Source organism: Trinickia sp. HAY1-2D, assembly GCF_056754935.1.
The window spans coordinates 286,614-342,164 of the sequence record NZ_JBPGWX010000001.1; the positions used below are offsets into that span (position 1 = coordinate 286,614).

Below are 55,551 nucleotides of genomic sequence, written 5' to 3' on the forward strand. Positions count from 1 at the left end.
TGGCGTGCGCTCGTCGGCCGATGTCTATGGCACGGAGTGGCTCGACGCATTGAAAGCCGAATATCCGCCGCTGCGCAGCCATATCGTCGTCGCCGCCTCGTCCGAACCCGTGGCAAAGAGCGGGCGAGCAGGCGTCGTCACGCATGCGATCGATGAAGACTGGAAAGAGATGAGCGGCTGGCGCGCCTATGTCGCCGGCTCGCCACTGATGGTCGACGCAGCCACGCTCGTGCTCGCGCGCAAAGGCATCGCACGCGAACACATCTACGCCGATGCCTTTTACCCCAGCGGCGTTTGATCGATGAAACGTGCCGACGCAGTGGCGCCGGCCGGCAACGAGGAAATATGGGTATCCGCGTAAAAAGACAGGAGACGACGATGGCGGACAGCATGAAGCGATCCCAGCCAGCCTGGGGTTCGGAAGGATCGAGTCGCATTCCCTTTTGGGCTTACACCGATGCCGACATTTACCGGCGGGAACTCGACCGGTTCTTTTATTCGGGCCATTGGTGCTACATCGGCCTCGAAGCGGAAATCCCGAATGCGGGCGATTTCAAACGGACTGCCGTCGGCGAGCGCTCGGTTATCGCGACGCGTTCGGCGGACGGCGAAGTGCATGTCGTCGAAAACGTCTGCGCCCATCGGGGCGCACAGTTCTGCCGCGAAAAGTTCGGCAACCGCAAGGACCTGACGTGCCCGTATCACCAGTGGAACTACGACCTCAAGGGCAACCTGGTGGGCGTACCGTTTCGCCGGGGCGTCAAACAGGACGGGAAGATCAACGGCGGTATGCCGGCCGAATTCGATCCGAAGGAGCACGGGCTCACGAAGCTGAAGGTCGCCTGCCGCAACGGCGTGATCTTCGCATCGTTCGATCACGACGTGCAGCCGCTCGAGGACTACCTCGGTCCGACCATTTCGCGATATTTCGATCGGCTCTTCGATGGCCGCAAGCTGACTGTGCTCGGCTACAACCGTCAGCGTATCCCCGGAAACTGGAAATTGATGCAGGAAAACATCAAGGACCCGTATCACCCCGGCCTGCTGCATACCTGGTTCGTCACATTCGGCCTTTGGCGGGCCGACAACAAGTCCGAACTGCGGATGGACGAGCACTTCCGGCACGCCGCGATGATCTCGACGCGCGGCGCCGGCGGCAAAGGAGAAGTCACGAGCGGTGTCACGAGCTTCAAGGAGCAGATGGCGCTCAACGACGACCGTATTCTCGATGTAGTCCATGAGCCGTGGTGGGGTGGGCCCACCGCCGTCCTGATGACGATTTTCCCGAGCGTCATCATCCAGCAGCAGGTCAACTCGGTCTCGACGCGGCATATCCAGCCAGTCGGGCACGATGCGTTCGACTTCGTCTGGACCCACTTCGGATTCGAAGACGATCCCCCCGAGATGACGCAGCGCCGTTTGCGGCAGGCGAATCTGTTCGGTCCCGCCGGCTTCGTTTCCGCCGACGACGGCGAGGTCATCGAATTTTCGCAGGAGGCATTTTCGAAGAAGCGAAACCATCGGACGCTCGCGGAACTCGGCGGGCGCGGCGTCGAAGAGGCCGAGCACATGGTGACCGAGACGCTGATTCGCGGGATGTACGACTATTGGCGCCGCGTGATGGAGGTTTGAAATGCTGGACTTCGAAACTTTTCAAGCGGTCCTCGCGCTTTATGCCGACTATGCGGCGGTACTCGATAGCGGCAACTGGGACAAATGGCCCGGGTTCTTCACCGAAGACTGTAGCTACAAGCTTCAACCGCGCGAGAACCACGAACGCAATCTGCCGCTTGCGACGCTTTCGTTCGAAAGCCGGGGCATGCTGAAGGATCGCGTCTACGGGATTTCCGAAACGATCTTCCACGATCCGTATTACCAACGCCATATCGTGAGTATTCCGCGCATCGTTCGCTCCGATGCGCAACGAATCGAGACCGAAGCGAATTACGTGGTGTTTCGTACGAAGCCCGACGGCATGACGACGCCGTTCAACGCGGGCAGGTACCTCGACGTCATTCGCCGCACGGCCGATGGACTGAAGTTCGAATCGAAGCTTTGCGTCTTCGACAGCGAAATGATTCCGAATTCAATCATTTATCCCATTTGAGGCGAACCATGGCGGCACAATGGACGAAAGTCATTTCCATCGCAGAGCTTTCAGCCGACGACGTATCGGTGGTCACGCTCGAGAAACGGGAGCTCGCGCTCTATCGTATTGGCAGCGCGGTCTACGCTACGGACAATCTTTGCACCCACGGCAATGCCCGCTTGTGCGACGGATTTCTCGACGGACATGAGATCGAATGCCCGCTGCATCAAGGCAAGTTCGATGTTCGCACCGGACGCGCGATGTGCGAGCCGCTCACCGAGGATATCGCGACCTATCCCGTCGAGCTGCGGGGCGACGACGTTTACGTCGAAGTATGAGCGCCTCGTAAAGCGATTCGATCGGCGCGCAGCGACATCGCGCCTGTCCAGACTCAGACTCATAAAACACCAGACAACATCTGGAGGAGACATAGCTATGCAATCGCACACTGCGAGTGTGGACGTGCGCGCGTGGATGGACGCGCAACGTTTTTCGCCATTCCAATGGTGGGTTCTTATTTTGTCGTTTTGCGTCGTCGCGGTGGATGGCCTCGATACCGCATGTGTCGGCTTCATCGCGCCGGCATTGAGACAGGCGTGGCACATTGGACCTTCGGTGCTCGGCATGCTGTTCGGTGCCGGCCTTGCAGGCTTGATGATAGGGGCGTTCGTATTCGGACCGGTCGCCGACAAAATCGGGCGTAAAAGAACGTTGATTGCGTGCGTCGCCTTCTTCGGTCTCGCAAGCCTCGGATGCGCCCGCGCTCCGACGATCGAATCGCTGATCGCGCTGCGCTTCGTCACCGGTCTGGGGCTTGGCGGAGCGATGCCGAATGCCATTGCGTTGACGTCCGAGTACTGTCCGCAAAGCCGGAAATCCTTCCTGACCACAGTGATGTTCTGCGGTTTCACACTGGGTTCCGGCTTGGGCGGCGTCCTGTCGGCGCATCTCGTGCCCGAGTATGGGTGGCGCGCTGTGCTCATTGCCGGAGGCGTCCTTCCGCTTGCGCTCGTGCCCGTTCTGATCGTGTCGTTACCGGAGTCGGTTCGTTATCTCGTGGCCGCAGGCGAAAAGTCCGAGCGCGTCGCGAGTTTGCTCGCGCGCATCGCCAAGCATGAATTCACCGAAAAGACGAGATTCGTCCTGGCCGAGGCGAAGGCGGAAGGATCGCCGGTGCGCCAATTATTTGCCAACGGGTTTCGCGCGGGGACGCTGCTGCTGTGGTGCATCTTCTTCATGAGCTTGTTGATCGTCTATCTGATGACGAACTGGCTTCCCACGATCGCACATAACGCCGGCATGAGCTTGGCCGACGCTTCGCGTTTGATGATGCTCTATCAGATCGGCGGAACCATCGGCGCGGTGGCGATCGGCAAGACGATGGATCGGATCAAGCCACCCGTCGTACTCGGTGCGGCTTATGGCGCAGGCGCGTTGCTGATTGCGGCGCTGGGCCACGCGCAGGGCATGCCGTTGATGCTCGCGGTAACGGGAGTCGGTTTTTGCATCAGCGGTTCGCAGATCGGCGCGAATGCTTACGCGGCTCAATATTATCCGACCGAAAGCCGTGTGACGGGCATCAGCTGGGCGTTGGGTGTCGGACGTCTGGGATCGATCGTCGGATCGCTATCGGGCGGCTTGTTGCTCGCCATGAACATTTCGCAATCCTCATTGTTCATGCTTGCCGCCGTCCCCGCGCTGCTGGCTTCGCTAGCGGCATTTCGTTGCTACCCCCGGGAGCCTGACGGCATCGCGGCAGTAACGACATGACAACCGTCTGAGTTATCATCGGGCCTGCTTCGGACTTGAGTTCCGATCGTCTGCGCGCTTCGAGGCGCATGACAGTTGAGTGTCGACAATAACTCAGGGGAAGTCATGCGCCTTGCGGACCTTTGCATCGGCGTCGTTGCCGCGACGGGGCTCGCAGCTTGCGGCGGAGGCGGGTCGTCATCGGTCGCCGACGCGTCGTCGGCCGCTGCCGGTTCCATCGTGGCATCTTCCGCGGCGAGCACTTCCTCGGGAGGCGCTTCGGCTGCGACGGCATCGGCCGCGACGCACTGGATGCCGGTACAAACCGACACGTGGCAGTGGCAGCTGACCGGCGCAATCGATACTAGTTATCAAGTCGGCGTCTACGACATCGATCTTTTCGACGCACCGCAATCGGTCATCGACAGTTTGAAGGCGCAGGGCCGCAGGGTGGTGTGCTATTTTTCGGCAGGCACCGCGGAAAACTGGCGGTCCGACTACTCGCGATTCCTGCCGTCCGATCTCGGCAACAGCGTGCAAGGGTGGTCCGGTGAACGCTGGGTCGATACGCGATCGACGAACGTGCGCAACATCATGTCGGCACGGCTCGATCTGGCCGTCAGCAAAGGGTGTGATGGCGTCGAGCCCGATAACGTGGACGGTTACACGAACAACCCCGGATTACCGCTCGACAGCTCGACGCAAGCCGACTTCAACCTCTTCATCGCAAACGCCGCGCATGCGCGGCACCTGGCTGTTGCGCTGAAGAACGACATCGAGCAATTAGGGGCGTTGGGTGCGAGTTTCGACTTTGCAGTCAACGAGCAATGCCACGCTTTTAACGAGTGCAGTGCCTATGGCGCATTCCTGGCCTCGGGTAAAGCCGTTTTCAATGCCGAATACGCGTCGAAGTACGTGCAAAACACGGGCGGCGCGCGCGATCAGCTTTGTCAGACAGCCAAAACCGAGAACCTCCGCACGCTGGTGTTACCGCAGGCCCTCAACGACAGTTTCCGCTTCAGTTGCGATTGAGGGCCGCTGCGGCGGCGCGCACGCTTAGTGATGGCCGAACATCGACCGTTTATTCATATCCGGTGTCATCGCGGGCATGGTATGTCCGGTTTCCGCAGTGCCCGTCGCCGTTCCGCCGACGCCGGTCGCCGATGCGTCGTTCATGCCGTTGTGCTTTGCGGCCACGCGCGCTTCGGCGGCCTGAATCTCGGCCGGATAGGTTCCCCGATTGCCATGCGCCGGGTTATAGCCGGCATGCTCGAGCTCGATCAACTGAGCCCGTACCTGGTCGCGCGTCACCGGCCCATTGGATGTTTGAGCGAATGAAAGGGCCGGCACGACGAGTGTGATGGCAATGGCGGTGGTTTTGACGATGGCTTTCATGGTGCGACCTCCCGATCTGTTTGCCAGTTGCGCGCAAAAAATCGTTCGCGCTCGGCAATATCAGCGTAGGGCGTCAATCTTAAGGATGGCTTAGTCGAAAGCGGTCAATCGCCACGGGTCCGTTTGCCGGGGGCTTCGCGCGGCGGCCGCGCGCCGCGTTTGCCGAGCAGGCTCAGCAGATGGCCGCCCCAAAAAAGGAGTGCGACGATGCCAAAAATCAGACAAACACCCACAAGGAGCTTGATCACGATCATATCGGTCGGTGCGCGAGGTTATTGTCAGCGTAATGATATGCCTGCTTGCGACTCCTTTCCCAAAACGCATGAGCGCCCCGTCCGGCGCGGGTCACGGCGCCATGACCGTCGATCGAAGGAGTGCCGGACAACGCGAACGGCTCGCTAAAGCAACGCCTGCCCGGTGTCGATATGGAGGGAAGGCTTGTTGCCGTAACGGCGAACGTGCGGTCGGGTTTCCTCGGGGTGTTATCGAAGTCAACCGGATGCATCCTTCCAGCGTTTGTTAGATCACAATTTGCTACATCGATCGGTAAAGGGGCTTGATCGCTCTTCTCGACGGTCGGCGACGGGCGTCAGTGCTGTCGCGGGCCGGGAGCGGCTGGTCGTGTTACCGGTGTCCAGGAAATATGCAGCGACATGAGGGGGAGTACCGCCGAAAGGCGCTGACAGCGCTTCGCGGTACGTATCGACGCATCGATTACAAGCGGTTGGTGTCGCCCGCGCTCGCGCTGGGTATCTGCGTACTGCTGCTGGTGGCCATCCAGCACATGTCGCAAGGCATCAACTATCACTCCGTCAGCCGGCAGTTGTTCGCCATTGCTCCGGACAGGTGGCTGATCGCGCTCGGCGCCACGGCACTGAGCTTCGTTGCGCTCGTCGCGCGCGACGCCATCGGTCTGCGCCACGTCGCGGCCAAGGTGCCGCGCCCATTGCTCTGGGTGGGGGCAGCGACCGGGTCGGCGCTCGGCAATGCCGCGGGCTTCGGCGCCTTGACGGGCGGCGCGGTGCGTTGTCGCGTGTATGGTGCGGTGGGCGTCACACCTGCCCAGGTGGGCCGCCTCACGGTGTTCACTGGCGTCTCGCTGGCCCTTGCGCTGTTGCTGTCGAGCGCGCTGGGCGCGCTCTGGGACACGGCGCCGCTCGCGGCCATGATGCATGTGGGCCGCGCCAGCCTCGCGATCGGCAGCGCGCTCGTGCTGGCCCTGTTGGCCGTCATCGTCGCTTGCTGCGGCACTGAAACGCGACAACTGCGTACGCGCTGGCGGGCTGTGGCGTTCGACATCCCTTCGCGAGCCGATCTGATCTGGGAGATCGCGCTTGGCGTACTGGACGTGGTCGGCGCCGGCGCGGCGCTCTGGGTCTTTCTCCCGCAAACGGATGTAAGTTTCGTCAGCTTCCTGACCGTCTATTCGGCGGCGCTCCTGCTCGGCATGGTGGGCCATACGCCGGGCGGCGTCGGCATATTCGAGTCCGTCATGGTCTTCGCCCTGGGCGGGGACTTGAGCGCACCGTCGCTGGTGGCGGCTCTTCTCGCTTACCGCGTGGTTTATTTCGGGCTGCCGCTTCTGCTGTCGGCCGGCGTGCTGGCCGGCTTCGAAGGGCGTGCGCTTCGCCAGCGCCTGCCGCTACGGCGCGTCGCGGGTCTGGCGCAACTCGCGCCGCTTTTTTTGTGCCTCATTACATTTCTCGCGGGCTCGATGCTGATCGTTTCGGGCGCGACGCCGGCTTTCGGCCGCCGGCTCGCGATTCTTCGGCATCTCGTTCCGCTTTGGGTGCTCGAGAGTTCGCAACTGGTCAGCGCCGTGCTCGGCGTGCTATTGCTGTTCGTCGCTCGCGGGTTGCTGCGCCGACTGGATGCGGCCTGGTGGCTCACGCTGACGCTCGTGGCCGTCAGTCTCGTCCTTTCCGTCATCAAAGGGCTGGCCTTCGTCGAAGCCGGCATCCTCGCTTCGCTGGTCGTATTGCTGCTTTGTACACGTCGCCGGTTCAGCCGGCGCTCGTCGCTTTTCGCGGAGCGTTTCACGCTGGGATGGGTCATGTCCGTGGCGATCGTGATCATGTGCGCCGCCTGGGTCATGTTCTTCGCGTACCGCAACGTTCCCTACAGCAACGATCTCTGGTGGCAGTTCGCGTTCGACGAGCGCGCTTCGCGCTCGCTGCGCGCCATGCTGGCGGCCGGATTGTCCGCGGCGGCTTTCGCGCTGTGGCAGCTGCTGCGTCCCGCCAAGGGGCGTTTCGTCCATCCGAGTTCGGAAGACCTGACCGATGCGGTTCAGATCATTCGCGGGCAAGAGCGCAGCGATGCCGGGCTCGCGATGATGGGGGACAAGAGTTTTCTTTTCTCGGGTTCGCGCCAGGCATTCCTGATGTATGCCAAGCACGGTCGCACGTGGGCGGCCCTGCACGATCCGGTGGGGCCCCGGTGCGAATGGGCCGAATTGATCAACAAATTCGTGGCGCTCGCGCATGCGCATGGCGGCCGCGCGGCGTTCTATCAGGTCCGCGCGGATTCGTTGCCGCTCTATCTGGATTCGGGCCTCACGCTGATGAAGCTCGGCGAGGAGGCTCGTGTGGGCCTCGATGCGTTCGATCTGAACGGGCCGAAGCGGGCGGCGTTGCGTTATTCGCTGCGCCGCGCGCAACGCGACGGCTGCACGACGGAAGTCGTCGATGCGCCGGATATTCCCGCTCACTTTGAAATACTGCGGGATATTTCCGATCGCTGGCTCGGCAGCCGGGCCGGCCGCGAAAAGAGTTTTTCGGTGGCCGCATTCAGCGAGGCCTACCTCGCCGCGCAATCCGTGATGCTGGTCCGTCAAAACGGCGTGCCGGTTGCATTCACGACCTTCATGACGACCGATCTGAATGTCGAGGCGACGGTGGGCGTGATGCGGCATCTGCCGGAAGCTTCGCCGTATGTCATGGACTATTTGTTCATCGAACTCGCGATGCATTTGAAAAGCGCGGGATATCGGTTCCTCAGCCTCGGCATGGCGCCGTTTTCCGGCGTCCAGCCGATGCCGCTCAGTTCGCCGCTTCATCGGCTCGGATCGATGGTCTGGAAATTCGGCGGGCGTTTCTATAATTTCCAGGGATTGCGCGCATTCAAAGGCAAATTCCAGCCAGGCTGGGAGCCGCGCTATCTCGCGGTCTCCGGCTGGATCGGCGCGCTTATGACCTTGGTCGATCTTTCAATTTTGGCGGGCGGTCGCCGTTCATGACAATTCGTTTGGCAGTACGAAAATTGGGTTCGCTCGCCATGGCGGCGGGCATGTTGATTTGCGGCGCGGCGCATGCCGAGCCTGCGCGTATTTCGGGCGGTCGCTACGGCGACGTTACGGTAGCGTGGCCTACGGGCGAGTTGCGCGGCTTCGTCGTGCTCTTCTCGGCCGGCAAGAGCTGGAAGCCGGCCGATCAGCAAGCCGCCGAGGCATTGGCGCATGAGGGGGCGCTGACCGTAGGCGTCGATACCGAGCGCTACACGGCCCGTCTCGCGGCGGACCCGAATGCTTGCCAGCAATTGGTTGGGGACGCCGAGGCGGTCAGCCATCAGCTCGAGCGGCAACTGAAGTCGAGCCGCTATTTCGCACCGATCGTCGCGGGGACCGGCGCGGGCGGCACGCTTGCGCTGCACGTGCTCGCCCAGGCGCCGGCGAATACGGTGGCGGGCGCCGTATCGATCGATCCGCACGGCACCTTGGACAAGCGGATCAAGCTTTGTCCTCCCGATCCGACGATCAGCCGCGGCAGCGTCTTGCCCGGTTTCGTGGAGACGGGCGTGACGAGCCCGGGCGGCATTGCCCCGATGCGCCAGGCCGAACGTTCGGCCGTCAAGGAAGGCGCCGATTCGCCCAGTTTTCGGAATCGGAAGGACGACAAGAGCCTGACCGCACCGGTCTTGACGCAGCCGCCGCATCTGTTTGCCGCGACCGTGACGCGCAGCGAGCAATTCGTCACGCTGGTCCGCCCGCATCTGCTTGCCGATACGGTCGGCGAACAGGACGTTTCGGATTTGCCGCTGATCGAATTGCCGTCGGCTCATCCGCGCGGGATGCTCGCGATCGTCATGTCCGGTGACGGCGGCTGGCGGGATCTGGACAAGAGCATTGCCGAGGAGTTCGCCAAGGATGGCGTCTCCGCGGTTGGCTGGGACAGCTTGCGTTATTTCTGGAGCGAGAGAACGCCGGAGCAGGTGAGCCGCGACCTCGCCCGCGTGATTCGTTTTTATTCGGCGCGGTGGCATATCAAATCCGTTGCGTTGATCGGCTACTCGTTCGGTGCCGACGTGATGCCGTTCGCCTACAATCGCCTACCGGCCCCGCTGCGCGAGAAAGTTGCGCTCGTCTCGCTGCTGGGCTTTGCGCCGACGGCCGATTTCCAGGTTCGGGTAACCGGTTGGCTTGGCTTGCCGCCGAGCGACAAGGCGTTGCAGGTGCGCCCGGAGGTGGATCGGCTCCCGGCAGGACTCGTCCAGTGTTTTTACGGCGAGACTGAGGAAGACAGTCTATGCCCAGCGCTTGCCGGCACGCGGGAGGTCATTCGCACGCAAGGAGGCCACCACTTCGGCGGTAGTTACGGCGACATGGAGGATCAGATTCTCGCCGCCTGGGAAAAACGCATGCCGGTGCAGGTCACGGGCGCCAAGCCCTGAGCCCGATGGGCGCGCGCAACGCGCGCCGTTTCGCCTGCGGCGAAGGTCGTCCTGCTCGAACGAGACGCTCAAATAGCTTATATTGAGCGGGCTTGTTCGCAGGGAGTCGTCCGTCGGCCGCGACGTTCGTTTTCGTCTTATCGTGTGCCTCCTTTGCTTATCCATTCAACGCCGCGGTTTTCCGATACCGCCGGCCCACCAGGAGATCGTCTCATGGACGCACAGCAGCTCATTTCCGAGTTTCTTTCCTCCGAACATGGGAGTCAGGCGGCTCAGGCATTGGCGTCGCAAGGCATTGGCGCCGACGATGCTCAGCAGATGCTGAGCCAGGCGGCCCAGACGGCGCATGCTCACGTCGAAGAGCAGGGCGGGGGCTTGCTCGGCCAAAGCCCGGGCAAAAGCTTTTTTGCCGCGTTTGCCGCAGGTATCGTGCGCGGCGACGGTGTTTTCAAATCGCTGATGGAAGGCGGCGAAGGCGTGCTCACCGGACGCGTCGCCGAATCGATCGCGAACCGGATGGGCATCGATCCATCCGTCGCATCGACGGTCGCAGCCGCCGCGACGCCCTATCTCGTCGCCTTCCTGAAGGAAAGGCTGGGCTGAGGCTCGCTATCGCGATCCCAGTGTGGACCGGGCCGCGCGGCGGGAGCGCGGCGCGCGCAACGAGGGGACTCAAATGACGCGGGACGACGAAGCGGCATGGCGCATAGGCATTCTGTATTCGCGTAGCGGCGTCACGGACGCAACCGAGTCGGAACATTTCTTCGGCACGGTACTCGCGATCGAAGAGATCAATGCCAGCGCAGGCGTGGCAGGGCGTCTGCTCGATCCGGTCGCATACGATCCCAAATGCGATGCCGACGAGTATCGCCGGCTCGCCACGCGCATGTTGCAGGAAGACGACGTGACCGTCATCTTCGGCTGCTCGACATCGTCGAGCCGCAAGGCCGTGCTGCCCGTGATCGAACGCAACAATGCGCTGCTCTGGTACTGCTCGATCTACGAGGGGTTCGAGTATTCCCCCAATGTGATCTATACCGGCGCCGTCCCCAACCAGAACAGCATGCAGTTGGCCGCGTGGTTGTTGCGCAACCGGGGCCGCCGGTTTTTTCTGGTCGGCGCGGACTACATCTATCCGCGCGAATCGAACCGGATCATGCGCGATATCGTCGAGGAGCACGGCGGCGAAATCGTGGATGAAGTCTATTTGCCCAGCGACGCGGAGCCCGCGGCGCTCGAAACGGTGGTCGCCGAAATCGCTCGCATGCGGCCCGACGTCGTCTTTTCAACGCTGATCGGACGCGGCGCACGCGCGTTTTACAAGCTGTATCGCGACCACGGGCTCGATCCCGCCGAAATCCCCATTGCCAGCCTCACGATGACCGAAGGCGAGATACGCATGATCGGCCCGGCGTTGTGTGGCGGACATATCGTCTCCGCCACCTATGTCAATTCATTGGACAATCCGGGCAATCGGCGCTTTCTGCAAGCGTGGCGGGCTCGGTTCGGCGATCAGCCGGCCAGCATGTGGTCGGAGATGGCGTATAACCAGGTGCACCTGTTTGCGCTTGCATTGGCGCGCGCGCAGAGTCTCGACACGTCGAAACTCGTCGATGCGGTGCATGAAGTCGAGTTCGACTCTCCCGAAGGTCTGCTACGGATCGATGCGGACAACAATCATGCGATGCTGACGCCACGTGTTGCCGTGTGCAAGCCGGACGGGACCTTCGATGTGGTTTGGGAGGGGCGCGAGCCGGTCAAGCCCGACCCCTATCTGACCACGTACGGATTCGCCGAATTCTGGCTGGACGGAGATTCAGCATGAGCGCCACCGCGCGACGTCTGTTCGACGATCTGCGCTCGTTGCGGGTCGCGGTCATCCATCCGCCCGGAGACGACCGAAGCATCCTCGAGGAGCAACTGCGCCGGATCGGCTGTCCGGTGCGCATCGTGTGGCCGTTCCCGCCGCAGTTGCCTGCGGACGCGGACGTCATCCTGTTTTTGGTTGGACCGGAGCTCCGCAGTGCAGGCAACTGGTGCGCGGCCGATACCGCGGCGACGCTGATTGCGCTGTCCGACTACGAAAATCCGACGGCATTGAAAATGCTCGTCGACACACAGGCGCACGGCGTGATTGCCAAGCCGTACCGTTCGACGGGCATTCTCAGCACACTCGTGCTCGCGCGCGCATCGTCAGGCTATCAGCAGCGTTTGCAGAACAAGATCGGCAAGCTCGAGGAGGCAATCAAGTCTAGGCGCCATGTCGAAAAGGCCATTCGTACGCTGATGGACGCGCATCGCCTCAGCGAAAACGAAGCATATGAGCACATTCGCTCGCGCGCGACGGAATTGCGTGTGACCGTCGGCGAGGTCGCGACGATGGTGATCGATGCGCACGAAGCGATGGAAAAGCTCGGGCTGGGCAAGCCCGGGAAACGATGACAGACATTCGAAGCAAGCTATTCGCGATGAACATTCAAATGCGCCGCCACATTGCTGCGATCTGGTGGCTCGCCACTGCCTTAGGGGCCTCTCACGCGTTCGCGGAAGAAATCGGCAGTGTCAATACGAACTTCCGATTGCCGAAATCGGACCGCGTGGTGGTCGAGGCTTACGACGATCCGGCCGTGCCCGGTGTGACCTGCTACGTCTCGCGTGCGAGAACGGGCGGGCTCAAAGGGGCGTTCGGCGTAGCCGAGGACCCGACCGAAGCATCGATCGCTTGCCGGCAAGTTGGCCCGATCCGTTTTCAAGGCACGGTGCGCCAGCAAGAAGATGTCTTTACCGAGCGGATGTCGCTGATTTTCAAAACCTTGCACGTGGTGCGAATCGTCGACGCCAAACGCAACGCGCTCGTCTATATGACGTATAGCGACCGCGTGGCGTCGGGGAGCGCAAAAAACAGCGTAAGCGCGGTGCCGCTTCCCCGGGAACACAGATTCCGCTCAAGTAGAGGTTCCGATCCGCCGATCGCGTCCGCGTACCCGCGTCAACGAATCCGGAAGACGCCGCCGATACCGACGCTGACGGGGGGCGGGCCGTAGTACGCAGGCGCATAGGTGTAATAGCCCGGCGCCGGTCCATAGGCATAGGGCTGTGCGACCACGCAACCGCCAAGGCCGACTGCGAGCGCAAGTGTAAGAAGAAGCTTTGGCATCGTATTGTTCTCGTCGAGTGTCAAAGAGTGCCACCAGGGATTCGCGCTGCGATGATTTGAAGCGAGTCCCAATTGAGGCGACGAGCCGAGTCTAATGCGCAACATGCCGGAATGGGTTTCGCGCAGCTTTACACGTGTTACCGGTTGTGACTGCTGCGGTTCAACGGGGGGCGACTGCGGGCTTTGTCACGGCGCTGCGCGACGCCTGCCGGCGGGCGCAGCGGACCATTAGCATAACTAAATAATATTTATCGGTATTAACTTATCGTTCCTGAAAATCACGCTTATCGGGTTTATTCCATCTCAAGTCCCGGGCAAATCTGCCGATAACGATTGCAGGTGGCATGCTCCGTTATTCGTAATACGGATGCTTCGAATTCCGCTCCGGCACCGCTCCAAAAACAGGGACGAAATGAACTCCAAACTCACGATCAAGGGACGCATCGCTTTGGCGATGGGCTCGCTCGGTGTGTTGCTGATCGCTGTCAGTATCTTGGGCTTGATCGGCATGAGCCGCGCAACCGACGCGACGTATGCGGTCTTTTCGGACAACCTCCCCAGCGCGGTCGCGACGGGCAACGCCGCGGCATTCGTTTTGCGCGAGCGCGTCGTGCTCGATCGCGCCGCCTTGACACCGGATGCGCCCAACGTGCAAGCCACGTTCGATCGTGCAAGACGGTATCGCGATGTTTCGAATCAATGGTGGAATCGATATCTCGCACTTCCTCGCGACGCCGAAGAGGACCAGCTTGCCGGCAAGGTTACGGCGACCCGTCAGCAGATGTACGAGGCGATCGATCGTGTCATCGACGCGATCAAGGGAAAGGATGCGAGCGAGATCCGCGCGAAGACGTCTGCTCTGACCGCGCCTTATGTGGCGCTCGGCGCGGCAACCGATGCGTTGACGGATCTTCAGGAGCGCAAGGCGAAAGCACGCTATGACGGCGCCAGCAGCCAGTACCGGCTGTTTCGTGCGCTCGCGATCGGTATGTTGCTGATCGGTGCCGGCGCAGCGGTGCTTGCCTGGGTGTCTTTACGCCGCGCCATCGGCCGGCCGCTCGACATGGCGCGCGCACACCTGAGGGCCATAGCCGAGGGCGATCTGAGCCGTGCGGTACCCGTCACGAGCCGCGACGAGATGGGCCAGATTCTCGAAGGGCTCGCGCGCATGCGCGACGCATTGCGCGACACCGTGCGTTCGGTTCGAGACGGCAGCGAATCGATCGCACAGGCCACGCAGCAGATCGCCGCCGGAAATCTGGATCTGTCCGCGCGCACCGAAGAGCAGGCCGCGTCGCTGCAGCAGACCGCGGCCGGCATGGAGGAATTGACCGGGACGGTCCGTCAGAACGCCGACAATGCGGGGCACGGCAGCAAGGTGGCCGAGGACGCCACGACGGTCGCCCATCGCGGCAGCGAAGTGTTCACGCGCGTGGTCGGGACGATGGGCGAGATCAGCGACAGTTCATCGAAGATCGCCGACATCATCGGCATCATCGAAGGCATCGCTTTCCAGACGAACATTCTGGCGCTCAATGCCGCCGTCGAAGCCGCGCGTGCCGGCGAGCAGGGGCGCGGTTTCGCCGTGGTGGCCGGTGAAGTCCGCGCGTTGGCGCAGCGATCGTCGGGTGCCGCCAAGGAGATCAAGCAATTGATCGACACATCCGTATCGCGCGTGCAAGCCGGTGCGTCATACGTCAACGAGGCGAGTACCGCCATGCACGAGATCATGGGCTCCGTCGCACAAGTCCGGGAAATCATGACGGGGATTGCATCGGCATCGTCCGAGCAGCGTGTCGGTATCGACCAGATCGCGCTGGCCGTGACGCAGATGGATACCGTCACTCAGCAAAACGCCGCGCTCGTGGAGCAGGCGGCCGCGGCCGCACAGTCGCTCGATCAGCAGGCCATGAAGCTGAAAGAAGCCGTCGCGATTTTCAAGCTCGACGCCTAGCGGTCTCAGCCCACATCGTCGTCCGCTTCCTTGCGCTCGCGCCGCGCTTCATTGCCGCGACGAGCCCGCAGACGCTGGCGCGAAAGCACATGGATGACTTCCCCGGGGCTGGCGCCCGGGGGTATTTCGTTCCGGATCACATTGGGCAGCATAGGGCGCCCCGCGCGATGTCTGCGCAGCGCGCGCGCAATGGCTTTACGGCAGTCTTCCCCGTGGCAATCCCATTCGTCCCGGATTTTTCCGCAGTATTGACACTTTTCCATAGCGAACAGTCTAGCGGCAATCTCACGAGATGTCCGCGCGCGTGGCCAGATAGACGCCCAGGGCCGCAAGCGCCATGCCGAACCACGCGCGCACCGCGATGGGCTCGTGCAGTGCCACGAGCGCGATAGCGGCGGTGGCGGGCGGCACGAGAAAGAACAGCGCCGAGACGCGCGAAGCTTCGCCGTAGCGCACCATCGCCAGCAGCAGATAAATGGCGACGAGCGAATTGCAGATGACGAGATAAGTCAACGAGCCGAGCAATTCGATTGTCCACTGCACGTGCATCGGCTCGAGGAAAAACGCGAGCGGTGCGCTGACGGCCAGGCCGACCGCGTATTGCACGAGGCTCGCGGAAACCGGATGCGTCGTCGTACCGAAACGTTTTTCCCATAACGTGCTGCCGGTGATCGTCAGCAAGGCGAGCACCGCGAAGATCAGCGCCCATGTCGATGAGATATGGATGGACGATTGAGCGGTAATGACGATGACGGCACCTGCCACCCCGAGCGCCAGTCCGAGCCACCGTTTTCGCCCGACATGCTCGCCTGCCATCGCGGGTGCGAGCAAACCGATGAGGATGGGCTGCTGCGAGGTGATCAGCGCGACGGCGCCGGCGGACATGCCGTATTTGAGGCTGAGATAGGTGAAGGCAAAGTAGCCGGCCTGCAACAGCAGACCGGTCATCGCGAGATGAAGCCACGTTATCGCCCGCGAGGGAAACCCGGGCTTGAGCAACAGCGCGAGCGCAACGAGAATGCCGACGACGATGGCATAGCGCAGTGCCAGAAACGTCAGCGGATCGGCGTAGCGCAGCCCGAGCTTCAGGAACACGAATCCGCTCGACCAGAGCAGCAAAAAAAGCGACGGTGCAGCTTTGAGCCAGCGCGGCCGGACGGCGGTGACGGGTTCGGTGGTATGCGACATCGCGTGTCTGTCTTTCGATTCGAAAGGAGCGGTCCGTTTTACCACATCGCACGAATTTGCGAGTCCAGGCGCGCGTGCTCACCGTCGCGTGCAGTCGCGTTTTCCCGCTCTCAAGAAACGATTCACGCTGCCGTAAAAAGCGTCGATAGGAGGTGAAATCCTTTCGCCGGTCCGATAGCAATCGAGGAAAAAGTGAATCGTCTCAGCCTGAACGCCAAATTGTGGCTAGCCTTGGTCGTAACGTGGCTCGGCCTGTTGTTCCTGGGCGGCTGGGCCGCCATGCAAACGCGTGACATCATGCTTACCGAACGTAAGGCGGCTATTCGCAACGTGGTCGAGGCTGCCAGTGGCATCGTCGCCGAGTATGCGAAGCTGGCCGACAACCATACGCTCACCGAGGAGCAGGCCAAACACGAGGCGATGGCGCGTTTGTCCGAGATGCGTTATCCGGGCTTCGGATACCTGATGATCGCGAATGCGAAGCCCGTCGTGCTCATGCACCCGACGCTCGCCGATTTGCGCAACAAGGATGTCAGCAACTACGCCGATTCGAACGGCAAACTGCTGTTCGTCGAGATGGTGAAGGTGGCGCAGGCGAACGGGCAGGGCTTCGTTCCCTATATGGCACGTCTGCCGGGCAAGACCGACCGCGTGCCGAAAATCAGCTACGTCAAGCGCTTTGCACCGTGGGATTGGTATTTGATGTCCGGGCTTTATATCGACGACATCGATACGGCGTTCCATGCCGATCTGCTTCGCTATTTCATCGCAGTCCTGATTATCGGAGCGCTCGGCTCAGGCGCGCTCGTTACGATCATTCGCAACGTCAAACGCAGCCTGGGCGGCGAGCCGGCCTATGCGGCCTCGGTCGCACAGGTCATTGCCGAAGGCGATCTTTCGCATCGTGTCGTCGTCGATTCGGGAGACGGCAACAGCATGCTGCTCGCGATGCAGCGCATGCAACAGCACCTCGCGCAGGCGATCCGGCGCATCCGCGGCAGCACGAAGACGATCGAAGAGGCCGTGCAGCAGATTGCCTCCGGCAACCTCGACCTTTCGTCGCGCACGGAACAGCAGGCGGCGTCGCTCGGCGAAACGGCCGCGAGCATGGAAGAGCTGACCGCGACGGTCAAACAAAATGCCGACAACGCGCGGCAGGCGAACCAGATGGCGACGGACACCTCGCGCATCGCAAACGAAGGCGGCGAGGCGGTTCAGCAGGTGGTGGCGACGATGCAGAACATCGCCGACAGCTCGACGCGCGTGGTGGACATCATCGCCGTCATCGAGAGCATCGCGTTCCAGACGAACATTCTCGCGCTGAACGCGGCTGTCGAAGCGGCGCGAGCGGGCGAGCAAGGCCGGGGCTTTGCAGTGGTCGCCTCCGAGGTGCGGAATCTGGCACGCCGCAGCGCCGATGCGGCGAAGGAAATCAAGTCGCTCATCGAGGATTCAGTGAGCCGCGTGGAGGACGGCAAGTCGCTCGTCGCGGTGGCCGGCACGAAAATGGAGTCGCTCGTGCAGTCGGTCAGGCACGTGAGCGAGATCATTCGCGAGATTTCCTCGGCCTCCGAGGAGCAAAGCCGCGGTATCGAACAGGTCAATATCGCTATCGCACAGATGGACCAGACTACGCAGCAGAATGCGGCGATGGTCGAAGAGGCGGCTGCGGCGGCCCAGTCGATGCAGGAGCAGGCTCGCACGCTCGCCGATGTCGTCGACGTTTTCCGGCTGCCCGCGGAGGTTTGAGCGTCACTGGGCGGCCGCGACGACAGGTCGAGAGCCGCCGCGCCGTTACGCGTACGGGCTTTCGTGCTGTCGTGCTTAACCTGTACGGTGCCGCGAAATCAATTGGACCGCCCCGCGATGGCGGCGCGCGCGACGCGGCATGCGGCGAGGTCCCAGGCACCGCTGCCCACGGTCTTCAGCAACATCGGGGTATTGGCGGGTGCGCGCGCGGAGATTGCCGCGCCGATCGGCTGCACCGAGGACCAATCGATACCCGCTTGCAGCAGGTCGCCGGCTTCTTCGCGTGCAGCCGCGAAATCGTCGACGAAGACGCGGCTCGCGCGAACGGTGTCGGGACCGATCTCCGCGGCATCGGGCGTGAATGCGCCCACGGCTACGATCAGCCGGTCCGCGCGCGCAGGCTCGTTGTAAACGGGCGTTTTGCTCGTCGTCGCGGTCACGACGACGTCGATGTCATCGGCGATCGTTCCATTTGCCGGCAACGCGCGGATGCCTTCGTGGCCCGTCTCGTCGCAAAAGCGCTGTTCCGATGCGAGCGCCTTGCCCGCGACGAAGATCGTCGCGCTCGGATACAACCGCGCAATGGCCGCGGCATGATGGCGTGCCTGTTGTCCCATTCCGATGATGAGGAATCCGCGCGGCGCGCGCGGATAGAGGTACTTCACGCCGAGCATCGACAACGCGGCGGTTCGGCGTCCCGTTACCGTCGGCCCGTCGAGGATGAACTCCGGCGCACCAGTCACCCCGTCGCAAACAGTGACGGTGCCGAAGATGGTCGGCATGTTGCGCGCGGCGTTGCCAGGGCACACGCTGACGAGTTTATGGATGGCCACGTCGCTGGCGGCGGCGGGCATCGAAAGCAGCACGCCGTTGTCCGTCAAGGGTACCGCGGTGCGTACCGGCGAGCGAATCGCGCCCGCTTCGAGCTCATGCGCCGCATGGCTCAGGGCTTCGATGAGAGAGGCGAAATCGAGGAGGCGGGCCGTGGCCGCGGCATCGAAGGCGGGAAGCGTCGACATGATGGGATCGGCAGATCGGAGTTCAAGGGCGGACGGGGTGCGGGTACGTCCCGCCGATGCTATCTGAAAATGTTTCTGATTGGAAACATATTTTGAAGGCGCCGATGGCCGCGTAGCGGGTGATGCCGAGGCAGGCTTCATGAAACGGCCGGAGGCAGCCACTCACCTCGCCGGTGAACCGTCATAGGCGCTAGCCTCGCCCAGGAGCCAGGCGCGAAACTGCTCGAGTGGCTTGCCGTGGCTCAACTCGGTCGGGTAGACGAGGTAATAGGCGGCCTCGGCAACGGAAGTCGCCTCGAACGGGATGACGACGCCGAGCTGCTCGAGCCGGCCTTCGACGAAGAACTTCGGCACGAGTGCGATGCCGAGTTCGGCTGCCGCCGCACTGAGGAGCATCGTATGGAGCTCGTAGCGTACGCCTTGCATCGCCCGGTTGTCGTCGACGCCGAGCTCGGCGAACCAGCGAGACCAGGCATCGGGCCGCGTCGTCGAATGCAGAAGCGGGTAGGCCAGCAACTCGCGGACGTCCTCGACGGGTTCGGGGATCAGCGCCGGCGAGCATACCGGTACCACCTCTTCGCCGAAAAGGTAATCGGACGATGTGCCGGGCCACGTGGGCTGTCCGTAATGGATCGCAGCATCGAAATGCGACTCCTCGAATGAGAAGGCATCGGTGCGCACGCCCATGTTGACGCGAATGTCGGGGCTGCGCGCGTAGAAGTCTTTCATGCGCGGAATGAGCCATTGCGAGGCAAATGTCGGCAACACGGCCAGCTCGAGCGAGCCGCCGCCGCTGCCGTGCGCGATGATCGACAAGGTGTCGCGATCGAGATATTCGAGGATGCGGCGCACCTGTGTGCCGTAAAGCTTGCCGGCTCGCGTCAGGACGACGCGTTGCTTCGAGCGCACGAAAAGGCGTACGCCGAGGTTCGATTCGAGCGACGCGATTTGCCGCGACACCGCACTTTCGGTCAGAAACAGCTCGCGGGCGGCGTGCGTGAAGCTCTCGTGGCGAGCCGCCGCCTCGAACGCGAGCAGCGCACTCATGTTAGGAATCCTGAACTTTCGCACGATCATTCCAAAAACGCATCAAGTCCCGATTTTATCTCGCTTTACGCTAGCGGGAATCGTTTCGATAATGCGCGCGGTGAAGATCCAACGAGAAAGAGCGATGCGTAACGCGAATGTCGAGCTGCTGCTGTCGAACCTGTTGGGCCGGGAAAAAGCCGATGCGCTTTTCTCGACGCTGAATTTCCCGTCGATCCTCGCCGACTGGGAGGCCGGGACCGTGACGCGGGCGGAGCTGGCGCAGGCCATGAACATGGCGCTGTTCGAAGACTTGCTCGCGCGCTCGCCCAACGGGCGGGCCTATACGCAGGAGACGGTTGCACACGGCGGCTCCGTCTACTTCGATCATGGTGCGCTGCGTACCGTGCGCTCGACGCATACTGGCGCTTTGCCGCCGGGCGAAGCGGCCTTCACGCGCATCCTGCGTCCGCTCGGGTTCCGGCTCAACGGCCGTTATCCGCTCGATAAGCTCGGCATGACAGGGCGCGCGTATGCGCATGAGGACGCTCCCGACGAGATCGCCCAATTCTTCGTGAGCGAGCTGCATCCCGAACGTTTCTCGACGGCATTCCAGCAAGCGGTGACGAACGTCGTCGGCACGTCGAAGGACCCGTTGACGCCGCGCTCGCTGGCACAGCTCTGGGAACTCGAGCGCGATGGCGCGCTTCCGATCGATGCGGCGCAGGCGCTGCTCCCCGTCATCGTGGGCGCATTTGCGCGCCATCACGATGTGCCGAGCGAAGCGGATTACGAAACGCTCCTGAGTGAATCGGCCGAAATGGCGTGGATTGCGACGGAAGGCAATGCGTTCAATCATGCGACGGATCGCGTTGCCGATGTCTTCGCCTTGTCGGAAAGCGAAAAAGCCAAGGGCCGGCCGATGAAGCCCGAGGTCGAGCGTTCCCGGTCGGGGCGTGTCTTTCAGACCGCGTACCGCGCCGATATCGTGACGCGGACGTTCAAGGCGGCTGACGGCGCGCTCGTCACGCGAGACGTTCCCGGCTCGTTTTACGAATTCATCACGCGCAAGCGCGAATTCGATCAGGCCACGCGTAGCTGGGTGACGGATCTGCGCTTCGATGCCGGCAATGCGCAAGGGATCTTCAAGATGACGGCGCATGCCGCCGCGTAATGTCCGGATGGCGGGTGCCGGCGCTCAGGCGGGTCTGGCGCTGCCACCGTTGGCAAGCGGCCTCGCCTCGCTGTCGTAGGGCGCGTAGCCTTCGTCGATGATCCAGAGGACCTCGGCGTCCGCGTCGCTCGTCGATACAGCGGCGTGGCCCATGCGGCTGTCGAAATAGATGCTGTCGCCCGCCTCGAGATGCGTTGGGGCGTACAGCTCGGAATACAAGCAAACGCTGCCGCTCAGCACGAAAAGAAACTCCTCGCCTTCGTGCCGTCCCCATTCCGTGAATGCGTCGAGCGAGTGCGCCGTGATCCGGATGCGAAATGGATGCATGGCCTTTTTTGCCAGTTCGGTGGCGAGCAGTTCCATTTCGTAACAGCCGGCCGCGTGCGGTTGTCCCGCGCCTTTGCGCGTGACCGCGCGCCGGCCGCCGACGTTCGGTTTCGACGCGGAGCCGAACAGTTCGCTCAAGTCGATCTTGAGGCCGTGAACGATCTTTTGGAGGACGTCGAACGTCGGTGACATCACCCCGTTTTCGATCTTGGACAGCGTCGAGCGCGATACGCCGCATACGCGGCTTGCCGTTTCGAGCGTGTAACCGTGGAAGAGCCGCGCGGCTCTGACGCGCTTGCCGAGCTCCGAAGGCGCCTGCTCGGCCGGCTTCAAGATGGTCCTGTCCATGCGGGGGGGATTGGGTGGTACGGTCTATCGGTCCTGCGAGTTTCGCATCATAACATCGGCTCGCCGCCGCGTCGGGCCGCGGCGAGACGCCGCCGCTCACGCGCGGATTCATCCGGGTGTGATGAGCAACGCGCATCACGTGTTGCGCAGATATCGTTTGCCAGTCGTTTAAAGGCTGAACACAATCGCGGCAGGCGTTTTCGATCACGGCTGCGGCCAGTGCGATCGGGTCGGTGGTGGTGGTCACGCCGCGCCGGCATCCGCGCGCAATCGGCGCGGTTGCCGCACCTGTCGCGGGCGTGTATAGTTTCCTAACGTCCCAAAATTTCCTATCGGAAACAACCGAGGTACTTCCCGATGAACGCATCGACCATTCTGTCCGAGCTCGGTATTTCGCATCTTGCGGAAAGCGGCGACATCGCCGTTCGCTCGCCTATCGACGGCGCACTGATCGGTCGTGTGCCGAGCCATACTGCCGCCGACATCGACGCCGCACTGGCGAAGGCGCAGGCTGCCTTCGTGGCCTGGCGCGACGTGCCCGCGCCGCGGCGCGGCGAACTGGTGCGATTGCTCGGCAACAAGCTGCGCGAGCGCAAGCAGGCGCTCGGCAGCCTCATCACGCTGGAGACGGGCAAGATCCTGCAGGAAGGGCTGGGCGAAGTGCAGGAGATGATCGATATTTGCGATTTCGCGGTCGGCCTGTCGCGTCAGCTCTACGGTCTGACGATCGCATCGGAGCGCCCCGGCCATCGAATGGGGGAAAGCTGGCATCCGATGGGGGTATGCACGGTCATTTCGGCGTTCAATTTCCCGGCGGCGGTCTGGTCCTGGAATGCGGCGCTCGCACTGGTATGCGGCAATGCCGTGATCTGGAAGCCTTCCGAAAAAACGCCGCTCACCGCGTTGGCGGTGGACAGCATCCTGCAAGAGGCGCTGCAAGCGTTCGGCACGGCGCCGGCCGGCTTGACGTGCCTCATCAACGGCGGTCGCGAAGTGGGCGCGCAGCTCGTGGGCGATCCGCGTTCGAACATCGTCAGTGCCACGGGTAGTACTGAAATGGGACGTGCTGTCGGCGTCGAAGTAGCGCGCCGCTTTGGTCGTTCGCTGCTCGAACTCGGGGGCAATAACGCGGGCATCGTCTCGAACACCGCGGACCGGGAGCTCGCGCTGCGAGCCATCCTGTTTTCGGCGGTCGGCACGGCCGGCCAACGTTGCACGTCGCTGCGGCGTTTGTTCGTCCATGAAAGCGTTTATGACGAGACGGTCGAGCGTTTGAAGGTGCTTTACGGGAAGGTCGCGATCGGTAATCCGTTGCAGCAGGGCGTGCTGATGGGCCCGCTCATCGACGCGCAATCGTTCGAGCGCATGCAGGCTGCCCTCGAAGCGGCGAAGCGCGACGGCGGCAAAGTATTCGACGGGGAGCGCCATACGGTGACCGGTTGCGAGCAGGGCTTCTACGTGCGGCCGGCAATCGTCGAGATGCCGGCCCAGACCGGCATCGTGCTCAAAGAGACGTTCGCTCCGATCCTTTACGTCATGAAGTATCGCGACTTCGGCGAGGCAATTGCAGCGAACAATGCGGCGTCGCACGGCTTGTCGTCGTGCGTCTTCACGACCGATCTGCGCGAGAGCGAACGGTTCCTGTCGGCATCGGGCAGCGATTGCGGTATCGCGAACGTCAATATCGGCCCGAGCGGCGCGGAGATTGGCGGTGCCTTCGGCGGTGAAAAAGAAACGGGCGGCGGGCGCGAGTCGGGTTCCGATGCATGGAAGGCCTATATGCGCCGTGCAACCAATACGGTCAACTACTCGTCGGCATTGCCGCTCGCGCAGGGCATCGATTTTTCGATCGAATGATGCGGTGGCCGGGCGCTTGCCAAAGGCACGTGCCCGGCTCGCCAATCGACGCGCCGCCGTTCGGTGTGCGCGTTTTTCCGACCCAATCCAAGGCGGGGCAACGCGTGAGCTCTCAAGTCGTTATCGTGGGCGGTGGCGTGATCGGCAGTTCAATCGCCTATTTTTTACGGGCATCCGATCCGACGGTTCCGGTCACCGTCATCGAGCGTGATCCGACCTACGCGAAATCGTCATCGGCGCTTTCGGCCGCGTCGATCCGGCAGCAGTTTTCAACGCCGTTATCGGTGCAAATGTCGCTGTACGGTATCGCGTTTCTACGCAATATCGGCGAGCTGCTGGAAGTCGACGGGACGAAGCCGTCGATCGAGCTGCATGAGGGCGGCTATCTCTTTCTCGCGACGCCCGCCGGTGCGCCGACGTTACGTGAGAATCATGCCCTGCAAACGCGCCTCGGTGCCGATATCCATTGGCTCGATCGAGAAAAGCTGCAGGCGAAATTTCCTTGGCTGAACATCGAGGATCTCGAGGCGGGCGCCTTTGGCGCCAGCGGCGAAGGGTGGTTCGACGGGTACGGTCTCGTGCAGGCGCTGCGCAAGAAAGCGCAATCGCTCGGCGCGCGCTATGTTGCGGCCGAGGTCGGCGCGATCGCGCGAGCCGGACGCCGCGTCACCCACGTCGAGACGACCGACGGCGAGCGCTATCCGTGCGACATGCTCGTCAATGCGGCCGGGGCATGGGCGCGAAAGTTATCGGCGATGATGGGCATCGAGATTCCCGTCTTCGCGCGCCGGCGCAGTATTTTCAACGTATCGTCGCCGGCGCGCCTTTCGCCGTGCCCGTTGTTGATCGACCCGAGCGGGGTCTATTTCCGCCCGGAAGGCAAGACGTACATCTGTGGAACGTCGCCGAACGCCGATAACGATCCGGACGATCTGCCGCTCGATGAAGTCGACCATGCCTTGTTCGACGATGTCATCTGGCCCACGCTGGCGCACCGCGTGCCCGATTTCGAAGCGCTGCGCGTGGAGAACTGCTGGTCCGGCTATTACGAATACAACGTCTTCGATCACAACGCGATCATTGGCTTTCACCCCGATATCGACAATTGCATCTTCGCCAACGGCTATAGCGGCCATGGTCTGCAGCAAGGGCCGGCGACGGGGCGCGGTGTGAGCGAGCTGATCCTGGACGGCAAATATACGTCGCTCGATCTATCGCCGCTGGATTGGAGCCGCGTTATCGAGAACCGGCCTATCGTCGAGAAAAACGTCGTTTAGGCCGCGGCGCTGTCGAATCCGATACCCGCCATAACGAAGCGAATGCCGAAGCCAGAGGGCACCATGTACCGATTCACCGAGCCGTTTGCTCATCCGTCCGGCTCGCCGATTCGAGAGCTGTTCAAGTACGTCGGCCAGCCGGGCATGATTTCGTTCGCGGGCGGTTATCCGGCTGCCGATCTATTCGATGTCGAAGGACTGAACGCGGCTCAGACTCGTGCGTTCGCGTCGCCGGTTCTCTGCCTGCAGTATGGCCCGACGGATGGCCTGCCCGAACTGAAGCAGGAAATCCTCGCGCTGATGGCGCGGCGCGGCGTGACATGCTCCGCCGATGAATTGCTGGTCACGACAGGATCGCAGCAAGGCTTCGATTTGCTGCTGCGCGTGCTCGTCGGTCCGGGCGACGTCGTGGCGACCGAGCAGCCGGCCTATCCTGCCGTCCTGCAAGCGCTGCGGCTTCAGCAGGCAAAGATCGTGACGGTGCCGATCGACGATGAAGGGATCGACGTGGCGAAGCTGGCCGAGATGCTTGCAGCGGGCACGCTCGATCGGCCGAAACTGCTGTACACGGTGCCGACGTTCGCCAATCCTTCCGGCGCGATGCTCACGCGCGCACGCCGCATCGCGCTGCTCGAACTTGCGGTTCGTTATGGCTTCCTGATCGTCGAAGACGACCCGTACGGCGATTTGCGCTTCAAGGGCAGTGCGCTGCCATCGATCCTGGCGCTGGCGAAAGAAGTCGAGGGAGCGCTTCCGTGGGTAGTGCACTTTGGGAGCTTGTCGAAGATCGTCGCACCGGGCTTGCGCGTCGGCTGGACGATCGCGCCTGCCGAGATCGCCCGCCGCTGCGTCGTCGCGAAACAGACCGTCGATCTTTGCAGCTCGCCGTGGACCCAGGCGATCGCCGCGCAGTATCTGGCCGCGGGCTCGCTCGAGCGGCATTTGCCGCGCATTACCGCGATGTACGGTTGCAAGTGCGGTGCGCTATGCGACGCGCTCGAGGCGGAGTTCGGCGCGGCGATCGCGTTTCATCGTCCGCAGGGCGGGATGTTCGTCTGGGCCCGCATCGAGGGCATCGATTCATCGGCACTGCTCGCGAACGCGATCGAACGGAAGGTCGTATTCGTGCCGGGCAAAGCGTTCTTTGCGGACGATGTCGACATCCATTCGCTCCGGCTGTCATTCGCGGCGCCAGGGATCGACGATATTCGCGAAGGCGTGCGCCGGCTCAAAGCGGCTTTCGACGACGGGGTGCAGCGGCGTCTATAGCGATGTGCCGTCTGCTCGCTGCGCGGCCAGCGCGAACAGTTCCCGAAAGCGGCGCCGTTCCTCCGCGCTCAGATGCGATGCCGCCTCGGGCATGACCAGGACGATGCGCAGCCTCAATTCGCCCCGGTTACCCGAGGCGTCTGAGAGGCCCTGCGCCGGCAGGCGGATCGTGCTGCCATGCCGGGCATTCGCGGGAATCGCGATGTCGAGATCGCGGCCCAGTACTTTGGCGGTGAGCGGACCGCCCAGCGTCGCGGTGACGAAATCGACTTCGAGTTCGCCGCTCAGATGCAGCCCTTCCCGCTGAAAACCGGGCCCACAGACGATGACGACCGTAAACGTCGCATCGCCGGGTTGTCCGCCGTGCATGCCCGCAAACCCGCCGCCGGGCACGACGATGCGCTGGCCGTCCCATGCGCCGCACGGCACGTTCACGGGCTGCGATTTCGTTTGATATTCGACGCCCTTGCTTTGGCATGTCGCGCACCAGTGCGCGCTTTTCATACGCCCTTCGCCGCCGCATGCGGTACATGAGGCGCCGTCGTAACCGGTGCCGTAGCCGGCACAGTTCGGACAGGGCAGCACCGTTGCGCGTGCGCTCGCGCCCCGGCATTGCCGGCACGTCTCGCTGACCTGGTAACTGGCGAGCACTTCGCCGCCGTTCAATGCCACATCGAGCGGCACGTGCAACTGAGTATGCCGGTTTGCGCCACGCACGGGCATCGGGCCGCCGCTCGCCCCGTAGTGCTTCGACCAGGCGCCGGCGCCGCCCGCTGCTGCGCCGCGGTCGACGTCGCCAGTCGAGGCGCGTGCTGGCCGCATGTCGGTCCTGCGTGTGCTGGCGGCGGGAGCCGGCTGCGCGCGCATGGGCGCCTGCCGCTGCCCCGTGAGGATTTCGAAGGCCTCCTGGACCTTTTTGAATAGCGATTCGGCGGCCGATTCCTCGCCCTTGTTGCGATCGGGGTGGTACTGCGCTCTCAGGCGGCGATAGGCTCGCTTGATCTCCGCCGCCGATGCGGCGCTCGGCAAGCCCAATCGTTCGTAGTACTCATCGAGGCTCACGGGTTCCACCCCAACTCTGCATTTCGCAAAGCCGCCAGTTTATCGCGTCCGGTTTCGGGTTCGGAAAACGGCGCATCGCCTGCGCTCGCGTCCGTGCGCCGGTTGAATCGCTCTTATCTCGGCAAACTTTCGATTATTGCTCGATCCGCGCAGCACGCATGGTGCGTAGCACTTCGGTCACGGCGGCAATGGTGCGCGCCACGGCACTTGCATCGGTCTGCCAATTGCATACCGAAATGCGCATGCACCGTTTCCCGCGCCAAGTCGTGTTGCTGAAAAGCGCCTCACCGGTTCGAAGCACCGCCTCGGTGACGGCGTCGGTCCATGCGTCATGATCGCTTTCGGTTGCATCGGGCCGTGGGTCGACGAAGCGGACCAGGCCTTGATTGATACGCGGCGCCCAGACGAGCTCCACACCCGGCTGTGCGGCTATGCCGACGGCCAATGCGTGCGCCGCCTCGCAACAGCGCTCGACCAGCGCCGCCACGCCTTCGCGGCCGAATTCGCGCAGTGCCGCATAGGTGGCAAACCCGCGGCCCCGCCGCGACCAGACGGGCGTCCAATCCTTCTGTTCGCGAACTGCTTCGTTGTATGAAACATAGCTTGCGTAATGCGACATCGCCGCTCGGTGCGCGTCGGCGTGGGCGACGAATGCAAAGCCGCTGTCGTAGGGCACGTTGAGCCACTTATGCCCATCGGTCGCCCAGGAATCGGCGTGCTCGACGCCGGTCAACAACGACCGGTAGCGTTCGCTCGCATTCGCCCATAGCCCGAAGGCGCCGTCGACATGGACCCATGCGCCGTGGCGATGCGCAAGCGGAATCAGTTCGGAGAACGAATCGTAGGCGCCGATGTTGAGATCTCCCGCCTGCAGCAGGACGATCGTCGGCGTGTCCGGCTCGGCGCGCAGCGCTTCGTCGAGCGTGGCCATTTCCAGTTGACCCATTCGATTCGACGGCAGGGCCTGCACGCATGCGGTGCCCATGCCGAGCAGCCGCACAGCCTGTGTGACGCTGCCGTGGAATTGATCGCTGCTGAGTATCCGGATGCGCGGCGCACCGAAGAGCCCGTCGCGCTCGACCTGCCAGCCCCGTTGTTCGAGCAGGGCATGGCGCGCGGCCGCGAGTGCCGTGACGTGGGCAGTCTGGCAACCGCTCGTGAGCGCGAAGCTTGCATGGGACGGCAGGCCGAGCAGTTCCTTGAGCCATGCGCCGCAGACTTCCTCGACGACAGCCTCGGCCGGTGCGCACGCGAACGACGCGGCGTTTTGATCCCATGCGCTCGTGAGCCAATCCGCGCCGAGCGAAGCAGGCACGGCGCCGCCGATCACCCAGCCGAAGAAGCGGCCGCCCGCGCTTGCGACGATGCCGCCCTCCGTATCGGCCACGAGTTCGTCGATGACGCGCTCGGCCGGTATCGGTGCACGGTTGAGCGGCTTGGCGAGCCGGCTTCGTAATGTTTCAAGCGTGGCGGTAGCGGCGACCGGCCCGTCTTCGAGATTCCCGAGGTGCGAGAGCGCATGATGCAGCGCGCGTTCGAGTGCAGGGCGGAACGGAGAACGTTCGCTCATGACAAATAGTGTCCTTGGTGTTTAGGTGGACGTGCGTAACCGATGCAAACGGGATGCGAACGGCGCTGCGGCAGCGCTTCAGGTCAATGCCCCGCGTTGGCCGCGTTGGCCGCGTTGGCCGTGTTGGCCGCGTTGGCTGCGGTAAGACGCTGAAGCGCTAACTCCGGCTGGCAGCATCGCAAGCCGGATGTTCGCTGCCGGCCCGCTCTCGCGCCGCTTTCGCGCCTTCGACCTGCAGCAGCGTGGGCAACGATACACCGTTCTTGGCGGCCGTTACTTCAGCGAGAATTGAAATGGCGATCTCGGGCGGCGTGCGGCTGCCGATATAAATGCCGACCGGCCCATGCAGCCGCGCGAGTTGCGCGTCGCCAAGATCGAACTCCTTGAGCCGCTCGCGCCGTGCCGCATTGTTTCGACGGGAGCCGAGCGCGCCGACGTAGAAGGCCGGCGTTTTCAGCGCTTCCATCAACGCGAGATCGTCGAGCTTCGGATCGTGCGTCAGCGCGATCACGGCACAGCGTTCGTCGAGCTTCATGTCCGTAACGGTATCGTCCGGCATCGTATGGACGACCGTCGTGCCTGGAATATTCCATTCCTCGGTGTATTCCTCGCGCGGATCGCAAACCGTCACTTGATAGTCCAGGCCCACCGCGATGCTGCAAAGATAACGCGATAGCTGCCCGGCTCCGATGACGAGCATGCGATAGCGCGGGCCATGGATCGTCGATAACGTGTCGCCGTCGAACTGCACGCCGTCGGTTGCCTGCGCGGGCGCGAGCGTGGCCGCGCCCGTTTTCATATCGAGCGTTCGCGCGACGAGCCGGCCGGCTTCGACCGCTCGGTAGAGTTCGTCGATGCCGCTTGCCTTCGTCAGCGGTTCGAGCACGAGTTCGATCGTGCCGCCGCAAGGCAAGCCGAAGCGATGGGCTTCCTCCGCCGTGATGCCGTACTTCACGGCCTCGGGGCTGCTGCCGCCTATGCCGTGGCGGCGCACGCGGTCGATCAGATCGTCTTCGATGCAGCCGCCCGATACGGAACCGGCCACGAGGCCGTCGTCCCGCACGGCGAGCATCGCACCTTGCGGGCGCGGGGACGACCCCCACGTCTTGACCACTGTGACGAGCAATACGCGATGCCCTTCGTCGAGCCAGCGCGCGCTCGATTTCACGACTTCGAGATCCACGCTTTCCATGATTTGTGTCCTTTGCCAGCGGGTGCCTCGTCGGCTGCTTCGCCAGGCTGCGCCGACGCTTCGCTTTCATCAGTGCTTGCGGCGCCTGCTCCTGCTCCTGCCTCACCCGTCATCTGTGCTGTAAAGCGCTTGAAGAATTCGCCCGCGACCTTGCGCGCGGCTCCGTCGACGAGCCGCGAGCCGATCTGCGCGAGCTTGCCGCCCACCTGGGCGTGCGCCGTATACGATAACTTGGTCGACGATTCCCCGTCGGCTTCGAGCGTGACCGCGGCGCTGCCTTTCGCGAAACCGGCGACGCCGCCCTGGCCTTCGAACACGACGGTATAGCTGTTCGGCGGGTCGATGTCGGTCAACGACATGCGTCCCTTGAAATGCGCCTTCACGGGTCCCACGGCGGCGAGCATGGAGACGGTATAGGCATTCTCGCCGTCGGCCTCGATGCTTTCGCAGCCGGGAATGATAGTCCGGAGCACCGCCGTGTCGCGCAGCGCTTCCCATGCGTGCTCGCGCGAGACGGGCAGGACGTATTGCTCGGTCAGTTCCATTGCGGCACTCCTTGGTTCGGCGAAACGGGCATCGGGTGGCGGGGCACGCGCGCGAGATGCTCGAAGTCGTGCGCGAGCGCATCGAGGCTCTCGAGGTTGTGAACAGGGCGATGCGCGTCGACGTGCGGCAGGATCGCGCGCACGCCGCGCGCTCGCGCGGAGAACCCGGCATAGCGCAGCAGCGGATTGAGCCATACGATGCGGTAGGCGTTGCGAGCCAGGCGCGCCATTTCGGCATCGAGCAGTTCGATCGCTTCATGATCGAGGCCATCGGTCACGAGCAACACCGTCGCGCGCCCACCGAGGACGCGCCTGGCCCACTGCCGATTGAATTGCGCCAGTGCCGCGCCGATCCGCGTGCCGCCGGCCCAGTCCTCGACGCTTCGCCCAAGCGCGGCGATCGCCGCATCGGGATCGCGCTCGCGCAGCGCGCGCGTCGCATGCGTGAGGCGTGTACCGAACACGAAGACCTGCAGTCTCTCGCGCGATTGCAGCAGCGCATGGCAGTAATAGAGCACGGCACGAGAGTAGTTGGCCATCGAGCCGGAAATATCGAGCAGCAGGACGAGCGGGGGTTTGCGTTCCCGCACGGCGCGGTACTTCCAGACCAGCCAGTCTCCGCCGACGCGCACGGCTTGGCGCGCGCTGGCACGAACGTCGGCATGGACGCCGTGCGAGGCTGCCCGCAGCCGGCGAGTCGGTTCGGTCGCGAACGACATGCGGCGGTTGCGGATCGCGTGCTGCAACGCGCGCCATTCGTCGGCGGTCAACGTATCGAAATCACGGTGACGAAGGCGCTCTTCGGCGCTGAACGTTGCGTGCGCATTCAGCTCGCGCTGCTGCGGTTCGCTGGCGGCGGGCTTGTCCGACCGAGACGTACGGGTCGCGAGCGCATCCGCCAAGCGGTTGTTGCGCATCGGGGGTGGCACACCGGCACGCGCTTTGGGCAGTAACAGGGCACGCAGCTTCCCCGCCCAATCGGGATCGCGCCAGAACAGATCGAAGGCCGTATCGAAGAATGCCCGCTCATCGGGCGAGTGCGTGAGAATCGCGGCCAGCGCGTCGTGCACGTCGTCGCGCCTTCCGATCTCGATCAGCCGCAGCGCGTCCAATACATCGATTGAATGAGCGGGTGACATCGCCAAGCCTGCCGCGCGCAGCAGCCGCACGAAATGTACGACGTTGCGCGCGAACATCGGCAGTTCCGGGCACGAAGCGGGCGACGCGGGCGATAGTGGCGAGCGGGGCGAGGCCATCGACTACTCCGCTTCGGCCAAGCATCGCGCGATTTGATCGGTATCGAGCCGTGCGAGGTCGTCCTGATACTTGAGCAGCACGCCGAGCGTGTCATGCACGGACTGTGGATCGAGCTCCGAAATCGACAGTGCCGCGAGCGCGCGGCACCAGTCGATCGTTTCCGCGATGCCCGGGGCCTTGAACAGGTCCATCGAGCGCAACCGGTGCACGAACGCCACGACGCGCCGCTGCAGTTGTCCCGCCGCTTCGGGGGCACGCGCCGCGACGATCGCGAGTTCGCGGTCCTGCTCCGGATAGCCGATCCATTGATAGAGGCAGCGGCGCTTGAGCGCGTCATGGACCTCGCGCGTGCGGTTCGACGTGACGATGACGAGCGGCGCCCGCTCTGCGCGTACCGTGCCGTATTCGGGAATCGACACCTGGAAATCCGAAAGCAGTTCGAGCAGAAAGGCCTCGAACGGCTCGTCGGCGCGATCGATTTCATCGATGAGCAGCACACGTTGCGCACCCGGATGTTGCTCGTCAGGCATCAGCGCTTGCAGAAGCGGGCGCTTCAGCAGGAATTCGCTGCGATAGAGCGTATCGTTGCCGGGCCGCTCGCCGGCCGCTTCGGCCAGGCGCAGCGCCATGATTTGGCGCGGGTAATCCCATTCGTAGAGCGCACTGGCCGTGTCCAGCCCTTCGTAGCACTGCAGGCGCAAGAGCGTCGTGCCGAGGATTTCCGAGGCCGCCTTGGCGAGCTCGGTCTTGCCGACGCCCGGCTCGCCTTCGAGAAAAAGCGGCCGGTCCATCCGCAGCGCCAGAAAGAGCGCCGTGGCGAGCTCCCGACTCGCAAAATAGCGGTGCGCCGCGAGTTCGGCGACGGTTGCGTCGATCGTTGCCGGCTGCATCGTGGTCGGTCCGGAGCGAGGGCAGGCCGCTAGCGGGCCCGCTCGACGGCGCGCGCCGCGAGGATCGGAATCAGATGGGCACGATACTCGGCGCTCGCGTGCAAATCCGTGTTCAGTTCGTCGGGAGACAGCGTGACCTGCCGGGCCGCATCGCGCGTGAAATGGCTGCTCAACGCCGCTTCGAGCGCGGACGGTCGAAACACCGAAGGCGCGGCGCCCGTGACGGCAACCCGCACACCATCGGCCCGCTTGGCCACGAACACGCCGACGAGCGCGAATTGGGATGCGGGGTTGCGGAACTTCTCATAGGCGCTTTTTTCCGGCACGGGAAATTCGACGGCAACGATGAGTTCGTCCGGTTCGAGCGCCGTTTCGTACATGCCGACGAAGAAGTCGTCGGCTGCAATGCGTCGGCGATCGGTGACGACCGTCGCGCCCAGAGCGAGCACCGCAGCAGGATAATCGGCGGCAGGGTCGTCGTTGGCGAGCGAGCCGCCCAGCGTGCCGCGGGCGCGCACTTGGCGATCGCCGATCATGCTGGCGAGTTCGGCCAGCCCAGGCACCGTGCGTTGGATGCCGTCATGTTCGGCGACATCCGCATGGCACACGGCGGCGCCGATCGAAACCGTCTGGCTGTCGACGCGAATTTCCTTCAAGGCCGCAATGCGCGTGATGTCGACGAGCTTCGTCGGCTGCGCCAGGCGCAAACGCATGGTCGGCAGCATGCTTTGCCCGCCGCCGAGGTATTTGGCGTCGCTATCCGCCTGCAGGGCCGCCACGGCGGCCTGCGCATCGGCCGCGCGCTCATAGTCGAACGAATATGAATACATGGAGCTGTCTCCTGTCGACCGTTCAATGGACCGACGACTGCGCGGCCTGAATCGCGGACCAGACGCGGTGCGGGGTGGCGGGCATCTGCAGGTCTTTCACGCCAAGCGGCGCGAGGGCGTCGACGATCGCGTTGATGACCGCCGGCGGCGAGCCGATTGCGCCCGCTTCCCCGCATCCCTTGACCCCGAGCGGATTGTGCGTGCACGGTGTGCCTTGACTCGTCTCGACCGTGAACTCGGGCAGATCCGAAGCGCGCGGCATCGCGTAGTCCATGTAGGAGCCCGACAGCAACTGCCCTGTGTCGGGGTCATAGACACAGCGCTCGAGCAGCGCCTGGCCGATACCTTGGCCGAGCCCGCCGTGCACCTGCCCTTCGACGATCATCGGATTGATGACGTTGCCGAAGTCGTCGACAGCGGTGAATCGCTCGATGCGCGTTTCGCCTGTATCGGGGTCCACTTCGACTTCGCAAATATAGGCACCTGACGGGTACGTGAAATTGCTTGGATCGTAGAACGCGTTCTCGTCCAATCCCGGCTCAAGTTCCTCGAGCGGATAGTTGTGCGGAACATAGGCGGCCAGTGCCACTTCGGCGAACGTCTTGGTACGGTCCGTGCCGGCCACACGAAAGACACCGTTGCCGAATTCGATGTCGCTGGCTGAGGCTTCGAGCAGATGTGCCGCGATCTTTTTTGCCTTGGCTTCGATCTTGTCGAGCGCTTTCATGATGGCCGTGCCGCCCACTGCGATCGAGCGCGAACCGTAGGTTCCCATGCCGAATGGAATGCGGCCGGTATCGCCATGGACGATTTCGACCTGGTCCATCGACAGGCCGAGCCGATCGGCGACGACTTGCGCGAACGTCGTTTCGTGCCCCTGCCCGTGGCTGTGCGAGCCGGTGAAGACCGTAACCGTTCCCGTGGGATGCACGCGGACCTCGCCCGCTTCGAACAGGCCGGCGCGTGCGCCAAGGGCGCCCGCGATTTTCGACGGTGCGAGACCGCACGCTTCGATGTAGCACGAGTAGCCGAGGCCGCGCAGCTTGCCGTTTTGCTTCGCCGCGTCGCGGCGCGCCGCAAAGCCCGCCACGTCGGCGAGTTCGATGGCACGTGCGAGGCAGACTTCGTAGTCTCCCGTGTCGTACGTGAGCCCGACGGGTGTCGTGTAGGGAAACGCGCGGATGAAGTTGCGCCTGCGGATTTCAGCGGGGTCCATGCCGAGTTCGTGCGCCGCGGTTTCGACGAGCCGCTCGACGACGTACGTGGCTTCCGGACGTCCCGCCCCACGGTAGGCGTCGACGGGCACCGTGTTCGTAAAGACGGCTTTCACCTCGGCATAAATAGCGGGCGTCGCGTATTGGCCCGCGAGCAGCGTCGCATATAGAATCGTCGGCACGGACGAGGCGAACGTCGACAGATAGGCGCCCATGTTCGCGGTGGTATGCACGCGCATCGCAAGAAAACGGCCGTCGCCATCGAGCGCGAGTTCCGCTTTCGTCACATGATCGCGGCCGTGCGCATCGGAGACGAACGATTCCGAACGTTCCGCCGTCCATTTGACGGGGCGGCCGATGCGCTTGGACGCCCAGGTCAGCGCGACATCCTCGCCGTAGAGAAAGATCTTCGAGCCGAATCCGCCGCCGACGTCGGGCGCGACGATGCGCAGCTTCGATTCCGGCAGCGACAGAACGAACGCCGCCATCAGGAGCCGCTCGACATGCGGGTTCTGATTGGCGACGTAGACGGTGTAGCTTTCGTCTTGCCGCGAGTAACTCGCATTGACCGCGCGCGGTTCGACGGCGTTCGGCACGAGGCGGTTGTTCACGATCTCGAGCGTCGTGACATGTGCGGCCTGCGCGAAGGCTGCGTCGGTCGCGGCTTTGTCGCCGTGGCCCCAGGTATAGCAGACGTTGTCGGGAACCTCGTCGTGCACGGCGGGTTGACCCGAGTCGGCTGCGCGGGCGGTGTCCGCCACGGCCGGTAGCAGGTCGTAATCCACTGTCACGAGTTCGGCTGCGTCCTTGGCCGCTTTGGCAGTCTCGGCGATGACGAGCGCGATCGGGTCGCCCACGTGCCGGACCTTGCCCGTGGCCAGGACCGGATGCGGCGGCTCGCGCATCGGCGAGCCGTCGGTGCTGTGGATGAGCCAGCCGCAGGGCAGGCCGCCCACTTTCTCGGCGGCGAGATCGGCGCCCGTGAAGACGGCGATGACGCCGGGCGCGCCGCGCGCTGCTTCCACGTCGATTTTGCCGAGACGCGCATGCGCATGGGGCGAGCGCACGAACATGCCGTAGGTTTGCTGCGGCAGCACGATGTCGTCGGTGTATTGCCCGGCGCCTGTGAGGAATCGGTAGTCTTCCTTGCGTTTGACGGAGGCTCCGATCAGGCGGCGTTCTTCAGGTGCGTTCATGATGGCTCCCGTACGGTCGATGCCGCCTGTTGGCGCATGCCTGCCGCGCCCTCGAGTACCGCTTTGACGATGTTGTGATAGCCGGTGCAGCGGCAGAAGTTTCCGTCGAGCTGACGGCGCACGTCGTCGGCACTGGCATCGGGCTTGGCCGCGATCAGCGCGGTGGCGCTCATGACCATGCCCGGTGTGCAAAAGCCGCACTGAAGGCCGTGGCATTCGCGAAAGGCGGCTTGCATCGGATGCAGGGCACCGTCTTCGGCGAGCCCCTCGATGGTGGTCAGCCGGGCACCGTCGGCTTGGACGGCGAGGACATTGCAGGCTTTGACGGCGCGTCCATCCATATGGATCGTGCAGGCGCCGCACTGGGCGGTATCGCAGCCGACATGCGTGCCGGTCAGGCGCAATGTATCGCGGAGGAAATGGACTAGAAGTGTGTGAGGCTCGACTTCGGCGCTCACCGGGGCGCCGTTGACTGTCAGACTGATGCTGATTGCCATGGATTGTCTCCGGTCGGCCAGAGTCGGGCAAGGCAGGGGGGCGACAGCCGGCACCTTCGATGCGTGCAGTGCCGCTTGTCCGGCTATAGCGCGTTATTTTCTAGATGCACCGGGAAGTAAAGCACAATTTGGCGGGCTCTGCTGTTATAGGAGACCCTCGATGGCCTCAAAACATGTACACACACGGATTTACGTTGTGCCGGATCCGCGCTATAGTACATCCATCGTACATCCGCGGACGGGCTTAACGATGCATACGACCAGGGTTTTCAAGAACGGCAATTCGCAGGCAGTGCGTATCCCCGCCGATCTGGCGTACGAGCGCACGGACGTGGAGCTCGAGATCGAGCGTGTCGGGGACGAGCTCCGCATTCGGCCGGCGCGTCGAGCGCTGGGCGGGGTGCTCAAGAAGTTCGCCAGATTCGGGCCGGATTTCATGTCCGAGGGGCGCGGCAGCCAGGAGCAAACAGAGCGCGAGGCACTCTGATGCCGCGCTTCATGCTCGACACCAACATGTGCATCTACTTGATGAAGAACCAGCCGGAGCAGGTGGCGGAGCGCTTCGCACAATGCTACGTCGGCGACGTCGTGATGTCGGCCATTACCTATGCGGAATTGGAGAACGGTGTCGCGGCCTCGGCCAACCACGCACGCGAGCGACGGAATCTCGCTGCGCTGATCGAGGACATCCCGGTCGCGCCCTTCGATGTCGCCGCCGCCAGGGCCTATGGGCCGGTCCGCGAGGCGACGCGCGAGCGAAAGAAAGATCATCTCGACAAGCTCATTGCGGCGCATGCGTTGGCGCTCGATATTGTGCTCGTCACCAACAACGAACGCGACTTCGCCGCCTATCCAGGCCTGAAGCTGGAAAACTGGATGAGCGGCGCGGCGTAGAGGCGAAGGAACGAGGCGGTCCGGCATGGAGTCGTGTGCCGTTGCGTCGTTTCAGCCGCAAACATGGGGCATGTTAACTTCCGATGAAATTCGACACTCTCGTGCTTGGCGCCGGCATGGTCGGCGTTTCGATCGCCGCTCACTTGCAGCAGCGCGGTCTGTCCGTAGCGCTCGTCGACCGAAAAGCGCCCGGCAATGAAACTTCGTTCGGTAACGCGGGACTGATCCAACGGGAGGGCGTTTATCCGTACGCCTTTCCGCGCGGGCTCGGCACGCTGCTCGGCTATGCGGGAAACCGCGCACTCGATGTCCGGTATCACCCCGGTGCGATGTTCAAGCTCGCACCGTTTCTCTGGCGGTACTGGCGCAATTCGGCCCCCGATCGTCACATCGCCATTGCGCGCGCCTATTCCACGTTGATCGAACACTGTGTCAGCGAGCACAAGGCGCTGGCAGCGGCCGCCGGCGCGGCGGACATGTTGCGTCCGACCGGCTGGATACGGGTCTTCCGCACCGCGGCCAAATTCGACGAGGAATTGAAGACGGCCGAGCGCTCGCAGCGCGAGTACGGCATCGAGTACGACGTGCTCGATGCGGCAGCGCTTCACGCCGCGGAGCCCGATCTGTCATCGGCTCTCATCGGCGGCGTGCGCTACGGGCAATCGTATTCGGTAGCGGATCCGAATGCCCTCGTCACGGCGTACGCCCGTTATTTCGAGCGGCTGGGCGGGCGCATCGTTTTCGGCGACGCGAGGACGCTCGAGCCGCATTGGCGGGTGAACACGGAGGAGGGCGTGCTGGAAGCCGATTCGGCCGTAGTCGCACTCGGGCCGTGGTCTCAGCCCCTCAGCGCCAGGCTCGGCTATCGGCTTTCGCTCGGCATCAAGCGCGGGTACCACATGCACTACCGCGCAAAATCGGGGGCGCGCCTCAATCATCCCGTCCTCGATGTCGAAAAGGGCTATCTGCTCGCACCGATGGCACGCGGGATCCGGCTCACGACGGGGGCGGAGCTTGCGTTGCTCGACGAGCCGAAGACGCCAGATCAGCTCGAGGCTGTCGAGCCGATCGCCCGGGACTTGTTTCCCCTCGGCGAGCGAGTCGATTCGGAACCGTGGATGGGGCAACGTCCGTGCACGAGCGACATGCTGCCTGTCATCGGTCCGGCCACGCGGCACCCGGGTCTATGGTTCGCATTCGGGCACGCGCATCATGGGTTCACACTGGGCCCGGTGACGGGGCGCCTTATCGCCGATATGGTCACGGGCGCCAAGCCCTTCGTGGATCCGCGCCCGTTCCGCATCGATCGGTTTTGAGCGCGTGTCGAATCGGTCGGTAACCCGCTCGGTCAAGAACGCCCGAGTTCCGTCAGAAAGGCATGTGTCAGCGCGCTGATCTCATCGCAGGCCTCGTCGAGTGCGAAGTGGCCCGCGTCCAGCAGATGGATTCGGGCGTCGGGTAGCTCGCGTCCGTATGCGTGTGCGCCTTCCACCGTGAACGACGCATCGTACTTGCCCCAGACGACGAGCGTGGGCGGGCGGTGTTCGCGCAGGTAACGCTGCCATTGAGGGTATCGCTCGACGTTGTTCCGGTAGTCATAAAAGAGTTCAGTTTGGATGTCGATCTGCCCTGGGCGCGACAAAAAGGCGAATTCGTCGTTCCAGGTATCGGGATCGTAGCGATCCGGATGCGGACTCGTTCCCACGTGACGCAAGCGCGTAGCCTCATATGACAGCAAGCTCGTGCGTAACGCGGCCTCATGCGTTGCCCGGTCCTTCCAAAAGGCCTTGCGGACTTCCCACAACGGACCCAAACCTTCCACATGTGCGACGGCGTTCTGCACGATCAGGCCGCGGATACGCTCCGGATGCGCCTGCGCAAGACGAAAGCCGACCGGGCCGCCGTAGTCCTGCACGAACAACGTGAAACGGCGCAACTCGAGCGTTTCGATGAAACGCTCCATCACGCCGGCGAGCGAATCGAAAGTGTAAGCAAACGCGCTCGGCGCAGGCGCGCTGCTATGTCCGAAGCCGGGATAGTCCGGCGCGATGACACGAAACTGATTCGAGAGCAGCGGCATCAACGTTTCGTACATGCGTGACGCCGACGGAAAGCCGTGCAGCAGCAGGAGAACCGGTGCGTCTTGCGGGCCCGCTTCGCGATAGAAAATGTCGAGTCCGTCGATCTGTACGGTGCGGTAACGCATGCTTGCGCGGGTCGAGTCCATCTTCGTTCTCCTGCGGTTGGGTATGAAAGAGTCGATGGGACAGATGCTACTCTGCGAAAACGAATTGATAATTAGCCGGCATGTGGATTTAATATCCCGTTTTTGGGGAGAATAATGTGCAATCGCTGCGTGAACTGGAAACCTTTGTTGCGATAGCCGAGGAAGGGAGTCTGACTGCCGCCGGACGCCGCCTGGGCCGTTCGCTGCAGGCCGTGAGCCGCGGGTTGCAGACGTTGGAGCAGTCGATGGGCGTCACGCTCGTCTTGAGGACGACACGCACGTTGCAACTGAGCCCCGCCGGGGCGCGGTTCTATGAACGCGTCAAAGCCGTTCTCGCGGATCTCGAGATTGCGCGTACCGAACTGGCGGAGGATGCGAAGCGGCTGACGGGACGGCTGCGTATTCATGCGCCCACGCTCTTCGGCCCTCGGTATGTCGTGCCGCTCGTGGCCGAATTCCTCGCCCGCCATCCTGAACTTCAGGCGTCGTTGGAGTTCGACGACGAATTGCGCGATCCGCCGGAAAGCGGGGCCGACCTCACGCTGCGCGTCGGTGCCACGCCCGATTCGCGCCTCGTCGCGCGGCAGCTTGGGCACGTGCGTCGCGTCGCATTCGCGGCGGCCTCGTATCTTGCCGAGCACGGCCATCCTCGGACGCCCGAAGACCTCGGCGCGCATGAGTGCGTGATTCGAACCGGTGTGCCCAACGCCAATCGCTGGACGTTCGATTCGCGCGACGGCGCGCGGCATTCGGTTCTCGTTTCAGGGCGTATCGAATGCAATCGACTCGCCGCCGTCAATGCCGCGGTGGCGGAGGGGATGGGCGTGGGGCTCGCCGCATTCTGGCAGATTCGCGAGCTCATCGAAGCGGGCCGCGTGGAGATCGTCCTGCCCGAATACGAGCCGGCACCGCTGCCGCTTTGCGCTGTCTGGATGCGCACGCGGAAGATGCCGGCCCGCTTGCGCCTGCTGATCGATTTCCTGGCCGCGCGGCTCGCGGGCGAGCGGCTGTAGGCCCGGCCACGGATCCGCGGGTTGCCGGCACGCCGGTTCGGAACGGCGTAGAATTCGCGTCGTCGCGCCGCATCGACGGCAGCGGCATCGCTCACTTTGCCGTGCCATGACTGAATCCACCGCAGTAACCGCGCATTCGTCACCGTCTTCAACGGCCGCCGCCGCGAACGGCGAAACGTGCGCGGATGCGCTCGAAGCGTTGTGCGCTTTCGTGCAGCGGCATCCGCGCCTTTTTGTCTTGACCGGGGCCGGCATCAGCACGGACTCCGGTATTCCCGGCTATCGCGACGCCGACGGCAATTGGATGCGCGCGCAACCGATCGAGTACAAGGCGTTCGTGAGCTCCGAGCCTGCACGGCGCCGCTACTGGGCGCGCAGCATGGTGGGCTGGCCGATGCTGGCCGAAGCTCGCCCGAATGCTGCGCATCGCGCCCTCGCGCGCCTCGAGCAAGCCGCTCGCGTCGCCACGCTCGTGACCCAGAACGTGGACGGGCTGCACCAACGCGCTGGGAGCAATCGTGTCATCGAGCTGCATGGCAGCATACGCGACGTGATCTGTCTCGCCTGCGGTGCCGGGCATTCGCGTGAGTCGGTGCAAGACATCCTCGCGGCGGAGAACCCGGGGCTCGCCGGTGCGTTCGCCCAGCCGTCCGCGGATGGCGATGCACACCTCGAATGGGCGGACCTGGACACGTTCCATGTGCCGGCATGTCCGCACTGCGGCGGCATGCTGAAACCGTCGGTCGTCTTTTTCGGCGAGAACGTGCCGCGCTCGACCGTGGAGGCGGCTGCCGCGGCGCTGGAGGCGGCCGACGCGATGCTCGTGATCGGCTCGTCGTTGATGGTGTATTCCGGTTATCGGTTTTGCGTCTGGGCGGCGCGTGCAGGCATGCCCGTTGCCGCAGTCAATCTTGGGCGCACGCGCGCGGATGCGATGCTGGCGCTGAAGGTGGCGGCTCCGTGCGGCGATGCGTTGGCGGCATTGGCCGAACGCATGGCGTAACCTGTTTCCTCTCAATCGTCGACGGACGAAGTTCCGTCGTGCCGCGCGGCAAACGGGCCGTCGCAGGCAGCGTTCCAAGGAGAATTCGACAATGGGCAAACCCGCCATCGGTGTCATCGGCCTCGCCGTCATGGGCCGCAATCTCGCGCTGAATATCGAAAGCCGCGGCCATGACGTGGCGATCTATAACCGCAGCCGTGCGAAGACGGACGATATGCTGGCCGCGTGCGCCGGGCGCCGGCTCGTTCCCGCCTATTCGCTCGAAGAATTCGTCGCGTCGCTCGAGAAGCCTCGCCGCATTCTCATGATGGTCAAGGCGGGCGAGCCGACGGACGCGACGATCGCCGCGCTCAGACCGCTGCTCGAGCCGGGCGACATTTTGATCGACGGCGGCAATACGCACTTCACCGACACGATCCGCCGCAACCAGGATCTCGCGAAATCGGGCCTGCACTTCATCGGCACCGGTGTATCCGGTGGCGAGGAGGGCGCGCTCAAGGGGCCATCGATCATGCCGGGCGGCCAGCGCGAGGCTTACGATCTCGTTGCGCCGATCCTGACCGAAATTGCGGCGAAGGCGCCCGACGGGGAACCCTGCGTGGCCTATATGGGCCCCGACGGCGCGGGCCATTTCGTCAAAATGGTCCACAACGGAATCGAGTACGGCGACATGCAATTGATTGCGGAAAGCTATGCCGTACTCAAGCAGGTGGCAGGACTCTCGAATGCCGAACTCGGCAGCGTCTACCGCGAGTGGAACGCGGGCGAGCTCGACAGCTATCTGATCGAGATCACCGCAAAGATTTTCGACAAGCGCGACGACGAAACCGGGAAGGATCTCGTCGACGTCATTCTCGACCGTGCGGCGCAAAAGGGAACCGGCAAATGGACGAGCCAGAACGCGCTCGATCTGGGCGTACCGCTGCCGCTCATCACGGAATCGGTGTTCGCACGCGTGCTTTCATCGTTGAAAACCCAACGCGTGGCGGCGAGCAAGGTGCTGTCCGGGCCGCAGCCGAAGGCAATGGCGGGCGAGCGCGACGCGTTCATCGAAGCGGTCCGGCGTGCGCTCTACTTCAGCAAGGTCATTTCGTACGCACAAGGATTTGCGCAATTGGCGGCCGCGTCGCAGGAATACGGCTGGAATCTCGACTTCGGTACGATCGCGAAGATTTTCCGGGCTGGCTGCATCATTCGCGCGCGCTTCCTGCAAAAGATCACCGACGCGTACAGGAGCGATCCGCGGTTGCCGAACCTGCTGCTCGATCCGTACTTCCGGACTATTTCGGAGAACTATCAATCGGCACTGCGCGACGTGGTGGTCTCGGCTGTGACGGCGGGCGTGCCGGTACCCGCGTTCGCATCGGCCATCGCTTATTTCGACGGCTATCGCGCCGAACGGCTGCCGGCCAACCTCATTCAGGCACAGCGCGATTTCTTCGGCGCGCACACGTTCGAGCGGGTGGATAAGGAAGGTAGCTTCCACGCGCATTGGTCTTGACGGTTTTGCGAGGACCTACGGAGATTGACAGGGATTGTTGCAGGACCGGAAACACTATTTGACCAAAATAGTGGTTTTCCCTAAGTCCTCAGATGACTAGACTGAACTCAATCGCTTCAGACATGGTGTGTGGGGCGAATACCAATACCGGAGGTCTAGTCATGAAATCCCTGATCTATGCAGTGGTTGCCGCTTCTGTCCTCGCCACCCCGCTCGCCTCGATGGCGCAAACGCAATCGAACCAGCCTGTCACCCGCGAACAAGTCCGGCAGGATCTGATTCGCCTCGAACAAGCGGGTTTTGAACCACGTGCAAACGACATCTATTACCCCGCGAACATTCAGGCGGCCGAAGCGCGTGCCTATGGCACGCAAGGGCAGGCAGTCGCGGATACGTCCGCAACGGCCGCAGATAACAGCGGCTATGGCGGTGTAGCGGGCCAAAGCGGCCAATCGGGTGCGCCCGCTGCCGAGCGTCCCGCGGACTCGAGCGGCGGACACTCGCTGTTTTTCGGTCAGTAAGCATCGCAAGATCGCGTGATTGCAATCGATGCGTAATAAACGTAATCGAAGCGAAAGCGGCGCGATCGATTGAGTCGACCGTTTGAAGCGAACCGGCTCGTGCTCTCGAAGGAGGCGCGAGCCGGTTTCGTTTTGGCGTCCCCGCGTTAATATGTGCCATTCTCGGCTGACTAGGGAGACGCTCGCTTCATGAAAATCGATCGCAGCAGAGTGTTGACGGTGTTGTGTGCGGCTGGCGCGATGTGGGTCGCAGGTTGTACGACCGAACAATGGCCCGGCTCGCGCGGCAACGCCGCGCAATGGAATGCGCCACCGCGTCCAGTCGCCGTGCAGCCCGGCTATTATCGCGTCGCGCCCGGCGATACGCTGGCCAGTGTTGCGGCGGGCTTCGGCCAGCGGCCGCAGGAGATTGCCGAATGGAACCGGCTGCCGGCCACGGCCTCGCTCGTCCCGGGACAAGTGCTGCGCGTGGCGCCGCCGGTCGGCGCGAATGCGAACGCCGGCGGCGGTCCTGCGATTCACTTTGCGTGGCCCGCTTATGGGCAGGTGCTCAAGTCGATGCAGGCCGGCGGCTCGAAAGGCATTGTCATTGCTGGTAGGGCGGAGGACCCGGTGCGTGCCGCTGCCGACGGAACGGTCATCTATGTCGGCAACGCGATCCAGCAATACGCAGCCCTGGTCGTCGTGAAGCATGGCGACGGAATCGTCACAGCGTATGCAGTGAACGGTCCGGTTGCCGTCAGCGAGGGCGACAACGTGCGCAAGGGGCAACAGATCGCCCAGATGGGCACCGACAAGACGGGCCGCAGCACGTTGCAGTTCGAAATTCGCCGCGATGGCACGCCTATGGATCCGCTCGCCTATCTGCCGCGCTAGCAGCCGGCAGATCGTCGAGCAACAAATCGCGCCACTGTGCCGCCGAGCCGATGCTGATGCCGATGCCCGGGCTCAGGCCAGCGACGCAAGCACGATCGAAAGCTTGCGGCTATGCGCGCGGAACGCGTCGATGGTATCGCGCTCGCTTTCAGGGCTGACGTGTGCAAGTTCGGCGCGCTCGACTTGCGCCTGATATTCGTCGACGACTCTGAGACGCGTCTCGGGCGGCAATGCTCGAATCAGCGAAACCATCAACAGCTCCTGCGCGTGGATCATGCCGAGCACGGCTTGCGTGTTGGTATGGATATGCGTCGTCATGTCGGTCTCCTGGGCACTGTCGACGCTTCAATCATAGTGCAGCGATTCCGATGCCCCTATGCCGTGACCTCGCATTTTTTTGCGTTTTATTTAGCACTCCGATGCGCTCCGCAAGCCATCAAAAAGGCGTAATCTGACTCCTCGCGGCACGCGCCCACTGGCGCCAGTCGAGGGTAGCAATGCGCATGCCGCCATGCTAACCAGGAGGGCTCGATGACAGCCGTCGATCTGGAATTCGACCAGCTCAACAGCACAGTTGAAGCGCTGCGGCGCTCTATCTCCAACCGCTTGATCTACGGTGTCGGCAAGGATGCTGTCGCGGCCCGGCCGCAAGACTGGCTCAATGCCGCAGCCCTCGCGGTGCGCGACAGACTCGTCGCGCGCTGGATGAAAACCACGCGTCTGCAATACGAGCAGGACGTCAAACGCGTCTACTACCTGTCGATGGAGTTTCTGATCGGCCGCACGTTTACGAACGCGCTGCTTGCCCTTGGCATTTACGACCAGATGAACGAAGCGCTCGCGAGCCTCGGTGTGGATATGTCCGTGGTGACCGAACTCGAGCCGGACGCCGCGCTCGGCAACGGAGGTCTCGGACGGCTCGCGGCGTGCTTCCTCGATTCGATGGCTACGCTAGCGGTCCCGGGCTTCGGCTACGGCATCCGTTACGACTACGGCATGTTTCGCCAGCAGATCGTCGACGGCGAACAAGTCGAGACGCCGGACTATTGGCTGCGCGCCGGCAACCCTTGGGAGTTTCAGCGCCCCGAAGTGCAATACATCGTCCATTTCGGCGGACGCACGATTCAGCACGGGGACCGCGTCGAGTGGGTGGAGACCGAGCACGTCAACGCCATGGCTTACGACACCGTGATCCCGGGCTTTGGCACGAGCGCGACGAATACCTTGCGGCTATGGTCTGCGCGCGCGACGGAAGAACTCGATCTGTCGGCGTTCAACCAGGGCGACTATCGTCGTGCGGTCGAGGCAAAGGAGTATTCCGAAAACGTCTCGCGGTTGCTCTACCCCGACGATTCGACACCAGCGGGGCGCGAGCTGCGGTTGCGGCAGGAGTACTTCTTCGTTTCGGCGACGATGCAAGATCTCATTCGCCGCTATCAGCGCACGCATAGCACGTTCGGCCGGTTCGCGGAGAAAGTCGCGATTCATCTGAACGACACGCATCCGGTGCTGGCCATTCCCGAGCTGATGCGACTGCTCGTCGACGTTCACCAGGTGCAGTGGGATCGGGCGTGGAAAATGGTGCAGCAGGTGTTCTCTTACACCAACCATACGCTGATGCCGGAAGCACTGGAGACGTGGGACGTCGATATGCTCGCGCGGCTTTTGCCGCGGCATCTCGAAATCATCTTCGAGATCAACGCGAACTTCCTCAAGGAGGCGAGCGAGCATTTCGGACATGACGTCGAGCTGATCCGGCGCATTTCTCTTGTCGACGAGTACGGGCAACGCCGCGTGCGTATGGCGCATCTCGCGATCGTGGCGAGCCAGAAGGTCAACGGGGTTTCGAAGCTTCACTCGCAATTGATGGAGCGCGAGTTCTTCAACGATTTCGCGCGCATGTTTCCAGAACGCTTCACCAATGTCACGAACGGCATCACGCCGCGCCGGTGGCTCGCTCAGGCGAGCCGGCCGCTTTCCTCGCTCATCGATTCGAGCATCGGAACGAACTGGCGCAAGGATCTCTTCGAATTATCCAAGCTCCGCGAATTCAAGGAAGATGCCGAATTCGTTGCCGCATTTCGGGCCGCGAAGCGCCGCAACAAGATTCGTCTTGCCCACCGGCTTTTGCACCATACGGGCGTTGCCGTTCACCCGGATGCGCTCTTCGATATGCAGGTCAAGCGGATCCACGAATACAAGCGGCAATTGCTGAACTTGCTGCATGTCATCGTCCGCTATAACCAGATCCGAGCGCATCCCGACGAAGACTGGGTACCGCGCGTGGCTATTTTTGCGGGCAAGGCCGCTTCGGCCTACAAGATGGCGAAAACGATCATTCGCCTCATTGGCGATGTTGCACAGACGATCAACGGGGACCCGGTCGTCGGCGACCGCCTGAAAGTCGTCTTCGTGCCCAATTACGGCGTGAGTTTGGCCGAGACGATGATTCCCGCGGCCGACCTGTCCGAACAGATATCGATGGCGGGCACGGAAGCGTCCGGTACCGGGAACATGAAGCTTGCATTGAACGGCGCGCTGACGATCGGAACGATGGACGGTGCCAACATCGAGATCTGCGATGCAGTCGGACGCGAGAACATGTTCATCTTTGGGTTGAACGCGAGCGAAGTCGGCGAATTGCGAGCGAGCGGTTATCGGCCGCGGCAAATCTATGAGGAGAACGAAGCGTTACGCCACGCACTCGATCAGATCCGCACCGGATACTTTTCCAACGGCGACTCCCACCGCTTTTCGGACATCTTTCATACGCTTGTCGACTGGGGCGATCACTACATGGTGCTGGCCGATTTCGCCGCGTTTGCGCGAGCGCAGGAGGCAGTGGACGCACGTTTTCGCAATCCGCGCGCGTGGACGGCGAGCGCGATCGAGAACGTGGCGGGCATGGGACAGTTTTCGTCGGACCGGACGATTGCCGAATACGCGCGCGATATCTGGCGCGTCAAGCCGGTTCAGACGGGCTGAGCGGAGCGGCCGAGTGCGTCGCGCAAAACTCGTTCGACGTGCTCGGCGAAGGCGCGGTCGGGACTCGTCAGCGCTTCGCGCTCGCCGTTCGCCGTTGTGACGATGAGCCGGTGCGTGACATCCTGCGTGTACCAGGTAAGTCCCCCGACGACGACGAGCATCACGCCGACAACAAGTGCGGCGCTGCTGCCATAGATGCCGCCCGCTATGGCTGCGGCGGCGCCGAGGACCGAAATGCAGACCGGCAGCACTTTGTTCTTGTGCACCGTGACGACGCGCACCTCGCGAATCTCGCGCAGCGGAAACATCTGGCCGCCCGCACTGAGTCCGCCGCGTGTGATCGTCACGCCGCGTTCGTTGAACGTGTTTTCCATTGAGGAAGTTTAGCGCTGTTCGTCGAAATAGACCCGGCCCGGCACGTGCGACGCGACGCACTGCGCGATCTCGCTGTCGGTCAACTCGGCTGGGACCACGCAACGATAGGACGGCGCGTCTTTGGCCATGCTCCATTCGACGAGCCGGTAGGTTCTGCCCCACGGGCGTTGCACGGGCAACGAGACGCGGCAGCTTTGAACGGGCAGCGCGTGCTTGCGCTTGAGCATGGTTCGCAGATGCTTGAACACCGAATCTTCAGTCATTGCCGTTTCCTTCCCAGTGTCGCAGGGATTTGCGCACCGCATGAAGAAGACAAAAAGATGCCGCCGATGTTCCGGCGGCTCAACAGGGGTGGTATGGGGCCATGTTGTCAGCCGAGAATTAAGCCAGACTTAAAAAAGGGGCATCTCCGCATGTGTCACGATGCCCTATCGAGGGCTGGAAGTGCGGATAACACCATGAAACAGAAGGATTTTCGGGTGTCGCCGCGTACGGGCGCGTAACGTCGTGTCACACATTTCAATGTGCGGCTGGAAGCTGCGCATTCATGTCCGACTTCACTCGCCGATCTCGACGTAATTGTTTTCGAAAGTGGTCTTGATTGACGTCCGGGCCGGTACGTTAGCGGACCGACTGCACCCGGCTGATCGGCCACCATGAACTGGCGTTTCGAATTCCGTCGAGATGTCAGGCATGGGCCCGCGTACGTCGTGCAGGACCGGACGGCGCTGCGGCAACCCGAGGGAGAGGGTCATGAGAAAGTTACATTTCGCCGCAGTCGAGATGGCAATGGCAACTATGGCGATTGTCTTGCTGGTGGGTTGCGGCGACATGTCTCGCCGCGGAACGGACACGGTGATCGGTGCGGGTGTCGGCGGCGTTGCCGGCGCAGTCCTGACCGGCGGCAGTGCCTTGGGCACGGTTGGCGGCGCGGCCGTCGGCGGGGTTGTCGGCAATCAGGTTGGGAAATAGTGCTGCCGTATCGCGATACGACCCGCCGAATTGATTGAGGAGAGATGACATGTCGCTGGGATTCATTCTATTGATCGTTGTCGCGCTGCTGCTGGTCGGTGCGATTCCAAGCTGGCGCTATAGCAGCGGCTGGGGTTACGGTCCAAGCGGCGTGCTGGGCTTGGTACTGGTCGTGGTGCTGGTGTTGATACTGCTGGGCAGACTGTGATGCGGTACGGCACCGTACCGACTTCTTAACCGGTTGCGCGCATCGTTGTAGCTCGGTGACCCCGATGCTCCATACCGCGGATATCGAGCGTGATACTCGATCACTGCGCCCCGTCGACCTGCATTGACATGCAGTGAAATGAACTCAGGAGGAAATCATGACGACACCAGACCCGATCCACCGCCCATCGACCAGCGATACCGGTGCCACCATTGTGGGCAGCGGGGCCGGCGAGGGGCCCGGCCCGAACGTCATGGAGGCCGATACGCTGAAGGGTAATAAGCTCTTCACGTCTGACCGGGTCGACATAGGGAAGATTTCCGAAATCATGCTGGATGTGCGCAGCGGCCGCATTGCCTATGCTGTGCTGTCGAGCGGGGGCTTTCTCGGTATCGGTGGAAAACTTTACGCCATTCCATGGAGTGCGTTGACTCTGGATACAGACGAGAAATGCTTCAGGCTGAACGTTACCGCGGACCACATCAAGAACGCACCTGCATTCGATAAGGACCACTGGCCCTCGATGGCCGACGAGCAGTGGGGTTCGTCGCTTCACCAGTTCTACAATCGGCAGCCGTACTGGTTGGGTCCGCGGGACGTTGTGCCCAATCGTCCGCTGGAACACTGACCCACCCGCGCCGACCAAGCGGGAAGCGATAAACGGCCGGCGATTTTCATCCAACGCCGATCCACCGGTTGCGCTTCGTCGAATGGGACGACAACCGATATCGGCAACATCCGCAACACATTTGCGCGTTGGAGACCAACCATGAACAAAGATCAAGTCAAGGGAACGGCAGAGAAGGTCAAAGGCAAGGTGAATGAAGCCATTGGCCGGACGACAGGCAACACAAAACAGGAAATCAAGGGAGACGTGCAGCAAGCGGCCGGTCAGGCGCGAAAGAATCTTGGCGACCTCAAGGAGGCTGTCAAAAAGGCCTGATTACTCACGCGATGGCTGGCGGACGACCACGCAGTAAAACCGCAAACGATCCAACTCGCGGCAGCCATCGCTATCGAGTACGAGCACCCTACGCCGAAATGCGCTTTCCGCCATATGCCCTGTAAGGGCATCGCAAAACAATTCAATGCGCCGCATAAACTTTTTTTGTTTGCCAGGCCGTGCGAGCTGAACGATAGTGTATGGAAATGGGAATATTGTTAAACAAGAAGTGCGGAAGATGCTGACCCAGTCAATAATCAAAAAGAAATCCTACTTATGCATTCAAATTTGCCGCTTGGTAGCGTCAGGTCAAGGCTTCCTCATGTCAAGGGTTCCATATTTTCCGCGTTGAGTCGCGTTGCGAAACAATACGACGCTATCAACCTTTCCCAGGGATTTCCTGATTTCGCCCCCGATCCGAGGTTGCTGGAGTCATTATCGATCGCCACCAAGGGCGGACATAATCAATACGGCATGCCCGAAGGCTCGGAGACGCTGCGCCGCTCAATTGGCCACATGTACGAGGATCTTTATTCGCTGCGGATCTCACCCGACGCTGAGATTACCATTACCGCCGGCGCGACGCAGGCTATTTCCGCGGCTGTGAGTAGTCTCGTTCATCCCGGTGAGGAAGTGATCTTTTTGGCGCCTGCATTCGAATCGTATGCGCCGAGTATTTTGATGGCTGGCGCAACTCCCGTTTGTGTGGACTTGCCCGCGCCTCGTTTCGAAATTGACTGGGAGGAAGTGGAAAGACGCGTCTCTCCACGTACTCGGATGATTATCGTGAATAGCCCGCACAACCCGTCGGGTCGGTGCTGGAATTCAAACGATGTCGATCGGTTGGCGACGCTGGCAGAGCGGTACAGCTTGTTGGTGCTTAGCGATGAGGTCTACCACAACATGGTTTTCGATGGACCTCATATCACCGCGCTTTCCGAGCCGAGGCTACGCGAGCGAACGATCGTGGTTGGCTCGCTGGGTAAAACGATGCACGTGACGGGATGGCGCATCGGGTACGCCGCTGCGGCCGCACCGCTCACGGCTGAGTTGCGCAAGATTCTCCAATTCACTACTTATGCTGCCCCGACTCCCTTGCAGCAGGCGATGGCCGATGTCCTGGATGCTTCCACTTATTTGAGCCTCCCTGCGCTGTTTCGCGGAAAACGCGACCGGTTCCTGGCAGGTTTGCGGGGCTCGCGCTTCGAATTCGTGCCGACGAGCGGCGGATATTTCCAATTACTTGACTATTCGGCTATTTCCAAGGTGCCGGATACTCAATTCGCAGATCTGCTGATCAGCGAGCACGGGGTGGCCGGCCTGCCGGTTTCCGGGTTCGGTGCTCAGTACGCGAATTCACGTTTGTTGCGTTTTTGCTTTGCAAAATCCGACGAGACGATCGACAAGGCTACCCACCTTCTCCGTGCTTTGTAGGGCAAACCATGAAAACCATTCAATTCGATGTTCTTGGCAAAGAACCGCGATCAGTGCAACTCGCTGCGAGCAAACTCACTGTCGCCGGGTGGACGGGGCGTAATTCAGCGCAGGTGCTGCATCATATCAAGGAGTTGGCCGATCTCGGCGTGACTCCGCCGAAGCGCATCCCGACTTTCTACCGAATTTCCCATGCGCTACTTACGACTGACGCCGTCATCGAAACTGTCGGCTCCAGTTCGAGCGGGGAAGCCGAATATTGCCTATTCACGCTGGATGGCGAAATGTACGTTGCGGTTGGCTCCGACCATACCGATCGTGCTCTCGAGGCGCACGAAGTCACGCTCTCCAAGCAAGTATGCGCTAAGCCGATCAGCCGCGATTGTTGGCGATTTTCGGATGTCGAACTCCACTGGGATAGCCTGGTATTGCGCAGCTATATCGAGGAAAACGGCGCAGAAACGGTCTACCAGGAAAGCCCGGTATCGGAGCTGTTGCATCCACGCGAACTGATTTCGAAGCTGGACGCACCGCTACGCGACGGCGAGGTGCTATTCGGGGGCACGGTGCCGGTGAAGGGAGGCATACGTGCCGCGCATGCTATCCGCGTCGAATTACATGATCCCGTGTTGGATCGGACGCTCGTTTGCCAATATCGAACAGAAACGCTTTGATCGAAGAAAAGGAGGATATCGAAATGACAAAGCCGCACCTCGAGTTTGTTGCGCTGGACTTGAACGAGGGTTGGAGCGTGCCGCCTGGCTACCCGGAAGGAATCGAGGAAAAGATACTTTGCGGGTCGCTCGCGGCCCAGGCGCGCACGGGAAGCAGGACACGTTTGTTGCGGTTTGCTCCTGGCGTCTATACTACTTCGCCGTTCGTCCATGATCATTGGGAAGAGGTCTATCTCCTGCAAGGCGATCTGATCGTGGGCAACGATGCAAATGGAAACGGTGGGACCGCATTTCAGCCGCATACGTATGCTTGCCGGCCGCCGGGTGCGTTCCACGGTCCTTTCAAGTCGGAGAGTGGATGTATGTTGCTGGAAATTCACTACTACGCGAACGACGATATCACGTTGATGTAAGTGCCAAGTGTCCGACATGCAAACCAAGCGCGTATCTATGACGACGAATTGTGGAGATAGCCCTGCCGGCTATCTGGACCGTTGGCGATTGCTCAACGCATGGGTGACGATGTACGTGGTGGGCGCGGATCTGTTCATCATGTCGCCGCTCCTGCCCAGTATGGCGAATGCTCTGCATGTGAACGTCGATAGTGCGGGTTGGCTCGTGAGCGTGTTTTCCATCGCCTACGCCGTTGCTTCGCCGTTGATGGGACGCGTCAGCGATAGGTACGGTCGCCGCCGCACGATCTGCTGGGGGCTTTTGGCGTTTGCCGCCGCGAATCTCGGAACGGTCTGCTCGAGCAGCTTCGCGTTGGCATTGCTGAGCCGGATATTCGCCGGCATCTCGGTGTCGGCGATCTCGCCTTCCATCTATGCGGCGGTGGGCGATGCTGCTCCTGAGGGCCGCCGAGCTCACTGGATCTCGATCGCCGTATCGGGTTTGTTGACCGCGCTATGGACCAGCGCCCCGCTAGGTGCATTGCTGGCGCACGTCATGCCTTGGCGAGCGGTCTTTATGCTGTTGTCCGCAGCCGCGTTCATTCTTGCATGGCCCAATTTGCGGCTATGGCCGTCGTCGAAGCCTGTCGGCGGTCGCGCGTCGAGAATGCGGGTCCCGTTGCGCGCGGCCGTTTCGGCAGTTTCACCGATGGTCGCGTGGGGGGCTGCCTTGTACGGCTTGTACACCTACCTGGGCACAGGATTGACGGTGAATACGTCGCTGTCGGCCTCAGCAGTATCGCTATGCTTCATTGGCTGGGGTGTCGGTGCCATTTTGGGTAATCACTTGGGCGGATGGGGCGCGGACAAGATCGGCGTACATTTCACCGCCATAGCCAGCTTGTGCGGTATGGCAGTGGCGATGTGGCTACTTGGCATGGGACTGCGCGGTGCAATGGGCGGAGCGGTGCTTGCCGCAACGCTGTGCCTGCTTGCGCTCGTCTCCTACCCATTTCAACCGGCCCAACAGACTCGATTGGTTCAGTGGGGGCAATCGACCAAAGCGTCGTTACTCGCATGGAACAGCAGCGCGCTGTACCTGGGTATGACGATCGGCTCCGCGTTTGACGGCTATGTCATGAAGCACTGGTCATTTCATGCCTTGCCTTATGCCGGGATGGCCATCGCTGCCGCCGGCGCGGCGTTGTCCTTGATCGCGCAGAGCGCTTTCCGTTCGGACGCCGCGGTCAGCGCTGCCTGATCGAGCCTGCCTTCTCACTGACCGTCGCGGCCGCTACCTTTTCCACGAGATCATCGGCAACGCCACCTACGCACCTACGCCGAAAGCAGGCTTCCCGTACGGAAAGGCGTTGCCCCCGCAATGCGCGCAACCTCCATCCCCGCCGTGGCAAAGCGCGTTTTGTGCCGCGCATACATCACGCCGGCCATCGTATTGCGGATCGTCGCGACACGATCGCCGAGCGGATCGACGATATCGGCAATTTCCTGGTGAGGCTCGACCCAGCTCCCCACCGGTACGCGAAACACGAGCACGCCCGACATCGGCGCCACGAGCGGCTCGCTGCCGGCAAGCGGCGTGGCCGGGTGCGCGAGCGGCGGCAGGTGCGCGGGCGTGCCGTCTATCACGCCGCGATGCGTCAGGTATTCGAGGATGGCCTGCGAATCGTGCTCCGCATGGGAGTACGAGACGTCGGCTTGCCCGCGCAACTCGACGGTGACCGAAATCGAGCCGTTCGGAATCGGGTAACGGTCTTCATAGCGCGTGCGCAACTCGGACCAGCAAAAGCTATGAATCTCGTCGAACGGGTTGCCGATCGAATTGAGCGCGAGCAGCGATGCTTTCGCATCGAGGTAGCGCGCGAGCGGTTCGACGTCGGGCCAGAGGTCCGGGTTCGTATACAGATGCATCGCGCCTTCGAAGTCGCAATGCAGATCGAGCACGATGTCGGCATCGTACGAAAGGCGCTGCAGCGCGAGCCGCTGCGATTCCAGTTCGGTATGCGGGACCTGTTCTGCCAGCGCGTCGCGCATGGCGCCGCGGATGGTCGTCAGATTGGCGCCGATATCGCCCGACAGGCGGCCTTCGATGCGCGGCGTGACGAGCGCGGCGAGATCGTGAAAGCCGCGGTTGAAGTTGCTTGCGCTAGAGGTCTCGAAGCGGCCGATATGCTGGCCGAGCAGATGCTGATTGAGCCCGATCGGGTTCGGCACCGGCACGACGACGATTTCGCCACGCAGCTTGGCCGCAGCCTCGAGAGCCGCCAGCTTGCGCCGCAGCGCCCACGATACGAGCATGCCCGGCAGCTCGTCCGCATGCAGCGACGACTGAATGTAGATCTTTTGCGCGCCCGCGGGCCCGTAATGAAAGCTCTGCAGATGCCGCTCGGTGCCGAGCGCGGGGGAGATCAACGGATGGGTCTGTATTTGCATGTTTCCTGGCGCCACGGTTGGAACAAACGTTGGACAGGCGTGCCCCGCCTGTTAGACGCGAGAGATGAATGACAAACAGGTCACGATTGTACGCCGGGCGCGAAGCGCTGCGAACTGCCAAGCAAAAGGGGCTCCGTGCAATACGGAGCCCCCTGGCGGTACCTACGACGCAACGAGTCATCAAGCGGCGCGATCGGCGCCGCCGGGCATCACTTGCCGTAGACGTCGAAGTCGAAGTATTGTTTCTCGATCTTTTGGTAGGTGCCGTCCTTGCGGATATCGGCGATCGCCTTGTCGATCTTCGCCTTCAGATCCGTGTCTTCCTTGCGCAGACCGATGCCGGCGCCTTCACCGAGGGTCTTCGGGTCGTTCAGATCGTTGCCGACGACCTGAAAGCCCGCGCCGCGCGGCGTCTTCAGGAAGCCGATCTCAGCCTGCACCTTGTCTTGCAACGCCGCATCGAGGCGCCCGGAAAGCAGATCCTGATAGACCTGATCCTGGTTCTGGTACGGCTGGACCTTCACGCCTTGACTCGCCCAGTGCGCTTTCGCATAGGCTTCCTGGATCGTGCCTTGCTCGACGC

General features: G+C 62.6%; 56 protein-coding genes and 1 pseudogene (2 of these 57 running past the window's edge). 35 read left to right on the forward strand and 22 right to left on the reverse strand.

Annotated features, from left to right (window positions below):
• The 6 genes from ACR9ZC_RS01230 to ACR9ZC_RS01255 form a co-directional block, all read left to right on the forward strand.
• Positions 1-298, forward strand: partial view of a 2Fe-2S iron-sulfur cluster-binding protein gene (locus tag ACR9ZC_RS01230; RefSeq protein ID WP_481578785.1) — the 3' portion only. It extends 695 nt beyond the left edge of the window; the window shows 298 of its 993 coding nt (coding positions 696-993); its start codon lies off the left edge, out of view; the stop codon is at positions 296-298.
• Between the two features lie 92 nt (positions 299-390).
• The gene (locus ACR9ZC_RS01235; RefSeq protein ID WP_481578786.1) at positions 391-1,632 is read left to right on the forward strand and encodes an aromatic ring-hydroxylating dioxygenase subunit alpha; all 1,242 of its coding nucleotides are present in this window, start codon (positions 391-393) and stop codon (positions 1,630-1,632) included.
• Position 1,633: 1 nt separating this feature from the next.
• Positions 1,634-2,107 carry an aromatic-ring-hydroxylating dioxygenase subunit beta gene (locus tag ACR9ZC_RS01240; protein WP_481578787.1) on the forward strand — a complete coding sequence of 158 codons (474 nt, stop codon included), beginning with the start codon at positions 1,634-1,636 and terminating at the stop codon, positions 2,105-2,107.
• Positions 2,108-2,115: 8 nt separating this feature from the next.
• Positions 2,116-2,427, forward strand: a complete 312-nt coding sequence (locus ACR9ZC_RS01245; RefSeq protein WP_481578788.1) for a non-heme iron oxygenase ferredoxin subunit — start codon at positions 2,116-2,118, stop codon at positions 2,425-2,427.
• 97 nt (positions 2,428-2,524) lie between these two features.
• Positions 2,525-3,859, forward strand: coding sequence for an MFS transporter (locus tag ACR9ZC_RS01250; protein ID WP_481578789.1), 1,335 nt, complete (start codon positions 2,525-2,527; stop codon positions 3,857-3,859).
• A 105-nt stretch (positions 3,860-3,964) separates the two neighbouring features.
• A complete protein-coding gene (locus ACR9ZC_RS01255) occupies positions 3,965-4,870 on the forward strand; it encodes an endo alpha-1,4 polygalactosaminidase (RefSeq protein WP_481579681.1) in 906 nt (301 codons plus the stop codon).
• A 24-nt stretch (positions 4,871-4,894) separates the two neighbouring features.
• Here ACR9ZC_RS01255 and ACR9ZC_RS01260 read toward each other — a convergent pair whose 3' ends face one another.
• Together ACR9ZC_RS01260 and ACR9ZC_RS01265 are read right to left on the reverse strand one after the other, a co-directional pair.
• On the reverse strand, positions 4,895-5,233 hold the full coding sequence (locus ACR9ZC_RS01260) for a DUF4148 domain-containing protein (protein WP_481578790.1): 339 nt from the start codon (positions 5,231-5,233) through the stop codon (positions 4,895-4,897).
• A 104-nt stretch (positions 5,234-5,337) separates the two neighbouring features.
• The gene (locus tag ACR9ZC_RS01265) at positions 5,338-5,487 is read right to left on the reverse strand and encodes a hypothetical protein (protein ID WP_481578791.1); all 150 of its coding nucleotides are present in this window, start codon (positions 5,485-5,487) and stop codon (positions 5,338-5,340) included.
• Between the two features lie 389 nt (positions 5,488-5,876).
• Between ACR9ZC_RS01265 and mprF the strand changes: the two genes are divergently transcribed.
• The 7 genes and pseudogenes from mprF to ACR9ZC_RS01300 all read left to right on the forward strand — a co-directional run bounded on the left by mprF (position 5,877) and on the right by ACR9ZC_RS01300 (position 15,012).
• The gene (gene mprF, locus ACR9ZC_RS01270; protein ID WP_481578792.1) at positions 5,877-8,471 is read left to right on the forward strand and encodes a bifunctional lysylphosphatidylglycerol flippase/synthetase MprF; all 2,595 of its coding nucleotides are present in this window, start codon (positions 5,877-5,879) and stop codon (positions 8,469-8,471) included.
• An 8-nt stretch (positions 8,472-8,479) separates the two neighbouring features.
• Complete coding sequence (locus ACR9ZC_RS01275) at positions 8,480-9,901, forward strand: virulence factor family protein (protein WP_481579682.1); 1,422 nt, start codon at positions 8,480-8,482, stop codon at positions 9,899-9,901.
• Between the two features lie 213 nt (positions 9,902-10,114).
• A complete protein-coding gene (locus tag ACR9ZC_RS01280) occupies positions 10,115-10,504 on the forward strand; it encodes a hypothetical protein (RefSeq protein WP_481578793.1) in 390 nt (129 codons plus the stop codon).
• A 73-nt stretch (positions 10,505-10,577) separates the two neighbouring features.
• On the forward strand, positions 10,578-11,726 hold the full coding sequence (locus ACR9ZC_RS01285) for a transporter substrate-binding domain-containing protein (protein ID WP_481578794.1): 1,149 nt from the start codon (positions 10,578-10,580) through the stop codon (positions 11,724-11,726).
• Positions 11,723-12,343, forward strand: coding sequence for an ANTAR domain-containing response regulator (locus ACR9ZC_RS01290; RefSeq protein ID WP_331566460.1), 621 nt, complete (start codon positions 11,723-11,725; stop codon positions 12,341-12,343). Before ACR9ZC_RS01285 ends, ACR9ZC_RS01290 begins: the two co-directional genes overlap by 4 nt.
• Positions 12,344-12,381: 38 nt before the next feature.
• Positions 12,382-12,854: pseudogene (locus tag ACR9ZC_RS01295) on the forward strand (CreA family protein).
• 616 nt (positions 12,855-13,470) lie between these two features.
• On the forward strand, positions 13,471-15,012 hold the full coding sequence (locus ACR9ZC_RS01300) for a methyl-accepting chemotaxis protein (protein WP_481578795.1): 1,542 nt from the start codon (positions 13,471-13,473) through the stop codon (positions 15,010-15,012).
• Positions 15,013-15,017: 5 nt separating this feature from the next.
• On the opposite strand, the gene ACR9ZC_RS01305 is transcribed toward ACR9ZC_RS01300, so the two are convergent.
• Both ACR9ZC_RS01305 and ACR9ZC_RS01310 read right to left on the reverse strand, forming a co-directional pair.
• On the reverse strand, positions 15,018-15,275 hold the full coding sequence (locus ACR9ZC_RS01305; protein WP_331566452.1) for a hypothetical protein: 258 nt from the start codon (positions 15,273-15,275) through the stop codon (positions 15,018-15,020).
• Positions 15,276-15,297: 22 nt separating this feature from the next.
• Positions 15,298-16,200, reverse strand: a complete 903-nt coding sequence (locus ACR9ZC_RS01310) for a DMT family transporter (protein WP_481578796.1) — start codon at positions 16,198-16,200, stop codon at positions 15,298-15,300.
• A 192-nt stretch (positions 16,201-16,392) separates the two neighbouring features.
• On the opposite strand from ACR9ZC_RS01310, the gene ACR9ZC_RS01315 reads away from it, so the two are divergent.
• On the forward strand, positions 16,393-17,949 hold the full coding sequence (locus tag ACR9ZC_RS01315) for a methyl-accepting chemotaxis protein (RefSeq protein ID WP_481578797.1): 1,557 nt from the start codon (positions 16,393-16,395) through the stop codon (positions 17,947-17,949).
• A 98-nt stretch (positions 17,950-18,047) separates the two neighbouring features.
• Here ACR9ZC_RS01315 and lhpI read toward each other — a convergent pair whose 3' ends face one another.
• On the reverse strand, positions 18,048-18,968 hold the full coding sequence (gene lhpI / locus ACR9ZC_RS01320) for a bifunctional Delta(1)-pyrroline-2-carboxylate/Delta(1)-piperideine-2-carboxylate reductase (protein WP_481578798.1): 921 nt from the start codon (positions 18,966-18,968) through the stop codon (positions 18,048-18,050).
• Positions 18,969-19,130: 162 nt separating this feature from the next.
• A complete protein-coding gene (locus ACR9ZC_RS01325) occupies positions 19,131-20,039 on the reverse strand; it encodes a LysR family transcriptional regulator (RefSeq protein WP_481578799.1) in 909 nt (302 codons plus the stop codon).
• 100 nt (positions 20,040-20,139) lie between these two features.
• On the opposite strand from ACR9ZC_RS01325, the gene ACR9ZC_RS01330 reads away from it, so the two are divergent.
• Entirely contained in the window at positions 20,140-21,168 is a 1,029-nt protein-coding gene (locus tag ACR9ZC_RS01330; RefSeq protein WP_481578800.1) for a 2-oxoadipate dioxygenase/decarboxylase family protein, read from the forward strand.
• Positions 21,169-21,192: 24 nt separating this feature from the next.
• Here the strand turns inward: ACR9ZC_RS01330 and ACR9ZC_RS01335 are convergent, their stop codons facing one another.
• Positions 21,193-21,843: a helix-turn-helix domain-containing protein gene (locus ACR9ZC_RS01335; RefSeq protein ID WP_481578801.1), complete on the reverse strand. Its 651-nt coding sequence runs from the start codon at positions 21,841-21,843 to the stop codon at positions 21,193-21,195.
• A 357-nt stretch (positions 21,844-22,200) separates the two neighbouring features.
• On the opposite strand from ACR9ZC_RS01335, the gene amaB reads away from it, so the two are divergent.
• From amaB to ACR9ZC_RS01350, 3 genes are all read left to right on the forward strand, one after another.
• Positions 22,201-23,700, forward strand: coding sequence for an L-piperidine-6-carboxylate dehydrogenase (gene amaB / locus ACR9ZC_RS01340; protein ID WP_481578802.1), 1,500 nt, complete (start codon positions 22,201-22,203; stop codon positions 23,698-23,700).
• A 104-nt stretch (positions 23,701-23,804) separates the two neighbouring features.
• Positions 23,805-24,977 carry an NAD(P)/FAD-dependent oxidoreductase gene (locus ACR9ZC_RS01345; protein ID WP_481578803.1) on the forward strand — a complete coding sequence of 391 codons (1,173 nt, stop codon included), beginning with the start codon at positions 23,805-23,807 and terminating at the stop codon, positions 24,975-24,977.
• Positions 24,978-25,040: 63 nt separating this feature from the next.
• Complete coding sequence (locus ACR9ZC_RS01350; RefSeq protein WP_481578804.1) at positions 25,041-26,246, forward strand: aminotransferase-like domain-containing protein; 1,206 nt, start codon at positions 25,041-25,043, stop codon at positions 26,244-26,246.
• On the opposite strand, the gene ACR9ZC_RS01355 is transcribed toward ACR9ZC_RS01350, so the two are convergent.
• The 9 genes from ACR9ZC_RS01355 to ACR9ZC_RS01395 all read right to left on the reverse strand — a co-directional run bounded on the left by ACR9ZC_RS01355 (position 26,241) and on the right by ACR9ZC_RS01395 (position 36,499).
• Entirely contained in the window at positions 26,241-27,317 is a 1,077-nt protein-coding gene (locus ACR9ZC_RS01355; protein ID WP_481578805.1) for a DnaJ C-terminal domain-containing protein, read from the reverse strand. The two genes, ACR9ZC_RS01350 and ACR9ZC_RS01355, sit on opposite strands and share 6 nt — an antisense overlap.
• A 124-nt stretch (positions 27,318-27,441) precedes the next feature.
• Positions 27,442-28,878, reverse strand: a complete 1,437-nt coding sequence (locus tag ACR9ZC_RS01360) for a pyridoxal phosphate-dependent decarboxylase family protein (protein WP_481578806.1) — start codon at positions 28,876-28,878, stop codon at positions 27,442-27,444.
• Between the two features lie 157 nt (positions 28,879-29,035).
• Positions 29,036-30,070 (reverse strand): XdhC family protein, encoded by a 1,035-nt coding sequence (locus tag ACR9ZC_RS01365; RefSeq protein WP_481578807.1) that lies wholly within the window; start codon positions 30,068-30,070, stop codon positions 29,036-29,038.
• A complete protein-coding gene (locus tag ACR9ZC_RS01370) occupies positions 30,043-30,615 on the reverse strand; it encodes an SRPBCC family protein (protein ID WP_481578808.1) in 573 nt (190 codons plus the stop codon). The genes ACR9ZC_RS01365 and ACR9ZC_RS01370 overlap by 28 nt, the downstream gene beginning before the upstream one ends.
• Entirely contained in the window at positions 30,606-31,871 is a 1,266-nt protein-coding gene (locus tag ACR9ZC_RS01375) for a vWA domain-containing protein (protein ID WP_481578809.1), read from the reverse strand. The genes ACR9ZC_RS01370 and ACR9ZC_RS01375 overlap by 10 nt, the downstream gene beginning before the upstream one ends.
• Before the next feature lie 3 nt (positions 31,872-31,874).
• Entirely contained in the window at positions 31,875-32,762 is an 888-nt protein-coding gene (locus ACR9ZC_RS01380; protein ID WP_481578810.1) for an AAA family ATPase, read from the reverse strand.
• Positions 32,763-32,791: 29 nt separating this feature from the next.
• Positions 32,792-33,592, reverse strand: a complete 801-nt coding sequence (locus ACR9ZC_RS01385) for an FAD binding domain-containing protein (protein WP_481578811.1) — start codon at positions 33,590-33,592, stop codon at positions 32,792-32,794.
• A 22-nt stretch (positions 33,593-33,614) separates the two neighbouring features.
• The gene (locus ACR9ZC_RS01390; RefSeq protein WP_481578812.1) at positions 33,615-36,002 is read right to left on the reverse strand and encodes a xanthine dehydrogenase family protein molybdopterin-binding subunit; all 2,388 of its coding nucleotides are present in this window, start codon (positions 36,000-36,002) and stop codon (positions 33,615-33,617) included.
• Positions 35,999-36,499, reverse strand: a complete 501-nt coding sequence (locus ACR9ZC_RS01395) for a (2Fe-2S)-binding protein (RefSeq protein WP_331566418.1) — start codon at positions 36,497-36,499, stop codon at positions 35,999-36,001. Before ACR9ZC_RS01395 ends, ACR9ZC_RS01390 begins: the two co-directional genes overlap by 4 nt.
• A 250-nt stretch (positions 36,500-36,749) precedes the next feature.
• On the opposite strand from ACR9ZC_RS01395, the gene vapB reads away from it, so the two are divergent.
• From vapB to ACR9ZC_RS01410, 3 genes are all read left to right on the forward strand, one after another.
• Entirely contained in the window at positions 36,750-36,986 is a 237-nt protein-coding gene (vapB, locus tag ACR9ZC_RS01400) for a type II toxin-antitoxin system VapB family antitoxin (protein ID WP_331566416.1), read from the forward strand.
• The gene (locus ACR9ZC_RS01405) at positions 36,986-37,393 is read left to right on the forward strand and encodes a PIN domain-containing protein (RefSeq protein ID WP_481578813.1); all 408 of its coding nucleotides are present in this window, start codon (positions 36,986-36,988) and stop codon (positions 37,391-37,393) included. The genes vapB and ACR9ZC_RS01405 overlap by 1 nt, the downstream gene beginning before the upstream one ends.
• A gap of 83 nt (positions 37,394-37,476) precedes the next feature.
• On the forward strand, positions 37,477-38,709 hold the full coding sequence (locus ACR9ZC_RS01410; protein ID WP_481578814.1) for an NAD(P)/FAD-dependent oxidoreductase: 1,233 nt from the start codon (positions 37,477-37,479) through the stop codon (positions 38,707-38,709).
• A gap of 32 nt (positions 38,710-38,741) precedes the next feature.
• On the opposite strand, the gene ACR9ZC_RS01415 is transcribed toward ACR9ZC_RS01410, so the two are convergent.
• Complete coding sequence (locus ACR9ZC_RS01415; protein WP_481578815.1) at positions 38,742-39,620, reverse strand: alpha/beta fold hydrolase; 879 nt, start codon at positions 39,618-39,620, stop codon at positions 38,742-38,744.
• A gap of 116 nt (positions 39,621-39,736) precedes the next feature.
• Between ACR9ZC_RS01415 and ACR9ZC_RS01420 the strand changes: the two genes are divergently transcribed.
• From ACR9ZC_RS01420 to ACR9ZC_RS01440, 5 genes are all read left to right on the forward strand, one after another.
• A complete protein-coding gene (locus ACR9ZC_RS01420; protein ID WP_481578816.1) occupies positions 39,737-40,633 on the forward strand; it encodes a LysR family transcriptional regulator in 897 nt (298 codons plus the stop codon).
• A 106-nt stretch (positions 40,634-40,739) separates the two neighbouring features.
• Positions 40,740-41,636, forward strand: a complete 897-nt coding sequence (locus ACR9ZC_RS01425) for an NAD-dependent protein deacetylase (protein WP_481578817.1) — start codon at positions 40,740-40,742, stop codon at positions 41,634-41,636.
• A gap of 91 nt (positions 41,637-41,727) precedes the next feature.
• Complete coding sequence (gene gndA, locus ACR9ZC_RS01430) at positions 41,728-43,137, forward strand: NADP-dependent phosphogluconate dehydrogenase (protein WP_481578818.1); 1,410 nt, start codon at positions 41,728-41,730, stop codon at positions 43,135-43,137.
• Between the two features lie 161 nt (positions 43,138-43,298).
• A complete protein-coding gene (locus ACR9ZC_RS01435; protein ID WP_331566402.1) occupies positions 43,299-43,658 on the forward strand; it encodes a DUF4148 domain-containing protein in 360 nt (119 codons plus the stop codon).
• 189 nt (positions 43,659-43,847) lie between these two features.
• Positions 43,848-44,534 (forward strand): murein hydrolase activator EnvC family protein, encoded by a 687-nt coding sequence (locus ACR9ZC_RS01440; RefSeq protein WP_481578819.1) that lies wholly within the window; start codon positions 43,848-43,850, stop codon positions 44,532-44,534.
• A gap of 72 nt (positions 44,535-44,606) precedes the next feature.
• On the opposite strand, the gene ACR9ZC_RS01445 is transcribed toward ACR9ZC_RS01440, so the two are convergent.
• Complete coding sequence (locus ACR9ZC_RS01445) at positions 44,607-44,852, reverse strand: hypothetical protein (protein WP_481578820.1); 246 nt, start codon at positions 44,850-44,852, stop codon at positions 44,607-44,609.
• 213 nt (positions 44,853-45,065) lie between these two features.
• Between ACR9ZC_RS01445 and ACR9ZC_RS01450 the strand changes: the two genes are divergently transcribed.
• Complete coding sequence (locus ACR9ZC_RS01450) at positions 45,066-47,519, forward strand: glycogen/starch/alpha-glucan phosphorylase (RefSeq protein ID WP_481578821.1); 2,454 nt, start codon at positions 45,066-45,068, stop codon at positions 47,517-47,519.
• Here ACR9ZC_RS01450 and ACR9ZC_RS01455 read toward each other — a convergent pair.
• Positions 47,507-47,893, reverse strand: coding sequence for a DUF6232 family protein (locus ACR9ZC_RS01455; protein ID WP_481578822.1), 387 nt, complete (start codon positions 47,891-47,893; stop codon positions 47,507-47,509). The two genes, ACR9ZC_RS01450 and ACR9ZC_RS01455, sit on opposite strands and share 13 nt — an antisense overlap.
• Positions 47,894-47,902: 9 nt before the next feature.
• Positions 47,903-48,157, reverse strand: a complete 255-nt coding sequence (locus tag ACR9ZC_RS01460) for a DUF2866 domain-containing protein (RefSeq protein WP_173256761.1) — start codon at positions 48,155-48,157, stop codon at positions 47,903-47,905.
• Positions 48,158-48,725: 568 nt separating this feature from the next.
• Here ACR9ZC_RS01460 and ACR9ZC_RS01465 point away from each other — a divergent pair.
• The 8 genes from ACR9ZC_RS01465 to ACR9ZC_RS01500 all read left to right on the forward strand — a co-directional run bounded on the left by ACR9ZC_RS01465 (position 48,726) and on the right by ACR9ZC_RS01500 (position 53,778).
• Entirely contained in the window at positions 48,726-48,866 is a 141-nt protein-coding gene (locus tag ACR9ZC_RS01465; RefSeq protein WP_226117038.1) for a glycine zipper 2TM domain-containing protein, read from the forward strand.
• A gap of 49 nt (positions 48,867-48,915) precedes the next feature.
• Positions 48,916-49,074 (forward strand): DUF3309 family protein, encoded by a 159-nt coding sequence (locus ACR9ZC_RS01470; protein WP_481578823.1) that lies wholly within the window; start codon positions 48,916-48,918, stop codon positions 49,072-49,074.
• A 157-nt stretch (positions 49,075-49,231) separates the two neighbouring features.
• Positions 49,232-49,702: a PRC-barrel domain-containing protein gene (locus tag ACR9ZC_RS01475; protein WP_173256764.1), complete on the forward strand. Its 471-nt coding sequence runs from the start codon at positions 49,232-49,234 to the stop codon at positions 49,700-49,702.
• 141 nt (positions 49,703-49,843) lie between these two features.
• Positions 49,844-50,017 (forward strand): CsbD family protein, encoded by a 174-nt coding sequence (locus tag ACR9ZC_RS01480; protein ID WP_481578824.1) that lies wholly within the window; start codon positions 49,844-49,846, stop codon positions 50,015-50,017.
• A 276-nt stretch (positions 50,018-50,293) separates the two neighbouring features.
• On the forward strand, positions 50,294-51,451 hold the full coding sequence (locus tag ACR9ZC_RS01485; protein ID WP_481578825.1) for a methionine aminotransferase: 1,158 nt from the start codon (positions 50,294-50,296) through the stop codon (positions 51,449-51,451).
• A gap of 8 nt (positions 51,452-51,459) precedes the next feature.
• Complete coding sequence (locus ACR9ZC_RS01490) at positions 51,460-52,125, forward strand: DUF2848 domain-containing protein (protein ID WP_481578826.1); 666 nt, start codon at positions 51,460-51,462, stop codon at positions 52,123-52,125.
• A gap of 23 nt (positions 52,126-52,148) precedes the next feature.
• Complete coding sequence (locus ACR9ZC_RS01495) at positions 52,149-52,538, forward strand: cupin domain-containing protein (protein WP_481579683.1); 390 nt, start codon at positions 52,149-52,151, stop codon at positions 52,536-52,538.
• Positions 52,539-52,575: 37 nt separating this feature from the next.
• Positions 52,576-53,778, forward strand: a complete 1,203-nt coding sequence (locus ACR9ZC_RS01500) for an MFS transporter (protein ID WP_481578827.1) — start codon at positions 52,576-52,578, stop codon at positions 53,776-53,778.
• Between the two features lie 74 nt (positions 53,779-53,852).
• Here the strand turns inward: ACR9ZC_RS01500 and ACR9ZC_RS01505 are convergent, their stop codons facing one another.
• Together ACR9ZC_RS01505 and ACR9ZC_RS01510 are read right to left on the reverse strand one after the other, a co-directional pair.
• Positions 53,853-54,968 carry a succinylglutamate desuccinylase/aspartoacylase family protein gene (locus ACR9ZC_RS01505; RefSeq protein ID WP_481578828.1) on the reverse strand — a complete coding sequence of 372 codons (1,116 nt, stop codon included), beginning with the start codon at positions 54,966-54,968 and terminating at the stop codon, positions 53,853-53,855.
• 209 nt (positions 54,969-55,177) lie between these two features.
• Positions 55,178-55,551: the end of an ABC transporter substrate-binding protein gene (locus tag ACR9ZC_RS01510; protein ID WP_481578829.1), read on the reverse strand. It continues 409 nt past the right edge of the window; only the last 374 of its 783 coding nucleotides appear in the window; the start codon falls outside the window, past its right edge — the gene reads right to left on this strand; the stop codon is at positions 55,178-55,180.

What these genes read in the sequence shown, in the direction of transcription:
- ACR9ZC_RS01235 (WP_481578786.1), top strand. Translation starts at nt 391, where the DNA reads ATGAAGCGATCCCAGCCAGCCTGGGGTTCGGAAGGATCGAGTCGCATT.
- ACR9ZC_RS01240 (WP_481578787.1), top strand. Translation starts at nt 1,634, where the DNA reads ATGCTGGACTTCGAAACTTTTCAAGCGGTCCTCGCGCTTTATGCCGAC.
- ACR9ZC_RS01245 (WP_481578788.1), top strand. Translation starts at nt 2,116, where the DNA reads ATGGCGGCACAATGGACGAAAGTCATTTCCATCGCAGAGCTTTCAGCC.
- ACR9ZC_RS01250 (WP_481578789.1), top strand. Translation starts at nt 2,525, where the DNA reads ATGCAATCGCACACTGCGAGTGTGGACGTGCGCGCGTGGATGGACGCG.
- ACR9ZC_RS01255 (WP_481579681.1), top strand. Translation starts at nt 3,965, where the DNA reads ATGCGCCTTGCGGACCTTTGCATCGGCGTCGTTGCCGCGACGGGGCTC.
- ACR9ZC_RS01260 (WP_481578790.1), bottom strand. Translation starts at nt 5,233, where the DNA reads ATGAAAGCCATCGTCAAAACCACCGCCATTGCCATCACACTCGTCGTG.
- ACR9ZC_RS01265 (WP_481578791.1), bottom strand. Translation starts at nt 5,487, where the DNA reads ATGATCGTGATCAAGCTCCTTGTGGGTGTTTGTCTGATTTTTGGCATC.
- mprF (WP_481578792.1), top strand. Translation starts at nt 5,877, where the DNA reads ATGCAGCGACATGAGGGGGAGTACCGCCGAAAGGCGCTGACAGCGCTT.
- ACR9ZC_RS01280 (WP_481578793.1), top strand. Translation starts at nt 10,115, where the DNA reads ATGGACGCACAGCAGCTCATTTCCGAGTTTCTTTCCTCCGAACATGGG.
- ACR9ZC_RS01285 (WP_481578794.1), top strand. Translation starts at nt 10,578, where the DNA reads ATGACGCGGGACGACGAAGCGGCATGGCGCATAGGCATTCTGTATTCG.
- ACR9ZC_RS01290 (WP_331566460.1), top strand. Translation starts at nt 11,723, where the DNA reads ATGAGCGCCACCGCGCGACGTCTGTTCGACGATCTGCGCTCGTTGCGG.
- ACR9ZC_RS01300 (WP_481578795.1), top strand. Translation starts at nt 13,471, where the DNA reads ATGAACTCCAAACTCACGATCAAGGGACGCATCGCTTTGGCGATGGGC.
- ACR9ZC_RS01305 (WP_331566452.1), bottom strand. Translation starts at nt 15,275, where the DNA reads ATGGAAAAGTGTCAATACTGCGGAAAAATCCGGGACGAATGGGATTGC.
- ACR9ZC_RS01310 (WP_481578796.1), bottom strand. Translation starts at nt 16,200, where the DNA reads ATGTCGCATACCACCGAACCCGTCACCGCCGTCCGGCCGCGCTGGCTC.
- lhpI (WP_481578798.1), bottom strand. Translation starts at nt 18,968, where the DNA reads ATGTCGACGCTTCCCGCCTTCGATGCCGCGGCCACGGCCCGCCTCCTC.
- ACR9ZC_RS01330 (WP_481578800.1), top strand. Translation starts at nt 20,140, where the DNA reads ATGCGTAACGCGAATGTCGAGCTGCTGCTGTCGAACCTGTTGGGCCGG.
- ACR9ZC_RS01335 (WP_481578801.1), bottom strand. Translation starts at nt 21,843, where the DNA reads ATGGACAGGACCATCTTGAAGCCGGCCGAGCAGGCGCCTTCGGAGCTC.
- amaB (WP_481578802.1), top strand. Translation starts at nt 22,201, where the DNA reads ATGAACGCATCGACCATTCTGTCCGAGCTCGGTATTTCGCATCTTGCG.
- ACR9ZC_RS01350 (WP_481578804.1), top strand. Translation starts at nt 25,041, where the DNA reads ATGTACCGATTCACCGAGCCGTTTGCTCATCCGTCCGGCTCGCCGATT.
- ACR9ZC_RS01360 (WP_481578806.1), bottom strand. Translation starts at nt 28,878, where the DNA reads ATGAGCGAACGTTCTCCGTTCCGCCCTGCACTCGAACGCGCGCTGCAT.
- ACR9ZC_RS01365 (WP_481578807.1), bottom strand. Translation starts at nt 30,070, where the DNA reads ATGGAAAGCGTGGATCTCGAAGTCGTGAAATCGAGCGCGCGCTGGCTC.
- ACR9ZC_RS01370 (WP_481578808.1), bottom strand. Translation starts at nt 30,615, where the DNA reads ATGGAACTGACCGAGCAATACGTCCTGCCCGTCTCGCGCGAGCACGCA.
- ACR9ZC_RS01375 (WP_481578809.1), bottom strand. Translation starts at nt 31,871, where the DNA reads ATGGCCTCGCCCCGCTCGCCACTATCGCCCGCGTCGCCCGCTTCGTGC.
- ACR9ZC_RS01380 (WP_481578810.1), bottom strand. Translation starts at nt 32,762, where the DNA reads ATGCAGCCGGCAACGATCGACGCAACCGTCGCCGAACTCGCGGCGCAC.
- ACR9ZC_RS01385 (WP_481578811.1), bottom strand. Translation starts at nt 33,592, where the DNA reads ATGTATTCATATTCGTTCGACTATGAGCGCGCGGCCGATGCGCAGGCC.
- ACR9ZC_RS01390 (WP_481578812.1), bottom strand. Translation starts at nt 36,002, where the DNA reads ATGAACGCACCTGAAGAACGCCGCCTGATCGGAGCCTCCGTCAAACGC.
- ACR9ZC_RS01395 (WP_331566418.1), bottom strand. Translation starts at nt 36,499, where the DNA reads ATGGCAATCAGCATCAGTCTGACAGTCAACGGCGCCCCGGTGAGCGCC.
- vapB (WP_331566416.1), top strand. Translation starts at nt 36,750, where the DNA reads ATGCATACGACCAGGGTTTTCAAGAACGGCAATTCGCAGGCAGTGCGT.
- ACR9ZC_RS01405 (WP_481578813.1), top strand. Translation starts at nt 36,986, where the DNA reads ATGCCGCGCTTCATGCTCGACACCAACATGTGCATCTACTTGATGAAG.
- ACR9ZC_RS01410 (WP_481578814.1), top strand. Translation starts at nt 37,477, where the DNA reads ATGAAATTCGACACTCTCGTGCTTGGCGCCGGCATGGTCGGCGTTTCG.
- ACR9ZC_RS01415 (WP_481578815.1), bottom strand. Translation starts at nt 39,620, where the DNA reads ATGGACTCGACCCGCGCAAGCATGCGTTACCGCACCGTACAGATCGAC.
- ACR9ZC_RS01425 (WP_481578817.1), top strand. Translation starts at nt 40,740, where the DNA reads ATGACTGAATCCACCGCAGTAACCGCGCATTCGTCACCGTCTTCAACG.
- gndA (WP_481578818.1), top strand. Translation starts at nt 41,728, where the DNA reads ATGGGCAAACCCGCCATCGGTGTCATCGGCCTCGCCGTCATGGGCCGC.
- ACR9ZC_RS01435 (WP_331566402.1), top strand. Translation starts at nt 43,299, where the DNA reads ATGAAATCCCTGATCTATGCAGTGGTTGCCGCTTCTGTCCTCGCCACC.
- ACR9ZC_RS01440 (WP_481578819.1), top strand. Translation starts at nt 43,848, where the DNA reads ATGAAAATCGATCGCAGCAGAGTGTTGACGGTGTTGTGTGCGGCTGGC.
- ACR9ZC_RS01445 (WP_481578820.1), bottom strand. Translation starts at nt 44,852, where the DNA reads ATGACGACGCATATCCATACCAACACGCAAGCCGTGCTCGGCATGATC.
- ACR9ZC_RS01450 (WP_481578821.1), top strand. Translation starts at nt 45,066, where the DNA reads ATGACAGCCGTCGATCTGGAATTCGACCAGCTCAACAGCACAGTTGAA.
- ACR9ZC_RS01455 (WP_481578822.1), bottom strand. Translation starts at nt 47,893, where the DNA reads ATGGAAAACACGTTCAACGAACGCGGCGTGACGATCACACGCGGCGGA.
- ACR9ZC_RS01460 (WP_173256761.1), bottom strand. Translation starts at nt 48,157, where the DNA reads ATGACTGAAGATTCGGTGTTCAAGCATCTGCGAACCATGCTCAAGCGC.
- ACR9ZC_RS01465 (WP_226117038.1), top strand. Translation starts at nt 48,726, where the DNA reads ATGTCTCGCCGCGGAACGGACACGGTGATCGGTGCGGGTGTCGGCGGC.
- ACR9ZC_RS01470 (WP_481578823.1), top strand. Translation starts at nt 48,916, where the DNA reads ATGTCGCTGGGATTCATTCTATTGATCGTTGTCGCGCTGCTGCTGGTC.
- ACR9ZC_RS01475 (WP_173256764.1), top strand. Translation starts at nt 49,232, where the DNA reads ATGACGACACCAGACCCGATCCACCGCCCATCGACCAGCGATACCGGT.
- ACR9ZC_RS01480 (WP_481578824.1), top strand. Translation starts at nt 49,844, where the DNA reads ATGAACAAAGATCAAGTCAAGGGAACGGCAGAGAAGGTCAAAGGCAAG.
- ACR9ZC_RS01485 (WP_481578825.1), top strand. Translation starts at nt 50,294, where the DNA reads ATGCATTCAAATTTGCCGCTTGGTAGCGTCAGGTCAAGGCTTCCTCAT.
- ACR9ZC_RS01490 (WP_481578826.1), top strand. Translation starts at nt 51,460, where the DNA reads ATGAAAACCATTCAATTCGATGTTCTTGGCAAAGAACCGCGATCAGTG.
- ACR9ZC_RS01495 (WP_481579683.1), top strand. Translation starts at nt 52,149, where the DNA reads ATGACAAAGCCGCACCTCGAGTTTGTTGCGCTGGACTTGAACGAGGGT.
- ACR9ZC_RS01500 (WP_481578827.1), top strand. Translation starts at nt 52,576, where the DNA reads ATGACGACGAATTGTGGAGATAGCCCTGCCGGCTATCTGGACCGTTGG.
- ACR9ZC_RS01505 (WP_481578828.1), bottom strand. Translation starts at nt 54,968, where the DNA reads ATGCAAATACAGACCCATCCGTTGATCTCCCCCGCGCTCGGCACCGAG.